At 51.9% G+C, this 57,671-nt stretch carries 50 protein-coding genes and 4 tRNA genes (1 of these 54 running past the window's edge); 30 read left to right on the forward strand and 24 right to left on the reverse strand.

Annotation, left to right across the window (positions count from 1 at the left end; all coding sequences use genetic code 11):
- Positions 1–323 precede the first annotated feature (323 nt).
- From RNAN_RS15190 to RNAN_RS15210, 5 genes are all read right to left on the reverse strand, one after another.
- Positions 324–1,340 carry an IS110 family RNA-guided transposase gene (locus RNAN_RS15190; protein ID WP_008223389.1) on the reverse strand — a complete coding sequence of 339 codons (1,017 nt, stop codon included), beginning with the start codon at positions 1,338–1,340 and terminating at the stop codon, positions 324–326.
- 135 nt (positions 1,341–1,475) lie between these two features.
- A complete protein-coding gene (locus RNAN_RS15195; protein ID WP_008223393.1) occupies positions 1,476–1,937 on the reverse strand; it encodes a GNAT family N-acetyltransferase in 462 nt (153 codons plus the stop codon).
- Positions 1,938–2,021: 84 nt separating this feature from the next.
- The gene (gene bamJ / locus RNAN_RS15200) at positions 2,022–2,636 is read right to left on the reverse strand and encodes a BamJ family beta-barrel-assembly machinery protein (protein WP_008223395.1); all 615 of its coding nucleotides are present in this window, start codon (positions 2,634–2,636) and stop codon (positions 2,022–2,024) included.
- 100 nt (positions 2,637–2,736) lie between these two features.
- Positions 2,737–3,027, reverse strand: a complete 291-nt coding sequence (locus RNAN_RS15205) for a YfcL family protein (protein ID WP_008223397.1) — start codon at positions 3,025–3,027, stop codon at positions 2,737–2,739.
- A gap of 1 nt (position 3,028) precedes the next feature.
- On the reverse strand, positions 3,029–4,159 hold the full coding sequence (locus RNAN_RS15210; RefSeq protein ID WP_008223398.1) for an ATP-NAD kinase family protein: 1,131 nt from the start codon (positions 4,157–4,159) through the stop codon (positions 3,029–3,031).
- Between the two features lie 173 nt (positions 4,160–4,332).
- On the opposite strand from RNAN_RS15210, the gene RNAN_RS15215 reads away from it, so the two are divergent.
- Positions 4,333–6,450: a methyl-accepting chemotaxis protein gene (locus RNAN_RS15215; RefSeq protein WP_008223400.1), complete on the forward strand. Its 2,118-nt coding sequence runs from the start codon at positions 4,333–4,335 to the stop codon at positions 6,448–6,450.
- Between the two features lie 14 nt (positions 6,451–6,464).
- On the forward strand, positions 6,465–7,142 hold the full coding sequence (locus RNAN_RS15220) for a TorF family putative porin (RefSeq protein WP_008223403.1): 678 nt from the start codon (positions 6,465–6,467) through the stop codon (positions 7,140–7,142).
- A 37-nt stretch (positions 7,143–7,179) separates the two neighbouring features.
- Here RNAN_RS15220 and RNAN_RS15225 read toward each other — a convergent pair whose 3' ends face one another.
- Genes RNAN_RS15225 through prmB form a run of 3 tightly spaced genes read right to left on the reverse strand, consistent with a single transcriptional unit; the run spans position 7,180 to position 10,453 of the window.
- Positions 7,180–8,355 carry an MFS transporter gene (locus tag RNAN_RS15225; protein ID WP_008223404.1) on the reverse strand — a complete coding sequence of 392 codons (1,176 nt, stop codon included), beginning with the start codon at positions 8,353–8,355 and terminating at the stop codon, positions 7,180–7,182.
- A gap of 10 nt (positions 8,356–8,365) precedes the next feature.
- Entirely contained in the window at positions 8,366–9,469 is a 1,104-nt protein-coding gene (aroC, locus tag RNAN_RS15230; protein ID WP_008223405.1) for a chorismate synthase, read from the reverse strand.
- Between the two features lie 24 nt (positions 9,470–9,493).
- Positions 9,494–10,453, reverse strand: coding sequence for a 50S ribosomal protein L3 N(5)-glutamine methyltransferase (gene prmB / locus RNAN_RS15235; protein ID WP_008223407.1), 960 nt, complete (start codon positions 10,451–10,453; stop codon positions 9,494–9,496).
- A gap of 53 nt (positions 10,454–10,506) precedes the next feature.
- On the opposite strand from prmB, the gene smrB reads away from it, so the two are divergent.
- Positions 10,507–11,067 (forward strand): endonuclease SmrB, encoded by a 561-nt coding sequence (gene smrB, locus RNAN_RS15240; protein WP_008223410.1) that lies wholly within the window; start codon positions 10,507–10,509, stop codon positions 11,065–11,067.
- Positions 11,068–11,089: 22 nt separating this feature from the next.
- Here smrB and sixA read toward each other — a convergent pair whose 3' ends face one another.
- The gene (gene sixA / locus RNAN_RS15245; protein ID WP_040552315.1) at positions 11,090–11,578 is read right to left on the reverse strand and encodes a phosphohistidine phosphatase SixA; all 489 of its coding nucleotides are present in this window, start codon (positions 11,576–11,578) and stop codon (positions 11,090–11,092) included.
- A gap of 204 nt (positions 11,579–11,782) precedes the next feature.
- Here sixA and RNAN_RS15250 point away from each other — a divergent pair, with 204 nt between their 5' ends.
- Both RNAN_RS15250 and RNAN_RS15255 read left to right on the forward strand, forming a co-directional pair.
- Entirely contained in the window at positions 11,783–14,578 is a 2,796-nt protein-coding gene (locus RNAN_RS15250; RefSeq protein WP_008223414.1) for an insulinase family protein, read from the forward strand.
- A 34-nt stretch (positions 14,579–14,612) separates the two neighbouring features.
- The gene (locus RNAN_RS15255; protein WP_008223416.1) at positions 14,613–16,856 is read left to right on the forward strand and encodes a putative bifunctional diguanylate cyclase/phosphodiesterase; all 2,244 of its coding nucleotides are present in this window, start codon (positions 14,613–14,615) and stop codon (positions 16,854–16,856) included.
- 74 nt (positions 16,857–16,930) lie between these two features.
- Here RNAN_RS15255 and RNAN_RS15260 read toward each other — a convergent pair whose 3' ends face one another.
- Complete coding sequence (locus RNAN_RS15260) at positions 16,931–17,278, reverse strand: MaoP family protein (RefSeq protein WP_008223417.1); 348 nt, start codon at positions 17,276–17,278, stop codon at positions 16,931–16,933.
- A 129-nt stretch (positions 17,279–17,407) separates the two neighbouring features.
- Here RNAN_RS15260 and hdfR point away from each other — a divergent pair, with 129 nt between their 5' ends.
- Positions 17,408–18,268 carry an HTH-type transcriptional regulator HdfR gene (gene hdfR / locus RNAN_RS15265; protein WP_008223420.1) on the forward strand — a complete coding sequence of 287 codons (861 nt, stop codon included), beginning with the start codon at positions 17,408–17,410 and terminating at the stop codon, positions 18,266–18,268.
- A 41-nt stretch (positions 18,269–18,309) separates the two neighbouring features.
- Here hdfR and RNAN_RS15270 read toward each other — a convergent pair whose 3' ends face one another.
- The 3 genes from RNAN_RS15270 to fadI form a co-directional block, all read right to left on the reverse strand.
- Positions 18,310–18,507 carry a hypothetical protein gene (locus RNAN_RS15270; protein WP_008223423.1) on the reverse strand — a complete coding sequence of 66 codons (198 nt, stop codon included), beginning with the start codon at positions 18,505–18,507 and terminating at the stop codon, positions 18,310–18,312.
- A 113-nt stretch (positions 18,508–18,620) separates the two neighbouring features.
- Positions 18,621–20,753 (reverse strand): fatty acid oxidation complex subunit alpha FadJ, encoded by a 2,133-nt coding sequence (gene fadJ, locus RNAN_RS15275; protein WP_008223424.1) that lies wholly within the window; start codon positions 20,751–20,753, stop codon positions 18,621–18,623.
- Positions 20,753–22,063, reverse strand: a complete 1,311-nt coding sequence (fadI, locus tag RNAN_RS15280; RefSeq protein WP_008223426.1) for an acetyl-CoA C-acyltransferase FadI — start codon at positions 22,061–22,063, stop codon at positions 20,753–20,755. Before fadI ends, fadJ begins: the two co-directional genes overlap by 1 nt.
- A gap of 193 nt (positions 22,064–22,256) precedes the next feature.
- Between fadI and RNAN_RS15285 the strand changes: the two genes are divergently transcribed.
- From RNAN_RS15285 to RNAN_RS15320, 8 genes are all read left to right on the forward strand, one after another.
- Positions 22,257–23,213, forward strand: a complete 957-nt coding sequence (locus RNAN_RS15285; RefSeq protein ID WP_008223427.1) for an AAA family ATPase — start codon at positions 22,257–22,259, stop codon at positions 23,211–23,213.
- 1 nt (position 23,214) lies between these two features.
- A complete protein-coding gene (locus tag RNAN_RS15290; protein ID WP_008223428.1) occupies positions 23,215–24,168 on the forward strand; it encodes a DUF58 domain-containing protein in 954 nt (317 codons plus the stop codon).
- Positions 24,165–24,677: a DUF4381 family protein gene (locus RNAN_RS15295; protein WP_008223429.1), complete on the forward strand. Its 513-nt coding sequence runs from the start codon at positions 24,165–24,167 to the stop codon at positions 24,675–24,677. The genes RNAN_RS15290 and RNAN_RS15295 overlap by 4 nt, the downstream gene beginning before the upstream one ends.
- Entirely contained in the window at positions 24,664–25,656 is a 993-nt protein-coding gene (locus RNAN_RS15300; RefSeq protein ID WP_008223430.1) for a vWA domain-containing protein, read from the forward strand. The genes RNAN_RS15295 and RNAN_RS15300 overlap by 14 nt, the downstream gene beginning before the upstream one ends.
- Entirely contained in the window at positions 25,646–27,457 is a 1,812-nt protein-coding gene (locus RNAN_RS15305) for a VWA domain-containing protein (protein WP_008223431.1), read from the forward strand. The genes RNAN_RS15300 and RNAN_RS15305 overlap by 11 nt, the downstream gene beginning before the upstream one ends.
- Entirely contained in the window at positions 27,451–29,115 is a 1,665-nt protein-coding gene (locus RNAN_RS15310) for a BatD family protein (RefSeq protein ID WP_008223433.1), read from the forward strand. Before RNAN_RS15305 ends, RNAN_RS15310 begins: the two co-directional genes overlap by 7 nt.
- Before the next feature lie 206 nt (positions 29,116–29,321).
- Positions 29,322–30,833, forward strand: a complete 1,512-nt coding sequence (gene putP / locus RNAN_RS15315; protein ID WP_008223435.1) for a sodium/proline symporter PutP — start codon at positions 29,322–29,324, stop codon at positions 30,831–30,833.
- 110 nt (positions 30,834–30,943) lie between these two features.
- Positions 30,944–32,164, forward strand: coding sequence for an EAL and HDOD domain-containing protein (locus RNAN_RS15320; RefSeq protein WP_008223437.1), 1,221 nt, complete (start codon positions 30,944–30,946; stop codon positions 32,162–32,164).
- A gap of 14 nt (positions 32,165–32,178) precedes the next feature.
- Here RNAN_RS15320 and RNAN_RS15325 read toward each other — a convergent pair whose 3' ends face one another.
- Positions 32,179–32,493 carry a ComEA family DNA-binding protein gene (locus tag RNAN_RS15325; protein ID WP_008223438.1) on the reverse strand — a complete coding sequence of 105 codons (315 nt, stop codon included), beginning with the start codon at positions 32,491–32,493 and terminating at the stop codon, positions 32,179–32,181.
- A 288-nt stretch (positions 32,494–32,781) separates the two neighbouring features.
- Between RNAN_RS15325 and RNAN_RS15330 the strand changes: the two genes are divergently transcribed.
- The 5 genes from RNAN_RS15330 (at position 32,782) to RNAN_RS15350 (ending at position 36,464) form a co-directional block, all read left to right on the forward strand.
- A complete protein-coding gene (locus RNAN_RS15330; protein ID WP_237739936.1) occupies positions 32,782–33,093 on the forward strand; it encodes a PepSY domain-containing protein in 312 nt (103 codons plus the stop codon).
- A complete protein-coding gene (locus RNAN_RS15335) occupies positions 33,093–33,770 on the forward strand; it encodes a response regulator transcription factor (RefSeq protein WP_008223444.1) in 678 nt (225 codons plus the stop codon). The genes RNAN_RS15330 and RNAN_RS15335 overlap by 1 nt, the downstream gene beginning before the upstream one ends.
- A 31-nt stretch (positions 33,771–33,801) precedes the next feature.
- Complete coding sequence (locus RNAN_RS15340; RefSeq protein WP_008223446.1) at positions 33,802–35,082, forward strand: ATP-binding protein; 1,281 nt, start codon at positions 33,802–33,804, stop codon at positions 35,080–35,082.
- 79 nt (positions 35,083–35,161) lie between these two features.
- Complete coding sequence (gene folX, locus RNAN_RS15345) at positions 35,162–35,527, forward strand: dihydroneopterin triphosphate 2'-epimerase (RefSeq protein WP_008223448.1); 366 nt, start codon at positions 35,162–35,164, stop codon at positions 35,525–35,527.
- Positions 35,528–35,570: 43 nt separating this feature from the next.
- The gene (locus RNAN_RS15350; protein ID WP_008223450.1) at positions 35,571–36,464 is read left to right on the forward strand and encodes a TIGR01777 family oxidoreductase; all 894 of its coding nucleotides are present in this window, start codon (positions 35,571–35,573) and stop codon (positions 36,462–36,464) included.
- Between the two features lie 24 nt (positions 36,465–36,488).
- On the opposite strand, the gene RNAN_RS15355 is transcribed toward RNAN_RS15350, so the two are convergent.
- Together RNAN_RS15355 and RNAN_RS15360 are read right to left on the reverse strand one after the other, a co-directional pair.
- On the reverse strand, positions 36,489–38,978 hold the full coding sequence (locus RNAN_RS15355) for an ABC transporter permease (RefSeq protein WP_008223451.1): 2,490 nt from the start codon (positions 38,976–38,978) through the stop codon (positions 36,489–36,491).
- Positions 38,968–39,675 (reverse strand): ABC transporter ATP-binding protein, encoded by a 708-nt coding sequence (locus RNAN_RS15360; RefSeq protein WP_040552306.1) that lies wholly within the window; start codon positions 39,673–39,675, stop codon positions 38,968–38,970. The genes RNAN_RS15355 and RNAN_RS15360 overlap by 11 nt, the downstream gene beginning before the upstream one ends.
- 1 nt (position 39,676) lies before the next feature.
- On the opposite strand from RNAN_RS15360, the gene RNAN_RS15365 reads away from it, so the two are divergent.
- Positions 39,677–40,264, forward strand: coding sequence for an arylesterase (locus tag RNAN_RS15365; protein ID WP_008223456.1), 588 nt, complete (start codon positions 39,677–39,679; stop codon positions 40,262–40,264).
- Positions 40,265–40,359: 95 nt separating this feature from the next.
- Here the strand turns inward: RNAN_RS15365 and RNAN_RS15370 are convergent.
- From RNAN_RS15370 to RNAN_RS15385, 4 genes are all read right to left on the reverse strand, one after another.
- A tRNA-Glu gene (locus RNAN_RS15370) sits at positions 40,360–40,435 on the reverse strand.
- A 28-nt stretch (positions 40,436–40,463) separates the two neighbouring features.
- Positions 40,464–40,539, reverse strand: a tRNA-Glu gene (locus RNAN_RS15375).
- A gap of 33 nt (positions 40,540–40,572) precedes the next feature.
- Positions 40,573–40,648: transfer RNA gene (locus tag RNAN_RS15380), tRNA-Glu, on the reverse strand.
- Positions 40,649–40,662: 14 nt separating this feature from the next.
- Positions 40,663–40,738 (reverse strand) — tRNA-Ala (locus RNAN_RS15385).
- 341 nt (positions 40,739–41,079) lie between these two features.
- Here RNAN_RS15385 and RNAN_RS15390 point away from each other — a divergent pair.
- The gene (locus tag RNAN_RS15390) at positions 41,080–42,102 is read left to right on the forward strand and encodes an ExeA family protein (RefSeq protein WP_040552308.1); all 1,023 of its coding nucleotides are present in this window, start codon (positions 41,080–41,082) and stop codon (positions 42,100–42,102) included.
- An 8-nt stretch (positions 42,103–42,110) separates the two neighbouring features.
- Here RNAN_RS15390 and RNAN_RS15395 read toward each other — a convergent pair whose 3' ends face one another.
- The 4 genes from RNAN_RS15395 to RNAN_RS15410 are packed head-to-tail and all read right to left on the reverse strand — an operon-like array spanning position 42,111 to position 46,944.
- Entirely contained in the window at positions 42,111–43,760 is a 1,650-nt protein-coding gene (locus RNAN_RS15395) for a TIGR03016 family PEP-CTERM system-associated outer membrane protein (RefSeq protein WP_040552310.1), read from the reverse strand.
- Entirely contained in the window at positions 43,729–44,673 is a 945-nt protein-coding gene (locus RNAN_RS15400; RefSeq protein WP_008223465.1) for an XrtA-associated tyrosine autokinase, read from the reverse strand. The genes RNAN_RS15395 and RNAN_RS15400 overlap by 32 nt, the downstream gene beginning before the upstream one ends.
- Positions 44,670–46,268 carry an XrtA system polysaccharide chain length determinant gene (locus tag RNAN_RS15405; RefSeq protein ID WP_008223466.1) on the reverse strand — a complete coding sequence of 533 codons (1,599 nt, stop codon included), beginning with the start codon at positions 46,266–46,268 and terminating at the stop codon, positions 44,670–44,672. Before RNAN_RS15405 ends, RNAN_RS15400 begins: the two co-directional genes overlap by 4 nt.
- 43 nt (positions 46,269–46,311) lie before the next feature.
- The gene (locus RNAN_RS15410; protein WP_008223468.1) at positions 46,312–46,944 is read right to left on the reverse strand and encodes an XrtA/PEP-CTERM system exopolysaccharide export protein; all 633 of its coding nucleotides are present in this window, start codon (positions 46,942–46,944) and stop codon (positions 46,312–46,314) included.
- 186 nt (positions 46,945–47,130) lie between these two features.
- Here RNAN_RS15410 and RNAN_RS15415 point away from each other — a divergent pair, with 186 nt between their 5' ends.
- The 9 genes in view from RNAN_RS15415 to RNAN_RS15455 are tightly spaced (at most 17 nt apart) and all read left to right on the forward strand, a layout consistent with a single transcriptional unit that may run on beyond the window.
- Positions 47,131–48,540: a TIGR03013 family XrtA/PEP-CTERM system glycosyltransferase gene (locus RNAN_RS15415; protein ID WP_008223470.1), complete on the forward strand. Its 1,410-nt coding sequence runs from the start codon at positions 47,131–47,133 to the stop codon at positions 48,538–48,540.
- A gap of 5 nt (positions 48,541–48,545) precedes the next feature.
- Positions 48,546–49,394, forward strand: a complete 849-nt coding sequence (locus RNAN_RS15420; protein WP_008223471.1) for an XrtA system polysaccharide deacetylase — start codon at positions 48,546–48,548, stop codon at positions 49,392–49,394.
- 17 nt (positions 49,395–49,411) lie between these two features.
- The gene (locus RNAN_RS15425) at positions 49,412–50,440 is read left to right on the forward strand and encodes a FemAB family XrtA/PEP-CTERM system-associated protein (protein WP_008223472.1); all 1,029 of its coding nucleotides are present in this window, start codon (positions 49,412–49,414) and stop codon (positions 50,438–50,440) included.
- Positions 50,437–51,654, forward strand: a complete 1,218-nt coding sequence (locus RNAN_RS15430; RefSeq protein ID WP_008223473.1) for a TIGR03087 family PEP-CTERM/XrtA system glycosyltransferase — start codon at positions 50,437–50,439, stop codon at positions 51,652–51,654. Before RNAN_RS15425 ends, RNAN_RS15430 begins: the two co-directional genes overlap by 4 nt.
- Positions 51,651–53,129 (forward strand): exosortase A, encoded by a 1,479-nt coding sequence (xrtA, locus tag RNAN_RS18775; RefSeq protein ID WP_008223474.1) that lies wholly within the window; start codon positions 51,651–51,653, stop codon positions 53,127–53,129. The genes RNAN_RS15430 and xrtA overlap by 4 nt, the downstream gene beginning before the upstream one ends.
- Entirely contained in the window at positions 53,122–54,267 is a 1,146-nt protein-coding gene (locus tag RNAN_RS15440; RefSeq protein WP_008223475.1) for a TIGR03088 family PEP-CTERM/XrtA system glycosyltransferase, read from the forward strand. Before xrtA ends, RNAN_RS15440 begins: the two co-directional genes overlap by 8 nt.
- A gap of 2 nt (positions 54,268–54,269) precedes the next feature.
- Complete coding sequence (locus RNAN_RS15445; protein WP_008223476.1) at positions 54,270–56,162, forward strand: XrtA/PEP-CTERM system amidotransferase; 1,893 nt, start codon at positions 54,270–54,272, stop codon at positions 56,160–56,162.
- Positions 56,162–57,370, forward strand: a complete 1,209-nt coding sequence (locus tag RNAN_RS15450; RefSeq protein ID WP_008223477.1) for a TIGR04063 family PEP-CTERM/XrtA system glycosyltransferase — start codon at positions 56,162–56,164, stop codon at positions 57,368–57,370. The genes RNAN_RS15445 and RNAN_RS15450 overlap by 1 nt, the downstream gene beginning before the upstream one ends.
- A protein-coding gene (locus tag RNAN_RS15455) for a glycosyltransferase family 4 protein (RefSeq protein ID WP_008223478.1) crosses the window boundary here: on the forward strand, positions 57,360–57,671 show its 5' portion. The gene runs 831 nt beyond the window's last position; the window shows 312 of its 1,143 coding nt (coding positions 1–312); the start codon lies at positions 57,360–57,362; its stop codon lies beyond the right edge, outside the window. The genes RNAN_RS15450 and RNAN_RS15455 overlap by 11 nt, the downstream gene beginning before the upstream one ends.

Genomic DNA, 57,671 nt, shown 5'->3' on the forward strand with positions numbered 1-57,671 from the left:
ATCTTTTCATCCCTGCAAACCTATAACTGTCGCATTTTAGTTCTCATTGGTGGTTGCGATGTATCGCACCAGTCACCCATCAGGATCAAGGCTTTGGACTCACTGCGTCCGGCCCCTAGCTACTTGTAGCCCCAGAAAACCCTCTGTTCTCCTGCCTGTCCAAGTGATGCAGCATAGCTGCGACAGAATCATGGCTTTAAACCAACCCCTTTCTGGCTCAGGCAGCAGGCGATGTTACGGCAAACAAGGTAAAACAGCGTAGCTGTGCAATCAGATCTCTGGTTTTACCAACCCCGAAGCAGCATCAGCTACGCTGGGTAAACTCAACTAAAGGCGCGTTTTACATCAAACTCCACCCCGTCTTTGAGCATGTTGTAACAGGCTCTGGCCAGCTTATGCGCCACGGCTTTCATCGCCACGACCTTTAAGCTTTTAGTGCATTTGCGCTGGTAAAAGCGCTGGATAAATTCATTTGAACCCACAGCAAAATGTGCCGCTTCCATAAAAGCCCAGCACAGGTAGCGGTTACCGCATTTGCGGTTACCTTCGCCTTTCTTCTTGCCGTTGGACTCGCGGCTTGAACGCACCATTCGGGCATAAGAAGCAAAGTTACCACTACTGTTGAAGCGATTGATATCACCGGTTTCCAGATAAATCGTCATTGACAGAATATCGCCGACACCGGCCATGGTTTTGAGCAACTGAAATGCCTTACAGGGTTTAAGCTGGCGTAGCAGTTCAGTTTCAACCGCATTAATTTGCTGCTCTAGTGCTTGCATCACCGCACAGTTTGCTTGCACGGCGAGCTTTTGCTCTGGCAATAATGGCAACTGTGCAATGTGCTCAGGAGCCCACCGCTTAATTGTGGCACTTGGCGTGTCCCGACCACAGTTGCGGGCCAGCAAGTTCTTGATGGACAGCAACTGGGTGGTTCTTTGCCGCACCAGTTGTGCACGCTTACGTGCTAAATCACGTAAAGCCCTCGGTTTTTTCGGGTAAATATAACCACAGGGCAGCAGGTCCATGCGCAGTAAATGCGCCAGGTGCTTGGCATCTGCTACATCGCCACTGTATTTAAGGCCATCATAAACCACTACGGCGGCGGTATTGACCAATCGCACCTCGTAACCTTCATCCTGCAGCGCATCGACCAGCCAATACCAATTGTAGGTCGACTCTACCGCAACAGCTTCAATTTGCTCTTTATACATCGCAAGTACCCCGAGAATAACCTGCGCATCGTTAGGTAAGCGTTTGGAGTAAATGACCTTATCATTTTCATCAAGCACAACCAGCACTGAATTATTGGAATGAAGGTCAATCCCGACATACAATTTCATACGGCCTCCTTGAAGATAGAATTTTTCGACGGCAATCAAAAAATAGCTATTAACTCGGAGGCCGTACAAGGCCGCTTAGGCTAGATGATTATCAGGTCTTGACCTTTTCCTATCCAAAAGTGGCTTTACTAACTACTACTTCTTCTCCATCAAAAAATTGGTTAGCACTATGCCACGCACTTCTTTTTGCTGCTGTTTTACCACCACAAAACCATAATGCTGAAAAAACGGTTTAGCGGTAATGCTGACGTTGGCGTAAAAGCGCTTTACACCATAACGCTTACCGGTTTTAAGCAAATGCTGCATTAAGGCTTTACCGACACCTTTGCCCTGATACGCCTGGTGGCAAAAGAAAAAGTCGATATAGCCGTCGCTTTGCACATCGGCAAAGCCGACGATGGTGTCGTTATGCAGCGCGACAAAAGGCTCGCTTTGCATAATACGCATGGCCCAGGCGTTTTCATCGTACTGCGCCGGCGCCCAGGCATTGCGCTGCGCTTCATCATAATCACGCTGGTTAACGTTATGCACGGTGTTGTAAAACAGCGCACGTAGCAGCGGCTCTTCACCAAATTGATAAGGACGAATGTGGTACATAACGGCTCCTGCTATGGCGCTGGGTGAAAATAACAAAACCCTGCAGTGCAGGGTTTTGATGGCATGCTCTGACGTGTTTGGCTATTACAGAATAGCCAACAGCTCTACGTCGAAAATCAGGGCGCTAAAAGGTGCAATGGCGTTACCCGCGCCGCGCTCGCCGTAGGCCAGGTTGTGTGGGATGTATAAACGCAGTTTGCTGCCTGGTGACATCAGTTGCAGCGCTTCGGTCCAGCCGGCGATAACACCAGATACCGGGAACTCGGCCGGCTCGCCACGCTGATAAGAGCTATCAAACACAGTACCATCGATTAAGGTACCGTGATAATGCGTACGCACGGTGGAGTTACGGCTTGGTTTTTCGCCGTCTGCGGCCACTAATACTTCGTACTGTAAACCTGATGCGGTCACGGTGATTTCAGGGCGCTTGGCGTTTTCGGCCAGGAAGGCTTCGCCGGCTTGCGCTAATAACTCGGCCTTTTCGGCCTGCTCTGCCTGCATGCGCTCACTGATCACGGTAAAAGCCGCACGAATTTGCTCGTCGCTAACTTCCGCTGCCTGTTCAGTAAAGGCGGCGATAACGCCGGCAGCTACGGCATCAATATCTAAACCGTCAAACGGGTTGTCGGCCAGTTGCTGGCCCATTTGTAAACCAATACCATAGCTGGCGTGCTGTTCAAGCGTTGTATATTTTGACATGAGTTCCACTTATGCTGGAAAAGCCTTACGGCTTTGGGGTTAAAAGTGCGCCTATACTAGCGCATAAGCGCGCAAAAGTCTTGCCGGCTAAGCTGCTGCGTTAATCGGCCAGCTGCTGGATTCTCTGCCAGATAGCAGCCACATGCTGCTGATCCTGTTCGCTTAGCTCACCGCTATTAATGGCTTGCTCAAGCGTAGCATTTACCTGCTTTACTACATCGGCGGCAACAAAGGGCTCCGCTGCCACCTGTAAAGTACCTACCGCTAAGTCAAAATGGCCGCGCAGATAACCCGAGGCAAATAATTCATCATCGGTTGCTACCGGCACCAGGGCATCAAACAGCTGGGCAACGGCGTCAATAAAGCGCTCAGGCATCGTTAGTGTTGTCATGTTATAGCTCATCCTCATAGCCTAAACGGTAAATCACATAGTCGTTATAACCGGTTAATACATTGATTAAGCCGGTAAGTTGCTGGTCAAGCCCGGCATCGCCGGTATCGGCCAGTAGAGGCCGGCCATCTAATTGCTGCAGCTTGGTTTTGCTTGCGATCAGTAAAATATTGTCGCGGCCAATGGCGCGAATAACTGCCGGTGACAGCTGCTGATTACCGCGGCCAAATACATGGCCCTGGCCACCAATGAGGGTAATAATCAGTTTACTCGGGTAGCCCTGCACCAGCTCAAGCAGCTGGGCGGCGCTGACATCTTTACCGATAAGCTTACCGTTTTCGATAACATCCACGCCAAGCAAAGTGTTATCCAGGCCAAGCTCGGCCATTACCGCCGCCACGGTAGAGCCGGAGCCCATCACATAGCGCACATTATCTTCCAGCAGGCTGACGACATAGGCCGCTAAATCGGCCAGCACCAGCTCTTCGCTCTCGCGCCCGCCCATTTTTACGCTTTGCACATAACGCAGCTGCGCCGGTATGCGCATTTCGCCATAGCGGCGTGCTTTTACCACCCCCTGACGAAACGCCTGCTCGTCGATATCCATCACCGGCGCTTCGCTGAGCGACACCAGCTCACCGGCAATGAGTTTGCCGACCAGCTTGCCGGCCGCCTGTGGCGATATGGCATAGACGCCAGAGTGAATTTTTACCCCGGCCGGAATACCCAGCACTGTGGTGCTATCGCCCACCACCGCACAGATATTACGCGCGGTGCCATCGCCACCGGCAAACAGCAGCAAATCTACGCCCTGCTCTGCCATCAGCCTGGCGGCCGTTTCGGTATCCTCAGCGGTCGATGGCCACTGCGCCGGGCTATACAGCAGCTGATAGGCCAAACCTAAAGCCTGGCAAACGCTCTGGCCCATATCACCGGCCACGGTAAGCACCTCGAACTTGTCCGCTAAAGCGGCAAGCTCGTTAAGTGCTGTACTGGCGCGGTTCATCGCCTGTGGGGTAGCGCCCAGTGCCAGTGCCTGCTCGGCCTGGCCGTCTGAGCCTTTTAAAGCAACGCTGCCGCCAAGCCCCGCCAATGGGTTAATAATTAGCCCCAGCCGAAACCGATTCGCCATACTGCAACACCCTAAGCCAGTTAAAAACGGCGGCTATTGTAGCCTTAGCACGCCCTGCTGGCAAAGTGGCAACCGCCAACAGAATTTTAACGGCAGAAATTGCGTAACCGCTGCGGCTCAGCTTTACTGATTAACAGCAGTCGACGCTGGCAATTTGCACATGAGGTGTAGCAATGTTATTGAATTCCCTAAGATTTAAACTAACTGCCGGCATAGCAGTGCTGACCGCCATCAGTATTGGCAGTATGACGCTGATTGGCTGGTACTCGATGCAAAGCTCCAGCCAATCGGCGGTTGATAATGTGCGCCAATCGCTGGGGCAAACCGCTCAGGCCATGTTAAGTGCCGAGGCCCGGCTTACCGCGCTGGAAACTGCAGCGCTGATGAACCGCAATTATGATGTGGCAAAAAACCTGGCCAGCATCATGGCCAACACCGCCCACGGCAGCGGCCTGACGCCGTACAGCCGCGAGCAAGTGCAAGCGCTGGCGGGCCATATCTTAGCGGCAAACCAGGGTATTTCTTCTGTTTATACCCAATACGAGCCCAATGGCTATGACAACCGCGATGCCGGGTTTGATGCCAGCAGTACACACAGTTCAAAAGAAGGCACGCTGGAGGTGTATTGGATCAGGGAAAGCAGCGGCTTAAAGTTTATTCAGACCGAAGATCCGGGCATTAAATACCTGGATAAGCGCAATGAGTTGGGTCTGCGGGAGGCGGAATGGTATCTGTGTAGCCGCGACACGTTAAAACCCTGCCTGATGGAACCCTATATTTTTGAAATTGAACCCGGCAACAGCGCGCTGCTGACGTCTTTAGTGTATCCGGTGGTGACCCAGGGCCAGTTTCGTGGCGTTGCCGGTGTCGATATGAACCTGCCGGTATTGCAGCAAGGGTTGATGCGACAGGCGGCTGCTTTATATGATGGCAAAGCCCAGCTGTATCTGCTGACAGGCCGCGGCATGCTGTTGGCCAGTAACCGCTTTGCCGACCAGTTAGGCCAGGCCATGCAACAATTGGATGCGGCGCTGTACCAGCAGCTGCAACAGGCCAGCAGCGGCGTATTTGAATATAACGGCCAGCTGGTGATAAAAAGCCCGATTAAGATAGAAGCGTCCGGCTCAGAGTGGTTTAGCGTTATCGCCGTGCCGAAAACGCTGGCGTTGCAGGCTGCCGAGCAACTGGCCAACCAATTAGCCGAGGATGGCCAAAGTACCGCCCTGACCATGGTCGGCTTTGGCGTTATTCTGCTGCTGGCCATTATGGCGTTGTTGGCACTGTGGCTTAACGCGGCTACCCGGCCTATTGCCAGCATGAGCAAAGTGATGCACCAACTGGCGGGCGCCGAGGGCGATTTAACGGTGAAACTGGCCGCCGATAGCCACAGCGAGCTGAATTTAATGGCCGAGGGCTTTAATGCTTTTGCTACTAAGCTACGCGAGATGATCCGTGCGTTAAAAGCCGGCTCAGACGAACTGCAACAGCAAAGCCGGCAGTTGGTCAGCACCATTGATAAAACCAGCCAGTCAACCTCAGTACAGGCCAGTGAAATTCAAAACGTGGTGACCGCCATGCATCAAATGAGTGCCACCGCCAATGAAGTGGCAACCCTGGCCAGCAGCACCGCCAGCGGCGCCCAGGAGTCTATCGCAGCGTTAAATGAAGCCACCCGCCTGCTGCAAAATACCGTGGATGAATTTAAAGGTGTGGCGCGCGATTTTGACAGCAGCAGCCAAAAAGTCGCGGCCGTGGCCAGTAGCAGCCAGGAAATTAACCAGATCACTGAAGTGATTCAGGCCATTGCCGAGCAAACCAACTTGCTGGCATTAAACGCTGCCATAGAGGCCGCCCGTGCCGGCGATCAGGGCCGGGGTTTTGCCGTGGTAGCCGATGAAGTGCGCTCGCTGGCTGCCCGTACCCATAGCTCTACCGATCAGATCAAAACGCTGATCGATGCCCTGCAGCGCCAGGTAAAAGATACGGTAGCGCAAATCAGTATCAGCACGGCCAGTGTCGATAAAACCGTCACCGAGGCCGAAGTGGCCTACGATAAACTGTCACAGGCGACCTCCGGCATGGCAGCTATTTCCGACAATGCGTTTCAGGTGGCCGCCGCCGCCGAGCAGCAAAACCAGGTAAGCGAAGAGATAAACCGCAATATTACCGCGATTGGCGATGCAACCCGCGAGCTGGAACAACTGGCACAGCATAACCTCAGTATCAGCAGTGCTATTGATAAGGTAACCGAACGCATTGATAGCCAACTAAGCAAATTACGCTGCGACTAGGCGCGGAGGCCCTGATGAAAACGTACCTGATACCGCTGCTACTGCTAAGCAGCAGTGCGCTGGCTGACAGCAGCTGGAGTTTTACCCTAACCGGTACCAGCAACTATTTATTTAATGGCGTTAGCCAAACCGATAAAAACCCGGCGCTGCAACCCGGGCTAAACTGGGATGCCGGTAATGGCTTTTATGCCGGTAGCTGGGCGTCGAATGTCGATTTTGGCGAAGGCACCAAACTGGAATGGGATGCCTACATCGGCTACTACACCGAGCTGGAGAACGGCCTGGCAATCGACACCGGCTTTGCCCAGTATACCTATCACGGCATGAGCCAAAGTAAAGAGCTGAATTTTCCGGAAATTTACCTGAAGTTTGCCCACTCCGGCTATAACCTGAACCTGTGGTACAGCTATGACTACTTTGGCTTTGGTGGCGGCCATTATGTGATTATGCTGACCAAAACCCTGGAGCTGAGCGATAACTGGTCACTGCTGCTGGGGGTTGACCGCTCCACCTCGACCGACACGGCGAAATACAGCTGGGAAGGTGACAGCAGCTTTATGCACTGGCAGGCGATGTTAAAAACCCAGTATCAGGGGCTGGATATCGCCATTGGTTATCATGATACCAGCCTTAACGAGCGCTGGGGCGATGCGGCCATTTTACTGACAGTGAGCAAAACCTTTAGCTGGTAACCCGGTTAACTAGCAGCGCGGTTAACTGGCAGCGCGGTTAACTGCCAGCGCCGTTAACGGCTAGCCCCTGTTGCCGCGGCAAACTCAGCGCCAGCAAGGTTGCGGCTAGTGCCAGCACTGCGGCTAAATAAAACGTCAGGCGGGCGCCGGCGCCGTCCTGCCACAATAAGCCTGAAGCATAAGCGCCAATGGCGCCACCACCGCCAAATATCACACCGGCATACAGCGCCTGGCCGCGGCTGCGCAGGTGTTTGGGGAAAAACTGCTGGATAAACTGCATAGCGCAGCTATGGGCAATGGCAAAGCTGCCGGCATGCAGCAGCATGCTGAAACTGAGCCACCACAGGTTAGCGGCCAGCTCGGCCAGTAACAGCCAGCGCAGTACGGTAACGCCGTAGCAAATGCCCAGCAGCCTGGCATAACTGCGGTTACGCATCAGGCTGCCGGCAAAGTAAAACGCCACGATTTCGGCGGCAATAGCAATGGCGATAAAAAGTCCCGTCTGGCTGCCGCTGTAGCCCAAATCACGGCTGTACAGGGTAAAAAAGCCATAAAACGGCGCAAAGCTCATTTGCAGCAATAAGGCTGCCGCCATAAAGCGCAGCAGTACGCTGTTTTTTATCAGCTGGCTAAAACGCACACTGTGCTCTGGCGTTGTCGTGGCCAACGTCACTTTGGGTAGCATAAACAAAGTGAGCACCAGCAACAGTAAAAACAATAACGCCGACAGTGGCAAAAACTCGCTGCCATAGCGCTCGAACAGCCAGCCGCCAAGCATCACCAGCACAATATAACCGACACTGCCGGCGGTGCGGATGCGGCTATATACCCGGGTATCGTCATTCAGGTAGTTAAGGGTAGTCAGCTCCAGCTGCGGCAAAATGGCGGTCCAAAAGAAGCTAAATAAGGCAAAGCCGGCCAGCAAGGGCCAAAAACCGAGATCAGCAAAACTGCTAAGCCAGCCCAGTGTGGCCAGCACAGCCCCTAGTTGCATCACACTAAGCGATCTTGCGGTTTTATCAGCTACCCAGGCCCAGATATTGGGGCCGACAATGCGGCTGGCGGTAACAATGGCCAGTAATAAGCCGATATCGGCTGAGCTTAGCCCCCGGCCATCGAGAAACAGGCCAAGATAAGGCACAAAAATGCCCAGCACGCCAAAATAGGTGAAATAGGCCAGCGCTAAGGCTGGCCTGGCAGAGAGCAGCGCCATAGGCTTTGGCCTAACCCCGGCTCTGGCGGGCGATATCCGGCGTTGTCACCTTTACATCACTATTTTGTGCGCGGTGGCGCAGGTAATGATCCATCAATACGATCGCCAGCATTGCCTCAGCGATAGGTACTGCCCGAATGCCGACACAGGGGTCGTGCCGGCCTTTGGTAACAATATCAATCACTTCGCCGTGAATATTGATACTCTTGCCCGGAATGCTGATGCTGGAAGTGGGTTTAAGCGCCATACTAACCAGTAGATCCTGCCCTGAGGAGATGCCCCCCAATACGCCCCCGGCATGGTTGGCACTAAAGCCCTGCGGCGTTAACTCATCACGGTGGGTGGAACCGCGCTGCTCTACCACGGCAAAACCGTCGCCTATTTCCACCGCTTTTACCGCGTTAATGCTCATCATGGCATGGGCGATATCGGCGTCTAAGCGGTCAAACACCGGCTCGCCCCAACCTACCGGCATATTGCTGGCCACGACATTGACACGGGCACCGACGGAGTCGCCGTCTTTTTTCAGCTGACGCATGTATTCATCTAACGCATCCAGCTTGGACGGGTCCGGGCAAAAAAACGGGTTTTTGTGTACTTCATCCCAGTTAATGCTGTCGATCTTGACCGGGCCCAGCTGGGCTAAATAGCCACGAATTTCGATGCCGCATTGCTCACGCAGGTATTTTTTCGCAATAGCCCCGGCCGCTACCCGGATAGCGGTTTCCCGCGCTGATGAGCGGCCACCGCCACGGTAATCACGAATGCCGAACTTATGCCAGTAGGTATAATCGGCATGGCCTGGGCGAAACTGCTCTTTAATATTGGCGTAGTCCTGCGAGCGCTGATCGGTGTTTTCAATCAGCAGGCCAATGCTGGCACCAGTGGTGGTGTTTTCAAATACGCCAGAGAGGATCTTCACCGCATCGTCTTCGCGCCGCGCTGTGGTGTAGCGCGAAGTACCGGGCTTACGCCGGTCTAAATCATGCTGTAAATCTTCGCAGCTTAGCTGCATACCCGGCGGACAACCATCGACAATACCGCCTATTGCCGGGCCGTGGCTTTCGCCAAAGGTAGTCACCTTAAATAATTGCCCTATGCTGTTACCGGCCATTGCTTCTCCTTACCGCTTTTCTTGTTACCAATTTTCTTGCTCAAACAGGTGCTGACAGCGCAGCAATTCCGCTTTGCTAATGGCAAATACACCTAAGCCGCCGTGGCTAAATTCCAGCCAGTCAAAGCCGACATCCGGGTAATCCTGCTGCAGTTGCACCATGCTGTTACCCACTTCGCATACCAGCACACCGCCATCAGTTAAATGGGCGGCAGCATCGCGCAAAATACGCCGGGTCAGCGCCAGGCCATCCTCACCCGATGCCAGGCCCAGCTCTGGCTCGTGGCGGTATTCGTCCGGCAAATCGGCCATGTCTTCAGCATCGACATAAGGTGGGTTAGTGACGATTAAATCGTACCGGGCGCCGCTCAGCTCAGCGTAACCGTCTGACAAAATGGGAAATACCCGCTGCTCCAGGCCATGCTGTTCAATATTCAGCTGCGCCACATCTAAGGCATCCGGGCTGATATCCACCGCGTCGACCAAGGCCTCTTCAAACGCATAAGCGCAGGCAATGGCAATACAGCCCGAGCCGGTGCACAAATCGAGAATATGCTTTACCGTCTTACCCTTAAGTAAGCGGCTGAATTTATCGTTAATCAGCTCAGCAATCGGTGAGCGTGGCACCAGCACCCGCTCGTCGACATAAAAAGGTAAGCCGGCAAAATAGGCCTGATGGGTTAAATAGGCCGCCGGCATGCGCTGTTCAATACGTTGTTGTAACAGAGCAATAAACTGCTCGCGCTCGGCGCGGGTTAACCGGGTGTGCAACAGCTTATCATCGGTCAGTGGTGGCAAGTGCAGTACATAAGCCAGCAGGCTGGCCGCTTCATCCCAGGGGTTATCAGTACCGTGCCCCAGATAGACATCGGCCTGATGCATTTTGCTGACAGCAAAACGCAGCCAGTCGTGCACGGTATAAAGTTCAGCAACCGCATCGTTAATCAGTTGCGGGGTAAACAGCATCTCGCCAGTATCAGACATGATAAATGTAAGCTCTTTTTGTAAAAACCGGTTAGTTTGAGTAGACTTGCGCCATGCAAAAGAAAGCCCCTGCCAGCACCGGCATCAGTATTGAAGACAGCCAGCTGTTTCGCCAGTCGATAACAGGCGCTAAGCCCATAGCGCAGGACAAGATACCGCCTGTTGTCGCCCCCCGCAAGCAAAAAAGACGTACAGACGTCTCAAGCCAAAACTCTGATGAAAATTTGTTCTGGTTTTCTGACGAGTTTGAAGGTTTTGTTGCCGACGGCGCCAGTTTAAGCTGGGTACAGCCGGGCGAAGATCCGCACCTGGCCGGCCGCTTACGCCGCGGTGAATGCCAACCGCAAGTGGTGCTGGACTTACATGGCATGACCACAATACAAGCCAAAACAGAGCTGGCCGGTTTATTGGCCTATTGTCAGCAACAGCAGTTCAACTGTGCTTGTGTCGTCCATGGTAAGGGCTTGGGTATCTTGGCGCAAAAAGTGCCAAACTGGCTTATTCAGCATCCTAATGTCCGCGCCTTTCACACTGCGCCAAAAAGCTGGGGTAAACATGGCGCCCTGTTACTGCTGCTAAAAACCGATCAGCAACAGGATGAACACTGGCGCTGATTGCGTCTATACGCTGGTACGCTTATACACTGAGCAGCGCCAGCTCTTGCGGCGATAACCGCTCCAGTAAACGCCCCCCCCGCTCTGGCCGGTAGTCGATACACGCCAGCTGCGCTGTGCTAAAAACAGGCGTCTGACCGGGCTGGCTAAAGGCCTCGACCAAAAAACTGACCAGGGGCATATGCGATACCAGCAGCACCCGGGCGTCCGGCGTATCGGCTAAGCGGGCATCTAAATAGCTTTTAAACACGGCGGCATCACCATCCGGCACCAATTCAGGGACAATATCCAACTGGCTAAACGGCGCCTGCTTGGCTAACATTAGCTCTGCAGTCTGGCGGGTACGGGTATAGGGGCTGGCCCAGATCCAGTCAAAAGCAGCATAATGCTGCTGCAACCACAGCGCCATCTGGTTCACTTCGTGCTGGCCTCTGACGGTAAGCTGGCGCTGGCTGTCCTGCACGGACACAGGCTCCGCTTCACCGTGACGCATAATAACGAGATTTACCATGTACTTGACACCATACTGCTTCGGGGTGGACCTTAACTTGCCAACGGCAGATAAGCCTACGCCGGGTAAAAATTGTGCGCTATGATAATGAAAGTTGCCGCCAAGAGTAACTGCCAATAACGCATAACGTATAAGCTGTTTATTACTTATCGCTATGATAAGGCCGTTGTCTGCCCTGATAGCCTGCTTAAGAAGGTAGCCAGATTGGAATATAACCACATTTTGCAAAGCCCGAACGATCCACGCCATTATCAATATCTGACGCTGGATAATGGCCTGGCCGTGTTACTGGTGCAGCAAACTGATGCCGAAAAAAGCGCGGCGGCTCTGACAGTTAACGTTGGCCATTTTGATGATCCGGCCGACCGCGAGGGGCTGGCACACTTTTTAGAGCATATGTTGTTTCTTGGCTCGGCAAAATTTCCCGGCGCCGGCGACTATCAGCAGTTTATTAATCATCATGGCGGCAGCCATAACGCCTGGACCGGCACCGAGCACAGCAGCTTTTTCTTTGACATCGACAGCAACAGCTTTGCCCAGGCGCTGGAGCGTTTTGCTGATATGTTTATTCAGCCGCTGTTTAGCGCTGATTATGTTGAAAAAGAGCGCCATGCCATTGAAGCAGAGTTTTCGCTGAAGCTAAAAGACGATGGCCGGCGGATTTATCAGGTACATAAAGAAACCATTAACCCGGCGCACCCTTTTGCCAAGTTCTCCGTTGGCAATTTAACGACACTGGCCGACACCGCCGATGCCAGCCTGCAGCAAGCCCTTTGCACCTTTTTTCAGCAGCAATACAGTGCCCGCCGTATGACACTGGCATTGGTATCACCGCTGGATCTGGCCGCGCAGGAAGCGCTGGTACGACAATATTTTACCGCCATCCCATCGCTGCTTCCGCCAAAGCCACCGCTAAGCGTGCCGCTGTATTTGCCCGAGCAACAGGCTATTCAGCTGAATATTCAGCCACACCGGCACAGCCAGAAACTGGTGGTGAGTTTTGCCCTACCGGACATTCAGCGCTGGTACCGGCATAAATTGATTAGCTTTATTGCCCATTTGCTCGGCGATGAGGGCCCAGGCTCGTTACTCAGCTACCTGAAACAACAAGGCCTGGTCAATCAACTGAGTGCCGGTGGCGGCATAGATGGCAGCAATTACAAAGATTTTACCGTCGCCTTTGAGCTTACCGATGCGGGGCTAACCGCGCGCGATCACATTCTTCGGGCGTTGTTTAGTGCCATTGCCCACTTACGTGAGCAGCCTTTTCCAGCGCCGCTATTTGCCGAGCGGCAAAAGCTGCTGCACTGGGCCTATTTGTATCAGGAACCGGCCACAGCGCAGCAAACCGCTAACCATTTGTCGGTCAGCATGCAGCATTATCCGGTAGAAGATATTATTTTTGGTGATTACCGGATGGAGCTGCCATCAGAAGCGCTGTATCAGCAGGTGCTCAGTTACTTTAACAGCACTAATATGCGCCTGATGCTGATAGCGCCCGGCCTGGCCACCAACCGTGAGGCACGCTGGTATCACACGCCTTACAGCGTTGAGCCCTTGCCGGCAGCCTGGTTGCAACAGTTACAGCAGTGCCAGCCTATGTCAGAAATCAGGCTGCCTGAGCCAAACCCGTACCTTAAAGGCGATATCAAACTGCTGGATAACAGTGCTCATATGGATAAACCACGAGCCTGGTATCAGGACCCGCATTTAAGCCTGTGGTATAAGGCCGACACGGATTTTAACAGCCCCAAAGGGCATGTGTTTGTGCAGCTGAGCCTGCCCAACAGCATTGGCAGTTGCCAGCAACTGGCGGCTACCCGGCTGTGGGTTGAGCTATTTCTGGACAATATTAACCAGCAATTTTATGCCGCTACCACCATAGGGCTGGTGTATCACGTGCACGTGCAGCGCCAGGGCATCAGCATTCATACCACCGGCCTGACCAACAACCAGCTGCGTTTGCTCAGTGACATGCTACAGGCGCTGTTACAGCAAGGTTTTAACCCACAGCGTTTTGACGAGCTTAAACGCCAGCTTAGCCGGCACTGGCGCAATAGCAGCAAAAACAAACCGGTGGCCAGGCTGTTTAGCCAGCTGTCGGCGCTGCTGCAGCCGCTAAACCCGGAAATTGATCAATTAGCCGATGCGCTCGATCAGCTGGATTTTGCTGCCTTTTGCCAGTTTGACGCCGGTTTATTTCAGCAAGTACATGTAGAAAGCCTGTTACTCGGCAATTGGACTACTGAGCAGGCAACACAGCTACAACACCTGCTACAACAGTGGCAGCAACAACTGCCAAGCCTGGGCCAGCGCCCCGCCAATCCGGTGTGCCGGCCACAAGGTTTAGGCCCGGTGTGGTTGCAGCAAGAGGTAGAGCACAATGACCACGCGCTGGTGATTTACCTGCCAGCACAGCAAACCAGCCCACTGCAGATTGCACTGTTTATGCTGGCCAACCATTTATTATCACCGGAGTATTTTCATCAGTTACGTACTGAGCAGCAGCTGGGTTATCTGGTGGGCACCGGCTACGTGCCCATTAATACCCTACCCGGTATTGCCTTTTATATTCAGTCGCCGAAAGCCGACTGTGATGCCTTGTATCAGGCCACGGTGATGTTCTTCCGTGGGTTTCTGGCCGACACCACCAGCCTGACCGAGAACGAATTCACCGAGGCCAGACAAGGGTTATTGTCGCAACTGCATGAGCGGGACAACAGCCTGGGTGCCAGAGCGAAACGGTTTTGGCTGGCACTGGGGCAACAGGATCTCGCATTTAACCTGACCGAAAACATCATAGCGGCATTAAGCACGCTGCAGCTTGAGCAGTTTATTGCCTTTTTACAGCAGTTATTACTGCCCAGCTACGATGCCATTTTTCTGGCCACCGACAGCAGGCCGCAGCACAGCCATTTGCGCTTTGTCACCCGCGAGCAGCTTAAACAGCAACTGCAGGTTAGCCAAAATGCTTTTGACAGCTCAGCTAAAGTTATATAACGTGGTGGCCGGTCTTGTTAACACGCTGCCGTAAGTGTCACTAAAACTAAAAATTATTATAATAATCAGCGCCTTTTTACTGGGTGTTTTGCCTTTTAGCCTGTTTGCAATAGGCTGGCACACTCTACAGCCCTACACCTTAAGCGCCGTGCTGTTATGCTCCTTTGCTGCGTTATTGCTGGCGCATCTGAGTATTGTAAAAATGCGCCGTTATCAGCTAAAACTGGAGCACAGCGAAGAGCGGCTCAGGTTATCCTTATGGGGCAGCGGCGACGAGCTATGGGACTGGAACATTGAAAGCGGCGAGCTTTACCGCTCCTGCTCCTGGCTGCACCCTGTGGTACTGCAGCCGAAAACCGCTGATGTGCCACCGAATAAAACGCAAATACACCCGCAGGATATCGAGCGGGTCAGTCAATTACTGCAGGATCACCTCAGCGGGAAAACCGCACATTTTGAAGCCACTTACCGTATAAAAACCAGCGACAACAACTGGACCTGGGTGCTTGATCGCGGCAAAGCCGTATCGTTTTCGGCCACTGGTAAACCCAGCCGCATGACCGGTACCTTAAAAAACATTCACCAACTGAAACAAACCGAAGAGCAGCTGCAACTATTTGCCAAATGTCTGCAAACTATTTCAGATGCGGTGGTGATCTGTGATACCCAGTTCACTATTTTGGAGGTTAACCCGGCCTTTAGCCGCATTACCGGTAAAAGCCGCGAACAATGCCTGCAGCAGCGCTTCGAGCTGACCCTGTACCCCAGCCGCTTTATGCATGACATTCGTCAAACGCTGGCACAACAAGGCAGCTGGCATGACGAGATAAAAGAACAGCGGCTAAACGGCGAGATTTATCAGGCTGAACTGACGTTTGACCAGATTAAAGATGAACAGGGACAGGTTACCCAATACGTGGCGGTGTTTTCTGATATTACCGAACGTAAACTGCGCGAGGCTGAACTGAGCCGGCTTGCCAACAGCGACACTCTGACGGGGCTGCCTAACCGGGCAGTGTTTATGCAGCGCTTAGGGCAATTGGTTAAGGCCGGTACCGAGCATGCTTTGCTGGTATTTGATCTGGATAACTTTAAAAAAATCAATGACTCGCTTGGCCATGAACTGGGCGATAACCTGCTGTGTAAATTGGCACAGCGGCTTAGCAGCTATGCCCAGTATGCCAGCCGGCTATATCGTCTAGGCGGCGATGAATTTGCTCTGCTGCTGGATAACACCAACGATGTGCTGCACATCACCTCAGTGGCAAAAGAATTACTTAACCTGATAAACCAGCCGATACTGGTTGAACAACAGGAACTGGCCATTACCAGCAGCGTTGGCATAGTGCTGTTTCCGGATGACGGTGTAGATCCGCAGGCGCTGCTGCGCAACGCCGACACCGCCATGTATCATGCGAAAAGCCAGGGCGCCAACCGCTACTTGTTTTTTAATGATTCGATGAACAAGCAGGCAGTAAAACGTCTGCAGCTGGAAAACCTGATCCGCCACGGCTTAAAAGAAGACTATTTTGCCGTGTACTACCAGCCGAAAATGAATATTGTCAGCGGCCAGTTAGCCGGCGTTGAAGCACTGGTGCGCTTTATTACCCCTAAAGGCGGCGTGATAAGCCCGGCCAGTTTTATTCCTGTGGCGGAAGAAACCGGTCAAATTATCGAAATTGGTGAAGTGGTGCTGCGCAAAGCCTGTCAGGCGGTGAAAGGCTGGATTGATCAGGGCCTGTTTCATGGCCGGGTGGCGGTTAACCTGTCGTCGCGCCAGTTTAGTCTGCCGTTTTTGTGCGAGCAGATAGACGAGATTTTGCAGCAGACTGAGCTGCCCTCTTATCATTTAGAGCTGGAAATTACCGAAGGCACCGTAATGCAATCGCCACCGCAGGCGATAGACACCATGAAAAAACTGCGCGCCCGTGGCATTCACCTGGCGATGGATGATTTTGGTACCGGCTATTCGTCACTGGCGTATTTAAAACAGTTTCCGCTAAACACGCTGAAAATTGACAAAGCCTTTATCGACGATATGAAAAGTGCCCGCGGCCGTAATATGGTCGATACCATTATGACCATAGCGCACAATTTGAGCTTATCCGTGGTGGCCGAAGGGGTAGAACAGCCAGAGCAGCTGCAACAGCTGAGTAAACTGCGCTGTGACGTGATCCAGGGCTACTACTACAGCAAGCCACTGTCAGCGCAGGAGCTTACCCAGTTTTTACAGCAGCAAAAGCAGCGCAGTAAACCCACGCTGGTTAGCCTTACCTAATCAGCTGCGCATTCAACGCTACAGCAATTGTTGTAATGCGGGCAGAAAAAAGCCCCGGTAACGGGGCTTAGCAACTAGTCAGCGTCGGTCTCGACATACGAGAAGTCATCACTGCCATCGGCAATACGCTTCTTACCGAACACGGTATGAAACTTACGTTTCTCCGCCAGTCGCTGTTTATATTTGAGCCAGGTTTTCTCGTACACGGTCGAAGCTTCTGCTTCGCCTTTACACACCTGCACAAAGCGAGTTTCTTCATCATTCACCGGGGCACGACTACCCTGCTCCAGTTCCTGCATTGCCACCCCATGTTTCTCCAGCATATTACCTTCTGCCAGAGTAAAGCGCCCGGACCGCGTAAAACCCTTGGGGAAATTACGGTCATCGAAAAAGCGACGGTTAGCGACAAAACTTTGCTGCATCACTTTTTTCCTCTAATCTCGTTGAATATCAAGCCAGCCTGTTTAAACTGTGCGGAGTATGGTTAACAAAATTACTGTCGTAAAACAAATATTTTTTATCGTGACCATAAAAATACTAAAGGATTTAATTTGGATACCGAACTGCTTAAAACCTTTCTTGAAGTTCAGCGTACAAGGCATTTTGGTAAAGCGGCCGAAAATCTCTATCTCACCCAGTCTGCGGTCAGTTTCCGCATTCGTCAGCTAGAGCAGCAACTTGGTGTTAACTTATTTAGCCGCTATCGCAACAATATTCAGTTAACGGCTGCCGGTGAGCGCCTGTTACCGCACGCAGAGGGGATGTTATTGGCCTTGCAGCGCGCCCGGCAGGATGTTGCTGTAAGCGCCGAGCAGGCATTACAACTGTCTGTCGCGGCCACTGCCAATATTTGGGATGCCTTTTTACTGCAGGGTTTTATTAAAGCGCAGCAAGCGCTACCCGGCGTGTCCTGGCGCGCCGAATCGCTGGGTAAAGATCAGTTAGCCCGTCAGGTCATGGAGCGTTACGTCGATTTAGCCATCTTATTTGATGCGCCTAAAATCGATGATATGCAAATAGATAAGCTGGGGGATATCCGACTACTGCCGGTGACCAGTTTTAGCGGTAAAACCGCGCTGGAGGCCATGCAGCAACAGTATATTCTGGTCGATTGGGGCACGGCCTTTGATATGCAGCACGCACGCTGCTTTAGCGAGTTACCACCACCACAACTGCGTACCGGCAGCGCCCGGATCGCGCTGGAGCTTATTCAGCAATGCGGCGGCTCGGCCTATTTACCCGACACTATGGTGAAAGAATTATTAGCCAGCAAGCGGTTGCAGTTAATGGCTGATGCACCGGTAATGAGCCGGGAAGTGTTTGCGGTGTCGCTGCCCAAAACAGCGCAGCGTCAGCCGTTAAACGAGATGATCAGCCTGCTTAGCCAGCTCCTTAAAGCCGCAGACATCTAAAATATGCCACTCGCTAAAGACAGCCGCTAAAAGGGACCTGCTCAGGGCCGAAACAGCACCGCCGAGCGGCCATGGGCTTTGTACAGCGTCAGCCGTTTGTGGCTGCTAAACAGCGGCAACACTAAGGGGCCGGTAAACACCGCGGCCAGCGCCCATTTCACTGCCGTCATACCACTGCGCAGCGCAGCGATATAAATGCCAATTGCAGTGGCTAACCAGATCAGAGGTAATACGACCACTTGTTATCCTCTTGTCAATTCTTATCAACACATCAGGCCGGTTATTATACCGGCCTGATAACAGGATTACTGTTAACCTTTGGTTGTATTTTCACCAGCTAAGGTTAACGCCGTTACGGATAAAACCGCTGCTGTTGCTCTGCCATCTGCACTAACAGGTGAGCTGGCGCAAAGCGGCTGCCAAAACGGCTTTCCAGATTACGCAACTGTGCTACCAGCTTATCGGCACCCAGCTGGTCGATATAACGGAACGGCCCCCCCAAAAACGGCGGGAAGCCGATACCGAAGATAGCACCAATGTCACCATCACGGGCGCTGGCAATAATACCCTCTTCCAGGCAGCGCACCGCCTCGTTTAACATTTGCACCACGCAACGGCTGCTAATTTCATCGCTGTTTAAGCGTGGTGCCGGGGTTACGCCCAGCACGCTATACACGCTGTCATCCACCTGCTTCTTACCTTTTTTCGCTGTTTTGCCGTAGCGGTAAAAGCCTTTTTCGCTTTTTTTACCCTTGCGGCCATCAGCCAACAGCTTGTCAAAGGCAGCAGGTGCAGAAAACCGCTCGCCCAACTCCTGGGTTAAAATAGGTGAAATCTTGGCGCCGACATCGATACCCACTTCATCCAGTAAGGTAACAGGCCCAACCGGGAAGCCAAATTTCACCAGGGCTTTGTCAATTTTCTCTACCGGCTCGCCTTCCAGCAACACGTTAGCTGCTTCGTTCATATAAAGCGCCAAAATACGGTTGACGTAGAAACCCGCGCCATCTTTAACCACTATCGGTGTTTTACCCTGTTTACGGGCAAAGGCCACCGTAGTTGCGATGGTTTGCGCTGAAGTGCCTTCATGGGCAATCACCTCGACCAGCGGCATTTTATCGACGGGCGAAAAATAGTGCAGGCCAATCACGTTCTCTGGCCGCTGCGCTTTGGCGGCGATTTGCTTAATCGGTAATGAGCTGGTGTTGCTGGCAAAAATAGTATTTTCGCTACAGTGCTGCTCGATATCCGCGACCATCTGTTGCTTCAGCGCTAAGTCTTCAAACACCGCCTCCACCACGATATCAGCATCATGAAAGCCACTGTAATCGGTGGTGCCGGTAATAAGCAGTAATTGTTTTTGCATTTCTGCTTTGCTGATAAAGCGGCGGTTAAACTTTTTCTCCAGCAACGAGTAGCTGTATTTCAGCGCGTTGCTAATGCCCTGCTCGTTGATATCTTTAATGCGCACCGCAATGCCGGCTTTAGTGGCGGTAACATTAGCAATACCACCGCCCATTAAGCCACCGCCTAATACCGCCGCTTTGCGCACCTTGTTGGGTTTGGTCTCGCCGGCACCGGTTTCCTTTTTCATCTGGGTGGTGGCAAAAAACAGGCTACGCAGTGCTGCCGACTCTTTTGTCATACAAAGCTCACCAAAGGCTTTAGCTTCAGCGGCCAGACCTGCCTGCATGCCGCTGTCGACACCGGTTTTAATCACATCAAGAATTTTCAGTGGCGCCGGGTAATTACCCTGCGTTTTGCTCAGTGTTTGTTTGCGCGCCTGGCTAAATAAAATATTGCGGCCAAACGGCGTGCGCTCCAGCACCTTACCTACCAGGTTTAGCTTTACCGGCTCACGCTTGGGCTTACCTTTTAGCGCCAGCTTTACTGCCGCATCCAGTAAAATACTGTTAGGTACCACCTCATCGACCAGGCCGGCTTTTTTTGCCTGCGCCGCGCGCAGTTGTTTGCCGGTTAAAATCATGTCCAGCGCTTTTTGTAAGCCCACCAGTTTAGGCAAGCGCTGCGTACCACCACTGCCTGGCAGTAAGCCAAGCTGTACTTCGGGTAAGCCGAGTACGGTTTTGCTGTCTGAGGTTGCAACCCGCGCGTGACAGGCCATTGCCAGCTCTAAGCCGCCACCTAAACAGGGGCCATGAATGGCTGCCACTAACGGAATTGGCAGCTGCTCCAGCTGGTCAAACATTTGCTGGCCCATGCGGCCAATGGCTTGTGCCTCTTCAGCCGTTTTGCAGCCATCGAGCATACTGATGTCGGCACCGGCAATAAAAGAGTCTGGCTTGCCACTGATAAACACCAGGCCTTTCAGCTGGCTGTTGGCCTTTATGTCGCTTAACAGCTGACTAATTTCATCGGCGAAGGCGGCTTTTAATACGTTCATCGACTCGCCGGCGATGTCCATGGTGATAACGCCAACATTATCGTCGCGGATTTGCAGGCTGAAACTATTCGTTGTTGTCATTATTCGGTCTCCAGGATCATCGCCGCACCCAAACCACCGGCAGCACAAGCAGTAGTCAGGCCAACACCGCCACCACGGCGTTTTAATTCGTTCAGGGTTTGTACAATTAAGCGGGTGCCGGTAGCGGCAAAGGGGTGGCCATAAGCCAAAGAGCCGCCCTGTACGTTGAATTTGCTCATATCAATGTCGCCAATCGCCGCTGCGCGGCCAAGCTTTTCTTCAGCAAATTTCTTGCTGGCAAACATTTTTACGTTAGCCAGCGTTTGCGCCGCAAAGGCTTCGTGCATCTCAATCAGGGTCAGATCATTTAGCGTCATGCCCGCACGGTCCAGCGCAATAGGCGTGGCATAAGAGGGGCCCATCAGCATGTCGTCATACACATCAATAGCGGCAAAGGCGTAACTGCGGATATAACCCAACACCTGATAACCCAGCGCTTTAGCGCGGCTTTCGGTCATCATCAGTACCGCTGAGGCACCATCGGTCAGTGGTGTTGCGTTAGCCGCAGTCACTGAGCCGTGCACGCGGTCAAATACCGGCTTTAACTTGGCGTACGACTCGAGTTTTGAATCCTGCCGGATATTGTTATCGATATCCAGATAGCGGGAATACGGCTCGACATGGGCGGTCATCACTTCCTGTTTCATCACGCCGCTTTGCCAGGCCTGGGTGGCCAGCGTGTGCGAGCGATGCGCCAGTGCATCCTGATCAGCGCGGCTGATGCTATGCGTTTTCGCCATTTGCTCAGCGGTGTCCCCCATCGACAAACCGGTGCTGTACTCTGCCACTGCCGGCGGTACCGGCAGCAAATCTTTTAACCCCAGCCGGCGGAATATCGCCAGTTTCTGGCCGAAGCTGCGGGCTTTGTTTAAATCGACCAGTGCACGGGCCAGCTTTTTGCTGACACCAATCGGCAGCACTGAACTGGAGTCGGCGCCACCGGCAATACCAATTTGCGTAATACCGGCCATCATCGACTCGGCCACACTGACCACCGACTGAAAACTGGTAGCACAGGCACGGGTAACACTGTAAGCATCGGTATGCACGTTCATCCCGGTACCCAGCACAATTTCACGGGCAATATTTGGCGCTTCCGGCATTTGTACGACCTGGCCGTACACCACTTGCTCAATTAACTTTGGCTCCAGCTCACTACGGATAAGCAGTTCGTTGACCACCAACTTACCCAAATCCAGCGCTGATACGCCATGAAACTCGGTGGCCTGTTTGGCAAAAGGCGTACGCAATCCGGAAACAATGGCGATGCGATCACCGCTGCGGGTAGTAAGATTAATTGGCGAGCTCATAGCGTTCCTCTTATTAAAATTACAGGTCTGACCTGTATCAGTGCGACCGATTGTAACGACAGTCGTTGAAAATTAAAACACTTGTTTTAATGCAAACGGAACCATATTTAGGTTATAACGTCTTAGCCTAGCCCGTTTTAGTGGCAAATGGCGATAAAACAATCAATAAATCCAATTAATTAAGACTGATAACATGATGGTAAACGCGTTTTCTGCTTTAAAAGCCTATCTCGACAGCCAGGTGTTAGGCCAGGCGGCACTGACCGAAGGTATTTTGCTGGCACTGCTGGCCAATGGCCACTTGTTAGTGGAGGGCCCACCGGGGCTGGCGAAAACCCGTGCGGTGAATGCTTTAGCCCAGGGTGTGGAAGGCCGTTTTCATCGTATTCAGTTTACCCCCGATTTACTGCCGGCTGATTTAACCGGCACCGACATCTACCGGCCGGAAACCGGCCAGTTTGAGTTTCAAAGCGGGCCGCTGTTTCATCATATTATTCTGGCCGATGAAATAAACCGCGCGCCGGCCAAGGTACAATCGGCACTGCTTGAAGCCATGGCGGAAAAACAAGTGACGGTAGGGCGCCATACCTACCCGCTGCCAGAGCTGTTTTTGGTGATGGCAACACAAAACCCACTGGAGCAGGAAGGCACTTATCCGCTGCCCGAAGCCCAGTTAGACCGGTTTTTATTGCATTTAAGGGTAGATTACCCCAGCGCCGAAACCGAGCTGCAAATTTTAAAATTAACCCGGGGTGAAGCCTTAAGCGGCGCTAAGGTTGAGGTAAACCCAATTAGTCAAAGCGATATTTTCGCTGCCCGTAAAGCCATTTTAGCCCTGCATATGGCACCCAGCGTAGAGCAGTACATCGTACAGCTGATCATGGCAACCCGTAATGCCAAAGCCTACAGTGACAAGCTGGCCAGCTGGATTGGTTACGGCGCCAGCCCGCGCGCCACTATAGCAGTAGAGCGCTGCGCCAGAGCCAAAGCCTGGCTGGACGGCCGTGATTTTGTCACCCCGGACGATGTGCAGGCGGTGTTTCATAATGCGCTGCGCCACCGCTTAATTTTAACCTACGCCGCCGAAGCAGAAGGCATCAGCACTGATGATGTGCTGGCCGAAATTCTGCGCCTGGTACCCGCAGCCTGATATGAGCCTGGGGTTTCACGCCAGTGACTGGCTGGCACAAAATGGCAGCAATGGCATAAGCCCGGGGCTTACCGAATTGTTGTGGTATCAGCGCTACACTAAGGTGCTGGATTTAACGCCTACTATGGCAATTCACAGCAAACTGGCCGGTACTTACCTGGCAAAAAGCAAAGGCCGTGGTATGGAGTTTGATGAAGTACGGCATTACCAAAGCGGTGATGATGTACGCACCATCGACTGGCGCGTTACTGCGCGTAGCGGCAAGGTGCATACTAAGCTGTTTCGTGAAGAAAAAGAGCGGCCGGTGTTTATTTTAACCGATCTTGGCAGCAGTATGCGCTTTGGCTCGGCACTGCTGTTTAAGTCGGTGCAGGCCGCCCATTTAGCTGCGCTGATTGCCTGGCATGTAAAACAGCGTGGTGACAAATTAGGCGGCCTGGTGTTTAGCCAGCAGCAACATCTTGAACTTAAACCACAAAGCCGCAGCCACGGCGTGCTGCGCTATTTTCATGCGCTAACCAGTGTGCATCAGGCTAGCGATTCGCAGCGCGGCCTTAACTTAACCGAGGCACTGAGCCAGTTACGCCGCTTGGTACGTCCGGGTAGCCTGGTGTATATCCTGTCTGACTTTAGTGATTTTGATGAGCACGGCCTGCGTCATATTCGCGCGATACGCCAGCATAACGAAGTGACCTGTTGCTGTGTTACCGATCCGCTGGATCTGGCCTTACCGGCCAATGGCCATGGCAGCGCCGCAGTCAGCGATGGCAGCCGTACAGGTTATATTGAACTGGGTAGCCGCAGCCTGCAGCAGCGCTATGCGCGGCAACAAAGCGACAGCCTGCAGCAAAAGCAACTGTTAGTCAGTCAGTTGGGCTGTAAGTGGCTCAGTGTCAGCGCGGCCGAGCCGGTGCTTAACCAACTCGCCCGCACGGTGAAGGAGCGCCCGCTATGACAACGCCGCAGCCGCAAGCAGCCGCCTCTTTAGCGCAGCTGGCCGATATCAGTGAACCGCTGCAACCTGTGGCTTTCACCCTGACGCCCGCCATGATGATGGTGCTGCTGATGTTACTGGGCGCTGTGGTGTTTTTTCTGCTAAAAGCCTATTTACACTGGCGCCGTTTTGCCGCCAAACGTCAGGCTTTGAGTGTACTGGAGGCATTATCTACTGAGCAGGATGCACCTGCGCGAATTAACCAACTGATTAAGCAGGTGCTGCAACACTATCAAAGTACTCACCCGGCGCTTAGCTACAATAGCCGCGACTGGCAACACTGGCTGTCTCAGCAGCACAGCCTGCCATTGCCTGATTTAACCACGCTGCTGTATGGCAATACGCCTGATAGTAAAGCAGACAGCGCCGCGCGCGAGCAATTTTATCAGTTCGCCCGCGGCTGGCTTAAGGCGTACAAGGGTAAAGCTGCTATCAACAGCTGGCCGGAGGGCACGCATGCTGGAGTTTAGTTATCCCTGGCTTGGCCTGCTTGCGCTGGCGCCGTTCTTGCTGCGGCTAAAACGCCAGGCACCGTCTGACAGCGCGTTAACCTTACCGGCCCTGGCAAAACTGGCGCAGCAAACTGAGCAGCAGCCGGGGCGCAAACTTACCCTGCCCTCGGTGCTGGCGCTGCTGATTTGGCTACTGTTGGTGCTAAGTGCTACCCAACCGCGCTGGCTGGGCGAGCCGGTTAATCTGCCCCAGCAAGGCCGTGATCTGATGCTGGCACTGGATTTATCCGGCTCAATGGAAATTACCGATATGCAGCATCAGGGCCAGAGCATAAACCGGCTGGATGCCGTTAAACTGGTGGTCAGTGATTTTATTAAGCGCCGCCAGGGCGACCGTATTGGCTTGATCCTGTTTGCCGATGCCGCTTATCAGCAAACACCGCTGACCTTTGATCTAGTCACGGTGCAAAAAATGCTGGATGACAGTGTGCTGCGCTTAGTCGGTACCCGCACCGCGATTGGCGAAGCGATTGGCCTGGCGGTAAAACGGCTTAATACTTATGACAGCTCAAATAAGGTGCTGATCTTACTCAGTGACGGCGCCAACACCGCCGGTAATATTCAGCCGCTGGAAGCGCTGCAACTGGCCAAAGCAGCCGGGGTAAAAATACATACCGTTGGCGTAGGCGCCGAGCAAATGCTGCAACAAAGCGTATTTGGCCGGCGCATGGTGAACCCGTCGCAGGATCTGGATGAGCGTCTGCTCACCCAATTGGCCGAAGATACCGGCGGGCGTTATTTTCGCGCCCGCGATTTAAACGAGCTAAACCAGATTTATCAGCTGATTGACCAGCTGGAGCCGATTGAACGCGATGCCCTCAGCTACCGGCCACAGCGCAGCTTGTTGCACTGGCCGCTCGGTTTGGCGCTGCTGTTGTCGTTTGTGCTGGCAGCCTGCAACATCCATTGGCGCGGAGTGCTAACAGATGCTGACTGAGTTTCATTTTCTCCGCCCCTGGTGGCTGTTGGCCCTGGTGCCGGTAGTGCTGTTGTTAGCGCTGCTGTATCTGCATCGTAAGGCGCACAGCCCCTGGCACCAGCTTATTGCCAGCCATTTGCAGCCGGTATTATTAGGCGCCCGCTTACTGCGTAAAAAGCAGCCACTGGCGCTACCACTGCTGGCACTGTGCTGGCTGTTAACCACACTGGCACTGGCAGGCCCCAGCTGGCAAAAGTTACCGCAACCGGCGTTTGCGCTGAAAAAAGCCACCGTGCTGGTGCTGGATATGTCGATGTCGATGCGCGCTACCGATATGGCGCCGAACCGGCTAACACAGCAGCGTTTTGCCGCGCTGGATTTTACCGAGCAATTAAAAGAAGGCGAGCTGGCGCTGCTAAGCTTTGCCGGTGATGCTTTTGTGATCTCACCGCTGACGCCGGACCATAACAATATCCGCCTGCTGGTACCCGATTTGAAGCCAGAAATTATGCCGGCGCAAGGCTCAAACCTGCTGGCGGCGTTACAGCAGGCTGATAATTTACTGCGTCAGGCCGGCTACCCGCGTGGCGATGTCGTCGTCTTTACCGATGGTTTTGACAACAACAGCCTGCGTGATATTCAGGATAAACTGAACAACTGGCCGCACCGCTTATCTATTTTAGGCTTTGGTAGCAGTGACGGTGCCCCGGTTCAGCTGGAAAACGGCGAGTTGTTAAAATCTGCCAGCGGCGCTGTGGTGTTACCCCGCCTGCCCAAAGCACAATTAGCCGCGCTGGCCCGTCAAAGCGGCGGTATCTATCTGGACGCGCACAATAACCCCGGCGCTGTCGCCAGCCTGATTGCGCAGCCAGCGCTAAGTGCACTGGATACAGCCGATGCCAGCCGGCAAATTCAGGGCGATCAGTGGCAGGACAACGCTGTGTATCTGGTCTGGCTGTTACTGCCACTGGTGCTGCTGCAGCGTAAATTTGGTCAACTACTAAGCCTTGGTCTGGTGCTGATGCTGCCCTATCAGGCTGACGCTATAGAGTGGCGCGATTTTTGGCAAACCAAGCAACAACAGGCACGGCAGGATTATGCTAACGGCCAGTTTGACAGCGCGCGGCAAAAATTCAGCCAGCCGCTATGGCAGGGTAATGCGGCCTACCGTGGTGGCGATTATGCCACCGCCGAGCAGGATTTTCGCCGCGCGGTGGAGGCTGCGCCCAATCAGCACAGCTGGCATAACCTGGGCAACAGCCTGGCGCAGCAGGGCCGTTATCAGGAAGCGCTGGATGCCTATCATGAGGCACTGCAACATGCACCAGACTTTGCCCCAGCGCAGCAAAATGCTGAGCTGATGCAGCAGCTACTGCAACAGCAGCAACAAAGCCAGCAGCAAAATCAGCAAAACGCAGATCAGCAGAACAGCGAGCAGCAGAATAACCAGCAGCAAGAGGGCGAGCAGCAGTCTGACAGTCAATCGCAGCAAGGCGACAACCCGCAAGCGAGCGATAATGACGCCTCAGCGCAGCCTGAAGATAGCAGGCAGCAAAACGACGCGCCAGACACGCCGCAAGAAGACGAACCTCAGGCTGCAACTGCTGAAGAGCAGCAACAGGCCGAACAAACCGAAGCTGAACAGCAGGCCATTCGTGAAGCCTGGCCAAATGCCACACCGGAAGAGCAACAGCAGTTGGATAACCTGCTGCGCAAAGTACAGGATGACCCGGCACTGCTGCTACGCAATAAAATGTATCTTGAGTATTTAAAACGCCAGCAACAACGTTTGCCCATGGGAGTTGATGAACAATGGTAAAAGCTGCTGTGTTTTTTGCACTGCTATGGACCAGCCTGCCGGTTTTCGCCTTAAGCCAGTTAACGGCACAACTGGATAAAAACCCGGCCCTACGCGGTGAATCGGTAACCTTACAGGTTACCGCCGATGCGCGCCTGCCCGCAGATGCGATTAATTTTCGCGTGCTCGAGTCTGACTTTACCGTAATGCTGCCCTCAGTCAGCACTTCGTCACAGGTGATCAATGGCCAGGCCAGCCAGAGCACACGCTGGAATGTGGTGTTATTACCAAAGAAAAGCGGACGCCTGAGCATACCGGCTTTTAGCGTGCAGGGGTTAACAACTGAACCCCTGACGCTGGAAGTGCTGGATGAATCCCCCGCCAACAGAGGGCACAGCCAGGAGCTGTTTTTACAAGCCAGTATCGATCAGCAACAGCTTTATGTGCAGCAGCTGGCCTATTATCAGGTCACCATTTACTTTAATGGTGACTTACAGCGAGGCTCCCTGTCAGAGCCGCAATTAGACGGCGCCAGTATCAGTCAGGTGGGCCAGGACGTTGAAGGCACAGAGCTGGTAAACGGCATCCGTTATCGCACCATCACCCGTCGTTATGCTATTACACCGCAGCGCAGTGGTAACTTCAGCATCGGCCCGCCCACCTTTAACGGCGAAATGGTTGACCGCGACAGCGCCCGCTATAACTACTTTGCCCGCACTAAAACGGTGGTAGCACAAGGCCAGCCGCTTGATATCAGCGTCGATGCGATACCGGCTAATTTTCCCGGTAGCTGGCTGGTGGCAGGTTTGGTGACACTGACAGAAGAATGGACCCCAGAGCCTACTGAGCTTAAACAAGGCGAGCCGGTAACCCGCACCATTACGCTTTCAGCGGTTGATGTGGCCGAGAATCAATTACCAGAGCTTAACCAGCAGTTTCCGGACGGCTTACGCTTGTATCAGGAGCAGCCGCAAAGTAAAAGCGCCGAACGCAATGGCCGCTTAGTGGCGCAAAAAATCTTTACCAGTGCGGTGGTGGCCAACAAAGCCGGTGAGCTTGAGCTGCCAGAGGTGCGCCTACCCTGGTGGAACAGCCAAACCAATCAGCTGGATTATGCCACTTTACCCGCCCGCACCCTAAAGGTTGCCGGCGAACCTGCGGCTTTGGTTACAACACCAGCCGGCGTGACAGCGACTGCACCGGGCGATATGGCCGCAGCACCGCCCAGCCGTAATACCGCCGCTGCCTCGCCCTGGGCATGGAATTACCTTAGCAGTGCGCTGTTAGCGCTGTGGCTGTGCAGCACCCTGCTACTGGTTGTGTTGTGGCAAGCTACCAAACACACCAAAGCTGCCGCTGTTGCCCCAAGCAGGGTGCGCTTTAATGCCAGCAAGCTACAGCAGGCGTGTCAGCAAAATGATGCCCAGGCGGCCAAAGCGGAGTTGCTGCGCTTTGCCCATCAACAGCTGGATCAGCGTTTATCGGCATTAACCCCGCTAAGCAGGCTAATTGACGATACCGCGCTTAGCCGTGAAATTATGCAGCTAAACCAGGCGCTGTATGGCGCGGCGCCATCCGGCTGGCAAGGGCAAACCTTGTGGCAATGCTGGCAGCAATACCGGAAAAACCAGCCAGCTGATACAGCAGATCGCACTTTAAAACCGCTCTACCCCAACTAAGAGACATGCCAGCCAAGGCGCCGTTTTTTGGCTGGCTATCCCCTACCAAGGACTAACCAGCGCGAAGCACTGGTATCAATAGCGGCAAGTTGTTAACATAACGTCGTTTTATAACCTGATGCCACATCAGGTATTTTTTTATCCTGTGTTTTGCTTAGGACAGGCTTAAGCAAAGCACAGCGACGACTGCTTAAGGAGAAACAGGTTTGGAAACAGGTACCATTATCTCGCTGGCTGTGTATTTTCTCGCTATGTTAGCCATTGGCCTTTACGGCTACAAAACCTCTACTGATGATGTATCAGGTTATATGCTGGGTGGGCGAAAATTAGGCCCCGGCGTTACAGCACTGTCCGCTGGTGCTTCTGATATGAGTGGCTGGATGTTACTGGGTGTGCCCGGTGCCATGTATTTATCCGGCGTCAGCAGCGCCTGGATAGCCGTCGGCTTACTGATTGGTGCCTATGTCAATTATCTGATTGTCGCCCCCAGGCTAAGGGTGTACACCGAAGTGGCACATGACGCTATTACCATTCCGGATTACTTTGAAAAACGCTTTGCCGATAAAACGCGGCTGCTACGGGTCGTATCGTCTATTGTTATCGTGATTTTCTTCACGCTTTACACCTCGTCTGGCGTTGTCGGTGGCGGTAAGTTATTTGAAAGCTCGTTTGGCTTAAGTTACGAGCTGGGTTTGTATGTTACCGCCGGTGTGGTGGTGGCTTATACCCTGTTCGGCGGTTTTATGGCGGTAAGTATCACCGACTTTGTACAGGGCTGTATTATGTTTATTGCTCTGGTACTGGTGCCGCTGGTGGCTATTGATCATCTGGGAGGCTTAGGCTCGGTATTTGAGCAGGTAAACACGATAGACAGCAACTTTATTGACCCCTTTACCGACGCCAAAACGGCGCAGGCCATGTCGTTACTGGGTATTATCTCGCTGTTATCCTGGGGTTTTGGCTATTTTGGTCAGCCGCATATTATTGTGCGTTTTATGGCGATCCGCTCAGTATCAGACATTAAAACCGCGCGCCGTATCGGTATGAGCTGGATGCTGATTACCATCATAGGTGCCTTAATGACCGGCCTGGTCGGCATTGCTTATGTGGAAAATACCAAAATGACACTAAACGATGCCGAAACCATCTTTATTGTCTTTTCACAGTTTTTATTTCACCCACTGATCTCCGGCTTTTTGCTGGCAGCCATCTTAGCGGCCATTATGAGCACTATCTCATCGCAGCTGCTGGTGACGTCAAGCTCACTGACAGAAGATTTTTACAAAGCTTTTGTTAAACGTGATGCCAGCCAAAAAGAGCTGGTAATGGTCGGACGCTTATCAGTATTAGTAGTGGCGCTGGTGGCTATTGCCCTGGCCTATGACAGAGACAGCACTATTTTATCGTTGGTCAGTAACGCCTGGGCGGGTTTTGGTGCAGCCTTTGGCCCGATGATTGTACTGAGTCTGTACTGGAAGCGGATGACGTTTGCCGGCGCTTTAAGCGGTATCATCAGCGGTGCGGCAACGGTATTGTTTTGGATCTACGCACCCGTGCTGGAAAATGGCCAAAGCTTAAGCTCGCTGGTGTATGAGATTGTCCCCGGAGTGATCGTCAGTACCCTGTGTATTGTCGTGGTAAGTAAGTTTAGTAAAGCGCCGGCAGATGAGGTAACCACCTTGTTTGATACCATGCGGCAACAACTTAAACAAAGCTGACTGCTCGTACCTGCATAAAATTAGGTGGGGCCAGATAAAAAACTATGTGCCCCACCGCAATAACTTTGCTAAATTACGGTTTTAGTGTGCCTTTCTGAGATAGGACATCTATGTATTTCTACGCTGCGCGCCAACCCATTCTGGATCGTAACAAAGAGCTATATGCCTACGAGTTGCTATTTCGTGATGGCCTGGAAAATGCCTTCCCGGATATTGATGGCGATGAAGCGACGTCGCGAATGGTTGAGGGCAGTCAGTTTACTTTTGGCCTGGATGACTTTCTCGGTGACAAGCCCGGCTTTATCAACTTTACGCTGGACACCCTGATTAAAAAATATCCCAGCATGCTGCCCAAAGAGCAGGTGGTGGTAGAAATACTGGAAACCATACAGCCGGGCAAACGTTTGCTGGCAGAGTGTCAGGCACTGAAAGAAAAAGGTTATGTCATAGCGCTGGATGATTATATTCATCAGCCGGTTTGGCGGCATTTTTATCCCTTTATTGACATTATTAAAATTGATTTTCGCTCTACCTCTACCGACACCATTAACCAGATTAAAGCGGCGATTGCCGATTTTAGCCATATTAAACTGTTAGCTGAGAAAGTCGAAACTAACGAAGAGTTTCAACTGGCGATGGATTTAGGCTTTAGTTATTTTCAGGGTTACTTTTTCTCGAAACCCGAGATGATGCAGTCTAAAGCTTTGTCGCCGGCCCAGATGACGCTGGCAGAGCTATTATACGAAACGTCTAAATCCGATATGGATCTGAATAAAATTACTCAGGTGTTTCAGCGCGATGTGCATTTATCTTACAAGCTGCTGCGCTACAGTAACTCAGCTATCTTTAAACGCCGCGCCGAAATAGAAACCATTAAACAAGCCTTGGTGGTGCTTGGGCAGGTTGAGCTGAAAAAGTTTCTGTCACTGTTGTTTACCGCCCAAATCAGTAGTGATAAGCCGGCAGAGCTGATGCGCATGTCAATGACCCGTGCCCGCTTCGCCGAAGGCCTGGCGCAACTGCATGGTAAAGTTGATACCGACAAGGCCTTTCTTACCGGCTTAATGTCGTTAATGGACGCAATTTTAGATGAGCCTATCGATAGCGTTATGAGTAAGCTGCCACTGGCAAAAGAAATCAAAGAAGCCCTGATAGAGAAAAAAGGCACACTGGCTGACTATATCAAGTTGATTCAGTTTTATGAGACTGCACAGTGGCATGAGGCCTCAACTGCGATCAATGCGCTGCAATTAGCCAATGATAAGGTGCCTGATGCTTATCACACCGCTGTGCAGTGGGCCAATGAGCAAATGAAAGCCCTGGGTGACTAACCCAGGGCGGCAAATTAGTTAAAACTCAGATAGGGGCTGATTTTCGCGGCTAACTTCTCGCCTATGCCTTTTACCTGGGTTAACTGCGCTTCGTCTTTTATCGGGCCATTGGCTGCAATGTAGTCCAATACCGCCTGTGCTTTTTTCTGTCCCAAACCTGGTATAGCATCCAGTTGTTCTAAAGAGGCACTGTTAATCGATACTTTCTGCACCGCATGGGCCTGAGCACTGGCTTTGGTCACTTTATCGGACGACGTTTCAGCTGCACAGAGGTTGGCAGTTAAACTCAGTAAGGTCATGCCAAGGGCAAAATAGAGTGGTTTCATCATGGTTCATCCTTAAGTAGCTCCCGGTCCCTGACGACATCCTGTACTGCAACCTGACGGCTTTGGGTTGGCACAATAACCAAAACGCAAGTCACACTATCAGTATTCGGAAGTTTCACTGCCAACCCAATAAAAATAGCCGCCATATTTACTTTTGCAATATTTTTGCAACTTTTAATACATTTTAAGCACAATTAACATTCAGCGTTAATTAAGACATAACCGCCTACTCTTACTGCCAATAGCAAAGGACAGCACGCTGCGATGCAGGGTGCTAACTGGTGCAAACCATTGCTGCAGTTAAAATTGTCCGGTAAAGTACCGCTTGTAACAATGGAGATAACCATGTTTGGCACCCGAGTATTACTGCTAACAGCCGTACTTGTTTTAGCTGGCCCCTGCTTCGCTAATAGTATGCAGGACAAAAGGCAGGTTAGCCGCGAGCAGGCTGCCGCCCTGGCACAGCAGCAGTACCCCGGACGTATTGTAAAAGTACAAACTGTGCGGGAGTTTTACCGCATAAGACTGGTTCAACCCGATGGCCGGGTGATTACTGTTGTGGTTGATGGCAAGACTGGCCGTGTTAAAAAGGATGGGAATTAATGCGTCTACTGGTAGTGGAAGATGAACATTTGCTGGCGCAGCAGATAAAAGAGCAGTTACAACAGCAGCAGTTCAGTGTCGACGTTGCAAGCGACGGTGATGATGGTTGGTTTAAATTATCAGAATACCCGTACGACTTGGCCATTATCGACATAGGTTTGCCGAAAATGGATGGATTGACACTGATCAGAAAGGCACGGCAGCAAGCCTTAAAAACACCTATTATTGTGCTGACGGCCCGCGGTAGCTGGCAGGAAAAAGTAGAAGGCCTGGACGCCGGTGCCGATGACTATTTAACCAAGCCGTTTCATACCGAGGAATTGTTAGCCCGTTGTAACGCCCTGATCCGCCGTGCAGCAGGCCAACCCGAGCCAACCCTAGCCGCCGGTCCTATTTCGCTGAATAGCCGCACACAGCAGGTATGGCTGCACGATGCAGAAGTTAGCCTTACTGCTTATGAGTACAAAGTGTTGGAATACTTTATGATGAACCCTAATAAAGTCATTTCCAAAACTGAGCTGACCGAACATATTTACGATCAGGACTTTGATCTGGATAGTAATGTCATAGAAGTATTTGTCCTGCGGCTGAGGAAAAAGCTGGACCCCGAAGGTGACATTAAGCCTATCGAGACCCTGCGTGGACGCGGCTATCGTTTCACTCTGACTGTCGCCTGATATGTCCTTATCGCTAAAGCTGCGGCAACTTTTGGTCAGTATATTTTTACTGCTGTTTTTGTTGCCCAGCTCCTTTGTTGCCATTGATCGGGCCTTTTTTACCCAACTTATTACCAACACAGAGCAAAAGCTGGAAGTGCATCTGTATTCGGTGCTGTCAGAGCTTAGTGTGTCACAAGATAAGGTAGAGCTGCTAAACAACGCACTGGCACCTGATTTCTATCGGCCAGACTCTGGCTTAAGTGCCTATATTACTGACGAGCAGACATTGGTATGGCAAAGCGACTCTTCGTTAAACCAGCAATTTAGCCCACCCTGGCAAGATTTACCGCCGGGTGAACATCTGTTCCGGCCACTGAACCAAGCGGGTGGTCAGTTCTGGGTGCTATCCTTGTCATTGCTGTTTGACGCCGAAGAATATACCCGCCCTTTAACACTGCATATTGTGCAAACCGACGAGCGGCTGATGGCGCCGCAGCTGGCGTTTCGCGCCACCTTGCTGCAATGGTTTATTGGTATCGGCTTGGTATTACTGCTGATTATGTTACTGGCGTACTACTGGACCACCAAACCACTGTCACGGCTGGACCATGAGATCCGCCGGGTCGAAAACGGCAGTCAGGAGCAATTGACCGGCCGCTATCCGGCCGAGCTTTGTATTATCAAAGAAGACTTAAACCTGCTGCTGGCCAACCAAAACCGGCAGAAACAGCGCTATCGCAATCATTTAAGCGACCTGGCGCACGCGTTAAAAACGCCGGTTGCAGTACTTAATACCTCAGCACTTAGCCAACAACCTGAGTTAAAAGAGCAACTGGATCGCATCACCTCGATGATTGAGCACCAGTTAAAACGCGCGGCCAGCTCCGGTCAGGATATCTGGAAGAAACAAATTGAGATCAAGCCGGTGGCAGACAAACTGATCGCGGCGCTGAATAAAATTTACCGCCACAAAAACGTACACATTAAGCTGCACTGCGCCAGTAACGCAGTGTTTCGCGGTGATGAAACCGATTTAATGGAGATATTGGGTAATTTACTGGATAACGCCTGTAAAGCCTGCCGTCATCAGGTAGAGCTAACTGTGCAAACTAAACATCAACAATTACTACTCAGCATTGAAGATGATGGCCCGGGTGTGCCGGCAGATAAGCGTCAACAGCTGTTTGAGCGCGGCGCCAGATTGGACACCTATCACGAGGGGCATGGTGTTGGACTGGCTATTGTTGCTGAATTGGTGCAGTCTTATTCGGGCAAACTTACTCTGGACGACAGTGAACTGGGTGGTGCCCGCTTTCAGTTATCGCTCTGATTGACCACCGCTGTTGATCCTGGCCATAGCAAGCGGCGTATCATCAGGCTGTTAAGCTAACTTAATTGGAATCCGCTATATGCAATTGGATAACCCCGCCATTATTAAAATTAAAAACCTGCGCCTGCGTACCTTTATTGGTATTAAAGAAGATGAGATTAACAATAAACAAGATGTGGTAATAAACGCCAGGATCCATTACAGCGCAGCTGATGCAGCTAATAGCGATGATATGGATAAAGCACTTAACTACCGCACTATTACCAAAAAAATTATTGCTTTGGTTGAACATCAGCGTTTTTCGTTGCTGGAAAAACTTACCGCTGAGGTACTGGCGATTGCCAGTGAGCACCCCAGTGTGCGTTATGCTGAAGTTGAAATTGATAAGCCACATGCGCTGCGCTTTGCCGACTCAGTATCATTGACTCTGTCGGTAAACAAATAGCTTCTATACTTAGCCAGGCGTCTGACAGCAAACGGTAACCACAATGAATATTTTGCTCACTGGCGGTACCGGCCTGATAGGGTCGGCTTTGGTAACACACTGGCACAATCAACATCAGCTCTGGGTGCTAAGCCGCGATAGCCATAAAGCGGAAAAACGCTTGGGCAACAAGGCTAAGGTGATAAGCGAGCTTAGCGCGGTTGACTTTAATCAGCTGGATGCAGTAATTAACCTGGCAGGAGAGCCTATTGCCGATAAACGCTGGACTGCGCAGCAAAAACAGCGGCTTTGCCAGAGCCGCTGGCAGTTAACCGAACAGCTGGTGCAGGCAATTAATGCCGCTGACACGCCTCCCTCGGTGCTGATCAGCGGCTCTGCCATTGGTATCTATGGCCGGCAGGATGCCAGTTTAATCCATGAAGATTTCAGCCATTATCACTGCGAGTTTACCCATTTACTCTGTCAGCGCTGGGAGCAAATTGCCCTGCAGGCGCAAAGCGATAAAACCCGTGTCTGTCTGCTTCGCACCGGCATAGTGCTCTCTGCCAAAGGCGGCGCGCTTGCCAAGATGTTGCCGGCGTTTAAACTGGGCCTGGGCGGCCGGGTGGGCAGCGGTGAGCAATATATGTCGTGGATCCACTTAAGCGATATGCTGCGGCTCATTGAGTTTTTACTACTGCACCCTACGCTAACAGGGCCCTTTAATGCCACCGCCCCTGCCCCGGTAACCAACACAGAATTTAGCCAGACACTGGCGAAGGTGTTACACCGCCCGGCAATATTCCCGGTGCCGGCCTTTGTGTTAAAGCTATTGCTGGGTGAAATGGCCGACTTACTGTTAACAGGCCAGCGGGTGTTGCCGGCTAATTTGGTTAAAGCCGGCTTTGAGTTTAAGTTTGCAACGCTCGCGCCCGCACTGCAGGACTTGCAGGGCTAAGCCCTGCATTCCTCAGCTTTACGATTAACCTTGCAGAACCCGGCGCATTAACTGCGCGCCCGGAATACTTAATAAACGCCGCAATTGCCACCAACCCAGTAAGGTGACCATACCGATACCCAGCGCCGGCCCCATCCACCACAAACTGTAGTGTGGCGTAAAGGGTAATTCAAATACCCGCTGCTGTACCAACAGCAGCATCAGCTCTGCCAAGAGGGTTGCAAAGCCACCGGCCATAGCGCCTAGCAGGGCAAACTCCAGCAACAACGCATTTCGCAGTAGTGCATAGCGCGCCCCCAGTGTGCGCAAGATTGCCAGCTCTTGCTCGCGCTGCTCCAGTGTTGCCTGTACCTGCGCCACCAGCACTAATGCCGCGGCCAGACAAATGATCAGCAAAATAAAGCTCAGCGCCACTGTTACCTGATCGATAATGTCGTTTACCTGCGCGATAATGTTATCTACGCTAATCACGCTGACTGTTGGCAACAAACGCGCCAATTGGTTTAGTAATTGATTGCGCTCAGCGGGCAGATAAAACGCCGTAATATAGGTGGCCGGAAAATCGGCCAGCAGATCCGGGCTTAAAATCATGTAAAAGTTCGGCTGCAGGCTGTTCCAGTCTACTTTGCGGATACTGCTCACCACTGCGCTTACTTGCTGCCCGCCAATAGAAAACGCCAGACTGTCGCCCAGTTTAACCTCCAGACGCTCGGCAATTTCTTCTTCTACTGACACCTGTGCTGTCGCACCTTCGGTAAACCAATTACCCTGCAGAATATGATTATTTTTTGGCAGCGCCGTCAGCCAGGTTAAATTAAGCTCACGCCCCACCCCAACCCGCTGCTGGCTGCGGTCTTCTTTCGTGGCCTCTTGCTGCAATTGTTCATCGTTAATCGACAGCAAACGCCCGCGTACTACCGGATAATATTGATCCAGCTGCAACTGCTGCTCACGGGCAAAGTTATTCAGCACCGTGCGCTGCTGCTGATTAATATTCACCAAAAACTGGTTAGGTGCGCCTTCAGGAATTTGCCGTTGCCACTGGCCAATAAGCTCAGCACGCAAAAAGTACAGTAGTAATGCCAGAAAAATGGCCAGGCTAAAGGTAATCAGCTGAAAGCTGTTGGCCCATAAACGCCGGCGCAAGTTGGCAATCGCCAGTTTAGGCGCACTGGCCTGCCCTGCGGCGGCAGGTTTTACTAAGCGGACAATCACAGCGGCCGTCGCTATTAACAGCGCGGCAAAACCGGCACAAAGCAAAAATAATCCGATACTCAGCACCAGCTCGCCACTGAATAACCACATCAGAGCCCAGATAGCAGCAGCGCCGGTTAGCCACTGCAGTTTATCCACAACAAATTGCGCTGCAGGCTGTTTTAATACCTCTATGGCCGCCGTGTTTGCTAAGCGCCACATTGGCCGCGCCGCAAACAGCAGTGCACAGATAACACAGGTTAACGCGCCCAACCACAATGGCCGGATACTAAATTCGGCCCGATAGTCTGCCATGTAGAGGTTAATGCCCCACTGTACGGCACCAATCGCCAGTTGTCCGGCAACCAGGCCACATACCAGGCTAAACAGCACAACTAACAGCAGATGGCTGCCGTATATCAGCCTGATTTGCGCTGTTGTCGCGCCCAGCGCTTTAACGATGGCCACAGCCCGCGTATGGCGCTGACTGTAGCGGCTGGCGGCAACGGCGGCAGCACAAGCTGCCAGCACAATACCCAGCAAACCCGCTAACAATAAAAACCGCTCTGCCCGCTCCAGCGCTCCGCCAATGGCCGATTCACGATCCATCTTTTGCCAGCGTTGATGCACGCTGAGTTTGTCGTTTGCCTCAGCTTCAAACTGGGCTAAGGCAGTAGTATCACCGGCAAACAGATAACGATAACCAATGCGACTGCCCGGTTGCACAATGTCGGTCGCCGGTACATCATCCAGGTGCATAATCACACGCGGCGAGCCGCCAAATACACTTAGCGGCGCATCTGGCTCGTTAACAATAACCCCGCCCACCTGTAATTTGGCCAGGCCAAGCTCCACCTCGTCGCCAACTTTTACGCCCAGCAGGTCGAATAAACGCGCCTCAAAAAATACCTGCCCTGGGGTTAACACAGCGGTTTCGCCGGCTGTGACCAACTCCGAGCGGTAGAGCACTAAATCTCCGCGTAGCGGATAACTGCTACTGACCGCTTTGATGGTTGCCAGTTGCATCGCATCACCGGAAAACAACATAGAGTCAAACTGCATTTGTCTGGCTGTACTAAGCTGGTGTTGCTGCTCGGCAAGCTCAAATAACTGCTCATCAAACGGCTGGCTGGAGCGCAGCACTTTATCGGCTGCGTTAAACTGGGCGCTGCGTTGCAACAGCGCACTTTTAACCCCTTCGGTGATACCGCTTAAACTGACCACAGAGCCGACCGCCAAAAACAAGGCAAAGGCTATAACCCACAGCTCACCGCGGCGCAGCTCGCGCCAGAATAAGCGCCATGCAATACTAGCCCACATCTGCTAAATCCTGTGTTGTTGTGTCGATAAAACGGCCAGCCTGCATCCGGCACTGCCGCTGACAACGTCTGGCCAGCTCATCATTGTGGGTTACCAATACCAGTGTCGTGCCCTGCTCGGCATTTAACCGGAACAGCAAGTCTTCTATTTTTTGCCCGGTCACCGCATCAAGGTTAGCAGAAGGTTCATCAGCAAATAACACTGCAGGGCGGGTAATAAAGGCGCGCGCTATGGCAACCCGCTGCTGCTCGCCGCCGGATAACTGTGCCGGATAAAAATCAGCCCGCTCTGACAGGCCAACCTGTTTCAGCAACGTCAGCGCCCGCTCGCGCGCGTCTTTCACGCCGGCAAGTTCCGCTGGCAGGGTAATGTTTTCTATCGCAGTCAGGCTTGGCAGTAACAAAAACGACTGAAACACAAAACCGACATGCTCAGCACGGATGGCCGCGCGCTCATCTTCAGATAACCGGTGTAGTGCCTGCCCTGCCAGATGCACTTCACCACTGCTGGGGACATCCAGTCCGGCCAGTAAACTGAGCAGCGTTGATTTACCCGAGCCCGAGGCGCCAACAATAGCCACAGTCTCACCACGATTGATCGTCAGGCTAATATCGTGCAGGATAGTTAAGGAACCTTCGGTCAGTTTGACACTCTTAGCCAACCGAACCGCGTTGATATGAACTTCAGGTGTATTCATTATGCGTATTATCTTCTTGTTGTTAATCGTGTTATTCAGCCAGTCTGCCTTAGCGCAAAAAATGCTGATCCTGGGCGACAGTTTAAGTGCAGCCTATGGCATGCAGCAGCACGAGGGCTGGCCTCATCTGCTGCAGCAACGCACCGACTGGCAGTTAGTTAATGCCAGTATCAGCGGTGAAACCACCGCCGGCGGTTTGGCCCGTTTACCAGCGCTGTTAAAACAACACCAGCCTGACGCTGTATTGATTGAACTGGGAGGCAACGACGGCCTGCGTGGCTTTGCCATCGACACCGTAAAATCAAATTTGAGCCAAATCATTACCTTAGTGCAGCAGCATAATGCGATGCCGGTGTTAATGCAAATACGCATTCCGCCGAACTATGGACCACGCTATGGACAACAATTCAGTGCGATCTATCCGGCGCTGGCAGAAAAATTTTCCATAACGCTATGGCCGTTTTTTATGGATGAGATAGCAATTAACAGTGACTTGATGATGCAGGATGGCATTCATCCCAATACCAAAGCGCAACCACAGATCAGTGTGTTTGTGGCGAAATTACTGGATGAATTGCCAACGCCATAAGCGTCACGCTCAGGGACGGGCAGTTGAGTGTTGAGTGTTGAGTGTTTAACTATCAGGTGTAATAAGTAGCAGTGCTAGATGTGTTTGACGAATCGTGGCGTCCCCTAGGGGATTCGAACCCCTGTTACCGCCGTGAAAGGGCGGTGTCCTAGGCCTCTAGACGAAGGGGACACAGTAACAGATAAGCAGAATAATGAAGTGGCGTCCCCTAGGGGATTCGAACCCCTGTTACCGCCGTGAAAGGGCGGTGTCCTAGGCCTCTAGACGAAGGGGACGCAAAGACATTCATTCTAAAAGTGCAGATTAATTGGCGTCCCCTAGGGGATTCGAACCCCTGTTACCGCCGTGAAAGGGCGGTGTCCTAGGCCTCTAGACGAAGGGGACGCACGAAAAAATCTTGGTGGAGCTAAGCGGGATCGAACCGCTGACCTCTTGCATGCCATGCAAGCGCTCTCCCAGCTGAGCTATAGCCCCACACTTTTATGTTCTTTACTAATTTGCATTAGCGCTGAACACGGGGCGCATTCTAGGGTGCCACTGAAAATGTGTCAACAGTTTTTTCTGCAGGTTTTTTCGTTCGGCCATTTTTTAAACGCCGCGCTGTATTAATCGACACTTTTCGCTTGAAATTGCAGCAGTAATAACAACTTAGCCAATAAGCAGCGCTAACAATGCGCTGACGGAGCCCGCAGCAAAGGTTAAAAACTGTTGGTTAACTTTATCAGCGGGATCGTGTTTCTGGCGTTTCTTGTATACACTAACCGCAGGCGAATGAGTGGGTTTGCACTCAGTGTCACTATAAAGGAAACGTCATTATGTACGAGAAGTACTACGGGTTCAGGGATCGCCCATTTCAACTTACCCCCAGTCCACACTTGTTTTACGCCAGCAAACTGCATAAACGGGCGTTGGCCTACCTGCAATATGGCTTATCACAAGGTGAGGGTTTTATCGTTATTACCGGCGATGTCGGTACCGGCAAAACCACTATTGCCAACCAATTACTGGCGCAGTTAAACCAGGATGAAATTATTGCCAAGCAAATTGTCACCTCAAAGCTTGAGCCGGATGATTTGATCCGTATGATTGCCTCCAGTTTTAATCTGGTGGTCACTGAGCACAACAAAGCCAGTTATCTTGATGCCATCTACAGTTATTTAAAACGGTTACATGCCCAGCACCGTCGTGCATTGTTGTTAGTGGATGAAGCACAGAACTTGCCACTGGCAGCCATTGAAGAACTAAGAATGCTGTCTAACTTTCAGCTTAACGGCAAACCACTGCTACAAAGCTTTCTGCTGGGGCAAAACGAACTAAATGCCATTATCCAGGCACCGAACATGGAGCAGTTTCGCCAGCGCATTATCGCCTCGTCTAACTTATCGGCTTTTGCCGAAGAAGACACTAAAGCCTATATTCAGTATCGGCTGCAGCAAGCTGGCGGCCAGAGCAGTTTGTTGTCCGACCAATGCTACCCGCTGATCCAACGCTACAGCCGCGGCATACCACGCAAAATCAATACAGTGATGGACCGTATTTTGTTGTTTGGTTATTTAGAAGAGCAGCCGGTCATTGACGCTGATGCAGTACAAATGGTGCTGGACGAACTGGCGCAGGAAATTGCGAATCAGCCCGCTATCGCTATGCCGGCGACCAGCCCAACCCCAGCTCCAGCTGCTTCAGCTTCAGTATCATCTAAAACCATGCTGCATGAGCTGACTGCGATGCTGGACAATGAGCTGGAACAAAAGCTGAAAATGGCGAAAGAACTGGATGCCCTGTTAAAACGTCAACAGCAACTGTTAAACAGCCGGGAAAACAACGACAACACCGACTAAGGGTGCGGTTAAAAACGTTGGCTCAGACTCAGCCAGACCCGGTCTTCGGAGATATCCCGGCTAGCCAGGGTAGAATCACGTTCAATGCGACGGAACATCGCACTGACATCTGCCCTGCTGTTAAGCTGGTATTTAATTCCCCCCTCCAGCGACAGATTTTTATCGGCTCGTTGCTCTGTGCCATAGTCAATATCGTAGTAACGTGCATTTAGCAGCAAACTGGCATGGGGTGTTAACCGCCAGCTAGATTGTAACGAGATGGTATCGCGCTCACTCTGCCGGCCTGATTCAACATAATCATCTTCACTGCGGCTAACCAGCAGGTTCAATGCCAGCCTGTTGCGGTTGTAACCGGCTGCAAAAGACGCTGACCGACGATTAATAATTTGCTCAGACAGCTCTAATTCGGTACCAAATAACTGCCGGAAGCTTTCGCCGGTTTGTAGCTGATAATTGTTCGTCGGCGGACGAAAGCAATCACTGAACTGCGCAGCCGTATCCGGGCAGACGAAAATGCCCAGATCTTCAGTTACTTCATCAAGCGTTGATAAGGTTTGCACGGTGTCAGACAGCGATAAACGCAATGACAGGAAACGCAGCTGATAGCTGCCCTGCATCACGGCAGTGCGTCCGGTATAGCGTCGGTCCAGCGTGTAGGATAGCGATGTGCGGCGGCTGGGGGCTAAAAACACCTCAGCGGCGGTGTAGGTTTCGCGCACTTCCAGATCTGGAGAACTGTTACTGGTGATCACCGCCCGGTTTCGGCTGACGCTGATGCGCGATGCGCGGCCAATCTTATATTCCAAGCCCGCGCCGTAAGAGACAAACTCATTGTTGTAGCTACGACCGGCTTCGTTATTGTCATAACTTCCTCTGACTATCGCCGATAAGTTACGATACAGCGGCACCCCTCCGGTCGCTGCGGCCTGCTTAGCAGTAAAACTTTCGCCACTTTCACGATCCGTTTTACGATAGCTGCCACTGGCTTGCCAAAACAGGGCAGACTGCCGATCAGCGCTGCCCATTGCCAAGGTTGTGGTATAGGCATCGTTAGCAAAATTGCCTATGCCATCATCAAGCTCGGGTGTGTCGGAGCGCAAGCGGCGATAATCCAGCCCAAGCCGGCTGTATACATCGGCACTTGCCCCTGTCGACAGGCCCAGATTGGCGCCCAGACTGGATGTTTTCGATAAATTATCCGAACCGGTAATAATGTCGGAAAACACGCCGGCTTGCGAATTACGAATACGGTGTGCCGAGCTGGCGCTCAGCCCTACCCTGAACCGCTCATCCAACGCCGTAAGTTGACTGCGCCAGTTATAACTGGACAAACTTTTATGCGAGCGCTGGCTGTCGTCGTACCAAACAGATTCATTTTTCAGGCTAAGCGCAGAAGATAATTGTTTACCCGTTGCATTAATCCCCAGCGTCGGAGATAACAGCGCTGCCAGCCCCTTATCCAAACCGCCACCGGTTTCGTCCTGTCGCAACCAGAAGCCATAGCCACTGGCCGTCACAGCCGGTTTAATCTGCACCTCTGCAGCCATTACCGAGGCCACACCCGTCAGATTTAGCGCCAGCAACAACAACGGCAGTCTAACTGGGTAGCCCGGCATCTTATCAGTTTTAATTGGCGCCATAATAATAGCCGTAACCATAGCCTTTACCCTGATTACGATGAGCTTTATTAATTAAAAAGCCGGTCGCGATATCTTTTGGTAGTAAAGCTACCGCCTGCTCAATTTCTGACAGCTTAGTATGATTTTCCTCGACCACGATAACAGCCTGCCCACACATCGATGCCATAACTGCAGTTTCGTTGACGCCCAGCAGCGGTGGCGCATCAAAAATAACAATCCGATCATGGTAACGGGTGGCGAACTCGTTCACTAACATTTCCATCCGCTCACTGGCTAACAACTCGGTGGACAAATGATGAGGCCGGCCGGCGGTGATAATTTTTAACCGCTCAACATTAGTACTTAACATAATGTTAGATACGCCAATTTTGTCGGATAACAAATAGTCTGTCAGACCAACATCATGCTGAATTTGCAGAGTTTTTGACACGCTTGGCCGCAACACATCGCTGTCGACCAGCAGTACCGTTTTATCCTGTTCCAGAGCAATACTCAATGCCAGGTTAATGGCAGAAAAGGTTTTTCCTTCACCCGGCCGTGAGCTGGTGACCAAAATCAGGTTGGGATGTTTTAATGTCTGACTTAATGCCCCCACAGCGTTATTAATCAGCTTACGTTTTATTACCCGATACTCTTCATTAATAAGCCGCCGCTCGCTGGACAAGGAGACAAAATTACGTTGCTCTAACTGTTGTAAGTTAAGCGTCACAGTTGCCTTATGGTCCCGTACCGGCTTGGCTGGCTCCTCAACTGGCGGCGCAGTTTCTGCCTTGGTGAACACCTCAGCGTTTAACGGTGCTTCGGCTGCAGGCTCAATAAAAACGTCTGACCGAGCCGGGCTGTGCTCCTGCTGGGCGCGTTCAATTGAGGTGTCACGTGGCTTAGCCGGGAATTCTGCCTGTTTATTAATGGCTTTTTCAATAATACTCACCGGATCACCCTCAACAACAGTTCTGCTGAACGTCCAAACAACACCTCATTACTTAACAGCGCGGCATAACATAGCAGTAAGCCCCCACTTAATAAGGCAAAATAAACAAAGTGCATTCTGACCTGTCGCAAAATTGTCGCCTTCTCGGTATGTGACACAACGCCAAACACCGGCAAATCAGTAATACTTTGCAATTGCGAGGCACGGGTTAATACCGGCGAAATCAGGCTGCGTAAAAACGCCATAAATACGCCGGCACCAATACCGATTATCAGTACCATGGTATAAAACAAGCCACGGTTTGGCCCTGATGGCGTTAATGGCACCCTTGGCGGCTCAATAATATTAAACTGTACATCCTGCTCTGAGGCATCAGCCCGACGCGACAGCTCAGCCGACTCCCGTCTGGCCAGCAAGGCCTCGTATTTTGACTTGGTAATATCGTAATCGCGGTTTAAGCCGGTAAACTCGGCTTCGATCTCCGGAATAAGGTTAAGTTTGCTTTCCAACGTGGCGACAGCGTCTTCAAACGCCTTCACTCTAACCCGTGCTGAGGCAACTTCGGTTTCCAGCCGGGCAACACTGATACGCAACTCCTGATAAACCGCGTTCTGATTTAACCCGGCACTTTGCTGCGGATTTTCTGAGGAAAACTGCGCCATTGCCATCAACTCTTCATCACGCTGCTGCTCCAGCTGTGCCAGCAAACGTTTAGTTTCCAGTACATCCGGGTGAAACTCGGTATAACGGATCAATAAGTTATCTAACTGTGACTGTAAACTGCGGATCCGGTCGTCAAACTGAGTAGGTTGGCGCGAGGCGCTGCCGGAGGAAAATGGCATGACACCAAATACCGGCTCTTCCCCTTCCAGCTGACTGCGCGCTGAGCTAAGCCGGGTCTCCAGCTCGCGCAATCCCAAACGGGCTTCGTCCAGACGCTTTTTTTCACTGCTAATCTGGCCGTAGTAATCACTTTCATTGCCTGGCAACAAACTGAGCCGGTTCTTCTTAAAATCCGACAGTCTAATTTCCGCTTCCATCAAACGACGCTCATAATCCGCAATCTGCTCGTTCAAAAAGCGCTCTGCAGTCTGAGAGTCCGCCCGGCTGGACCCCAACCGGCCCTCAACGAAGTTGTTTAATGTCTCTTGTACCACTTTTAATGCCAACTGTGGCTGAGGGTTGCTGTAAGCAATCACATAAATGTTTTCACGGCCAGACGCCGATATTTTTATCTTCGACTGCAAGCTGTCTATCAGGCTTTCAAAGGATTTATCGTCTTTGGCCTGTATATCTAAATCGGTCGCGCGGGCAATTTTTTCCAGATTGGGCCTGCTGAGTAAGGTGCGGGCCATCAGTTTAATTTCATCATCGCTATTGGTACGCAGTGCCAAGCCTTGCAATAGCGGCTGCAATACAGTGCTGGTTTCTACATATAATTTGGCGCTGGCTTCAAAGGTCGGCGGCATGTTGTAAACAAAAAACCAACCTGCCGGGCATACCAGCCAGGCGGTAATGACAATATAGCGGCGTCTTAACCACACTCCTTGTAGATAAGTTTGCACCTGCTCTATAGCTTGTTGCAGTTCTCTCATTTATCGCTCCCTGAACTGTTACTGCTTTTCCGAGGCTTAGCGCTTAAAACCAAGCCTCAGGAATTATCACGACATCTCCCGGCAAAATATCAACGTTAGCGCTGATTTCTCCCTCCCGGATCAGATCATCCAGCCGTAATTCAAATGTTTGTTGTTTACCCTCTACCACTCTGACCAACTTAGCGCCGTTACCATCAGCAAACTCAGTCAGGCCGCCCACTTCAATCATCAAATCCAGTAACGTCATATACTGATTGTAATTGATTGCTCTGGGATTAGTGGCTGCACCAATAACACGCACCTGCTCACTGTAGGGGCCGACAAAATTAGTAACCGATACGGTGACTACCGGGTCACGGATGTATTTACTGAGTATCGCCTCCATGTCGCGGGCGATTTGAGTAGGGGTTTTGCCGCTGACAGGCACATCCTCGACCAGCGACGTTGAAATTCTGCCATCAGGCCTGACAATAAAGGTGCCGGACAACTCGGGATTACGCCAGACAAAGATAGATACGTTATCTAAGGGGCCTACCAGATACTGATAGTTCTCAACTGAGGTGGTAAGTGAACTCTGCACAGTGGCGCCAGGCAAGGTATTGCTACTGCAACCACTGATAAACCAACAGAATAACACCCAAAAACCGCACATTCCTTTCGCAGATCTTGCCATCATATTACTCATCCTTATGCTGATGCCTAACTAATATAACTTAAAAATTTACGCTTGTGCTGCAAAAAACGAAAATTTAATTTCTGTTTTTTTTTAAAAATAGTATAATTAGCGAGCTAACTTTTGCAGCGTGGTAGCATTGCTATCCTGCAACAGCCTGTACGCAATGGATGCAACAAGGATGTCGTTATGAGTAAAGCAAGTCGTTACGGACGAAATACGATTGCCGATAAGCTGTTTTTACTGGGTGAAGTAACTTTACTGTTAGTCGCCAGTATGCTTGCCAGTTATCTCCATGATAAATACCTGTTTGCCGTCTCCTTTGAACACCAGCTGCTAAACGCCGTACTGTTTGCGGCGTCTGTTATGCTATGTGCATTGTCGGTCGGGTTATATGACCAGAAACTGCGGGAAGGCCAGAAAGGCATTATCAAGCGCGTTGTGATAACCCTGCTGTTTAACGCTATTTTACTTGAGCTTATTGTTTTTCAGTTATTCCCGTCATTACACATTGGCACAGCCTATCTGGCTGGTGCTTCGGCGCTGGCTGCCGCCTTGTTATCTGGCTTCAGAGCCTTTTTCCACTATCACGACATTACCCGCATCAGCCGCCGTCGGGTGTTGGTGTTAGGTGCCGGCGAGCGCGCCTCTATTATTGAACGGCGGATGCGCCGCAGTGTCGACAAACGTAACTTCGACATTATTGGTTTTACCCCAATTGAAGGCGATAAAGACGCTGGCATCCCCTCTCACCGTCTGGCGCATTTCGACTACAAAAATGACCTGTTTCAGTTTGTGCAGGAGCACCGCATTGATCAGCTGGTAATCGCCTGTGATGAGCGGCGTAACATGTTGCCGGTTGAGCATTTGTTTAAATGTAAAACTCGCGGTATTGATGTGATTGAAATTCTTGATTTTATTGAACGCGAAACCGGCCAAATTGCTGTTAACCTGATATACCCAAGCTGGGTGATTTATGCCAACGGCCTGGAACTTAACCATGCCTTTAAAACCAACCTGGATTACAAACTCAACGTCGTGCTGGCGGTTTTGATGCTGGCAGTAACCTGGCCGGTAATGCTGATCACGGCGCTGTGTATCTATCTGGAAGACGGCTATAAAACCGGTGCCTCTATTTTTTACCGGCAACTGCGCGTTGGCTATGACGGTAAACCTTTCTATATCGTTAAGTTTCGCAGTATGCGCACCGACGCCGAGAAAAATGGTGCACGCTGGGCAACTGAAAATGATGACAGGGTGACCCGCGTCGGCCGTTTTATTCGCAAGTACCGCATTGATGAGCTACCTCAGCTGTTAAACGTACTCTCAGGTGATATGGGTTTTGTTGGCCCACGGCCTGAACGTCCTGAGTTTGTCAGTCAACTGGCAAAAGACATTCCGTATTACAATCAGCGTCATAACGTGAAACCAGGTTTAACCGGTTGGGCACAGCTGAAATATCCCTATGGCGCCACCGCAGAAGACGCACAGGAAAAGCTTAAATTCGATTTGTATTACATTAAACATCGCAGCCTGATGCTGGACTTGATGATCCTGGTCAGAACCGTAGAAATAGTATTATTCGGTAAAGGACGCTAGTCATAATGCAGTTAGCAGAGCCAAGATGTAATGCACTGACCGTTGATGTCGAAGACTATTTTCACGTGGCGGCGTTTGATGCCACGATAAGCCAAACGCAGTGGCATAGCCTGCCGCAGCGGGTTGAGCGTAATACCGATATTTTATTGCAGCAATTTGCTGACCATCAGGCAACCGCAACCTTTTTTGTCCTGGGTTGGGTTGCCGAGCGTTTTCCACAGTTGGTTAAAAAAATTCACGCTGCCGGACATGAAGTGGCCAGCCACGGTTATGCTCATGCCAAAGCCACAGTGCAAAGCGCGGCAGAGTTTCAGCAGGATATCCATCGCGCCAAAGCGCTGCTGGAAGATCTGACCGGCGCAGCAGTCCTGGGTTACCGCGCGCCCAGCTTTTCTATCAACAAAAGCAATGAATGGGCTTTTGCACTGCTACAACAAGAAGGCTACCTGTACAGCTCCAGCACTTATCCGGTGGTACACGATTTATATGGCACACCGGACTGGCCTCAGCAACCGTACAAACGTGATGAAGGTATTTGGGAATGCCCAATGCCAGTGCTAAACAAGGCCGGCAAACAGTGGCCTATAGCAGGCGGCGGTTACTTTCGGCTGTTGCCCTACTGGCTGAGTAAAAAGTGTATCGACAGTTATCTGAAGCACAGTAGCAGCCCTTATATGTTTTACTTTCATCCTTGGGAAATCGACCCCGGACAACCCAGATTTAATCAGGCGCCATTGAAATCTCGGTTCAGGCACTACACCAATCTAACGCGGATGGAAGCCAAACTGGTGCGGCTGTTACAAGATTATAAATGGCGCAGTATGCAGGAAGTTTATCAGCCGTACTTTGCTTAACGTATTAAGGGATTGAGATGTATCAGCTGAATACATTGTCGCTCAGGGACGAGCACGCCGTAGCATGGGATGAATTTGTCACAGCGCAGCATGACGGTACTTTTTTTCATTTAGCTGCCTGGCAGGACGTGATTACGGCGGTAGGCCATAAATGCTATTACCTGTACGCCACTGTCGCTGGCAATATCTTAGCAGTGTTGCCGCTGGCCCGGGTAAAAAGCCGTTTATTTGGTGATGCGTTAGTCTCGACACCCTTTTGTGTTTATGGCGGGGCGGTAGGCGAAGAGGCTGCCAAACGCTTTTTAGAACAAGAAGCGCTAAAGCTGGCACAACGTCTTAAGGTGCAACACCTGGAGCTACGCTACAAAACAGCACAGGATAATCAGTTCATTACCCGCAGCCAGCATGCCTACTTCGCCTGCGAGCTGGCCGACAGCCCAGAGCTCATTTTAGCCAACATCAAGAAAAAGCAGCGTGCGGTTATTCGTCACGCGCTTAACGAATCTTTAGACTATACGCTTGATAATCAAAGCGAAGATTTTTACCAAACCTATTCAGAAAGCGTACGCAACTTAGGCACGCCGGTGTTTAGCAAAGCGTTTTTTAACAGCATTTTGCAAGCCTTTCCGCAGCAGAGCGAAATTTTGACTGTGCGTAAGCAACAGCAAGCGGTGTCGTCGGTACTGAGCTTTTATTTCAAAGGCGAGGTACTGCCCTATTACGGCGGCGGCATCAGTGAAGCAAAATCGCTGAAAAGTAACGACTTTATGTATTACCAACTGATGTGCCATGCCAGACAGAACAAAGGCTGTGACCGTTACGATTTTGGCCGCAGCAAACTAGATTCCGGAGCTTATCAATATAAAAAGCACTGGGGTATGACACCGGTAGAGCTGCCCTATCAATACCAGTTGATCACGGCCAGCGAGCTGCCTAATTTAAGCCCGAATAACCCGAAATATCGGCTGTTTATCAGCCTGTGGCAAAAGCTGCCCTTAACAGTCAGCCAATGGCTTGGCCCTCAGTTGTCGAGGTATCTGGGATGAACCAGCCAAAACCGCCGCTACTGCTACTGGTACACCGTATTCCGTATCCGCCGAATAAAGGCGATAAGATCCGCTCCTTTCATTTACTTAAAGCACTAAGCGAGCGCTACCAGGTACATCTGGGCTGCTTTTATGACGATGACTTTGACCGGCAATACATTAGCCGCCTGCAGCAGTGGTGCGAAACAGTCTGTTGTTTAAAGCTGTCCAAGTGGCGGGCAATGTTAAGCGGCCTGAGTGGTTTTATCAGCGCCAAGGCGATTACGCTGCCCTACTACTACCAGCGGCAAATGGCTGCCTGGGTCAGCCAAACCCAGGCCCGTTACGGCATACAAAAGGTGTTGGTGTATTCCTCGTCAATGGCGCAGTACGCTGACGGTGCCAATTTTGCCCAATTAACCCGGGTGATTGATTTTGTTGATATTGACTCAGACAAATGGCGCCAGTATGCCGCTAAGTCCGCCGGTGTAAAAAAATGGTTTTATCAACGCGAAGCGCGCTTACTACAGCAATATGAGCTGGCCATTTGCCAACGCTTTGACCGCAGTTTGTTTGTGTCAGAAGATGAAGCCAGCGCTTTTCGTCACCTGCTAGCGCCAGATTTACAGTCAAAGGTGCTCAGTTTACTTAATGGCGTTGATACAGATTACTTTAGCCCCGATGCGCCCATCACATGCGCTGAGAACTCATTACCGGCGAATTTTATTGTCTTTACCGGCGCCATGGATTACTGGGCCAATGTCGACGCTGTGTGCTGGTTTTGCCAACACGTTTGGCCGGTATTACGGCGACATCAACCTCAGTTACAGTTTTGGATTGTCGGTGGCAACCCCACTGCCGATGTGCAGGCGCTTAGCCGGCAAAGTGGTGTGGTAGTCACCGGCAGAGTCGCCGATGTGCGGCCGTATCTGGCGGCAGCACGCTTTGCCGTCGCCCCGATGTTAATTGCCCGCGGCATTCAAAATAAAGTGCTCGAGGCGATGGCAATGAACAAAGCCGTTGTTTGCAGCCCGATGGCGATGGAGGGGATTAATGCCCCTCTAAATGCCAATGCCCTCGTTGCCGACGGTGTAGAGCAGTTCAGCAAGGCTTGTTTGCAGCTGCTGGCAGCACAACCTGCGCCCGCCAACCGGCAATGGATCCTGGAGCATTTTACCTGGCCTCGCACGCTGGCGGCTTTGCCCCATCTGATTGAAGCAGAGTATCCGCTATGACAGCCGGCATGCAGCGTATTCTCTGGTTGGCGGCTATGGCACTGCTTGTGAGCATCTACGCTACGCTTTACGCCAGCACCTGGTTAGATATGGAGCGGGTCTGGCGCAGCTCTGCCACCTATAACCATTGTTATTTAATTTTACCGATCAGCCTGTATTTCTTCTGGCAAAAGCGGCATCAGCTGCCACAGACATCAATTGACCGGCGCTGGTTGTGGTTGCCGCTGCTTGCTATTGTGCTGCTGCAAGCCATCTGGCTATTTGGCTTCGCGGCTGACCTGGCGTTGCTAATGCATGGTGCTGCTGTGTTAAGCCTGCAGGCTATTATCTGGCTGCTGCTGGGTAATCAGCGCAGTTACCAGCACCGTTTCGCACTGGCCTATCTGATTTTTCTGCTGCCCTTTGGTGAAGAGCTGTCACCTTTTCTACAAAATATCACTGCCGACCTTACGGTGATGATGCTGCATCTGGTGCAAATCCCGGTATACCGTGAAGGTTTGTATCTGGCCACACCGGTTGGCTTATTTGAAGTGGCAGAAGCCTGCTCAGGTTTACGATTTTTAATCGCGGCGCTGGCCATCTCGGTATTGTTTGCTCACTTACACTATCGCAAGTGGTGGAAGCAGTTTCTGTTTGTTGGTTTTATGGCTGTCCTGTCAGTGCTGGCCAACGGCGTACGGGCCTTTATGCTGGTGTTTATTGGTGAAAAGTCCAACATGCAGCTGGGGTTTGGTGCTGACCATTACCTGTACGGCTGGCTATTTTTTGGTTTAGTGCTGTTAGCCGGTTTCTGGCTGGGCGCGCGTTTCGCTGATCCGCTCACAGCACAGCCAGCGCCTAATAAACCGCGCCAAAACTCGCCGGCAACATCATGGCAACTGTCTGTACCACTAATTGCTGCCATAGGCGTGCTGGCACTTACACTCAGCTTTCGCGCGTCACTGCAGGTCAGTGCAGCGCCGATACAGGCCAACCAGCTTAGCCTGCCCTTTGTTGCCTCAGGCACTGTGGAGTCTAACTGGGGCATCCGCTTTAACAGCAGCCAGAGTTATCTCAGCGCTCAGGACAAGAACAACATTGAGTATTATTACGCTCAGTATGCCAATAAACAGACACAGGGCGAACTGATAAGCTGGAGTAATCAGCTGTTTGACAAGCAAGTCTGGCAGGTAAAGCAGCGCCGGCACAGCGCCAATTACGCCTTACTGGAGCTGCGTAACCTAATCGGCGAGTACAGAACGCTTATCTATTGGTATCAGGTTGGTGAAAGGCGCACAGCGTCTGAGCTTAATACCAAACTTTATCAGGCGACGGCTTATCTTACTGACGACAGCTCAACGGCGGCAGTCATTGCCACCTCAAGCAAAGGCAAAATGACTGAGACAAATGTCAGCGTCTTGCTTGATGCGGCCGAACACCTTGCCGAGTCTACACAGACCCGGTCACTGCAGCAACAGAGTGGCGCTTATGACTGAGCAACCGCCTGTGCATATTGCGCATTTAATCTGGCACTTCAGTACCGGTGGGCTGGAAAACGGTGTGGTAAATTTAATTAATCATTTGCCGGCCGGCCAGTTTAGACACAGCATTATTACCCTTAGCGGCCACGACCCTAAGTTTGCCACCCGCATAACCACAGGCAATGTCCGGTTTTATTGTTTAGATAAGGCGCCCGGCCACGACTGGGGCACCTTTAGCCGGTTAAATCAGCTGTTAAAACAGCTGAAACCCGACGTGCTGCACAGCCGCAATCTGGCGACGCTGGAGCTGCAAACTGTAGGCTGGTGGCGCAAGGTGCCACTGCGCCTGCATGGTGAGCATGGTTGGGATAGTACGGATATCGGCGGCAGCAGTAAGAAAAACCAGCTGATCAGGCGCTTGTTCCAGCGCTTCGTTAACCACTTTATCTGCCTGTCGGCCGAATCTGAGCAGTATCTACGCAATAAAATCGGCATCTCGGCAGCAAGGCTTAGCCGCATATGTAACGGTGTCGATGTTGAGCGCTTTGCTGCGGCAGCGCCGGTACAACTTTGGCCACACTCACAAAGCATTGCGCCTGTGCTTTTTGTCAGCGTCGGCCGCCTCGCCACGGTAAAAAACCATGCATTGTTGCTACGCGCTTTTGCACTATTGCTTCAGCAAGCACCACAGTTTAGCGGTACAGCCCGGCTGGTGCTGGTTGGCGATGGCCCGTGCCGGGCAGTGTTAGAGCAGCAAAGCCAGGCGCTTGGCATCAGCGACAAGGTCCACTTTAGCGGCGAGCGTCAGGATATTACCAGTGTAATGCAGGCCGCCGATGTCTTTGTGCTGCCATCGTTAGCCGAGGGGATCTCCAACACCCTGCTGGAAGCGATGGCGGCGGGCACCCCGGTTATCGCCACTGCCGTGGGCGGTAATCCGGATCTGTTACCACCGGCCCTATGCCATACTAATCTGGTGCCCTCCGGTGACGCTCAGGCCTTAATGCAAGCGATGCTTCGGTACCTTAAGCAGCCACAGGCATTAAAAACCGACGCAGAGTTGGTAAAAAACCATTGCCATCAGCACTTTAGTATAGATACGATGGTAAACCGCTATAGACGGATTTACGACATAACAAGGACGCAACGCTAACCATGTGTGGTATCGCAGGAATTTATCAGCTGAATAGTCAGCAGCAGCCTGACAGCACCATTCTCAGCAAAATGAATGACAGCCAGTGGCATCGGGGCCCCGACGCCGGCGACTATTTCTATGGCCCGGGTATTGGCCTGGCCCACCGGCGTTTATCCATTATTGATATTGCCGGCAGCCCGCAGCCGATGCAGAGCACCAACCAGCAAGCCTGGATCGTGTTTAACGGCGAAATTTATAACTATCGCGAATTACGCCAACAGTTGCAGGAAAAAGGCCATCAGTTTGCTACCGCAGGCGACACCGAAACCATTCTTAATGCCTGGCTGGAATGGGGTCCGGACTGTGTGCAGCACTTACGTGGTATGTTCGCCTTTGCCATTTGGGATAAAACACAACAATGCCTGTTTTTAGCCCGTGACCGTCTGGGCGTAAAACCCTTGTTTTACAGCCTGTTAGATAACGGCCAGTTGCTGTTTGGCTCTGAGCTTAAGGTGCTGCGCCAGCACCCACAGTTTGTGCATCAACTGCGCGACAGCGCCATTGAAGACTACTTTAGCTTTGGTTATGTGCCAGAGCCGCATACCATTTACCAGCACAGTTACAAGTTGGCCCCCGGCCATACGCTGCTGCTGCGCTATGGCGATAAACAGCTGCCTGAACCCAGGCAGTATTGGGATGTGCCAAGCCACTGGCAGCATAGCCTAACCCAGCAGGAGCTGAGCGAGGATATTATCCGCCGTTTACGTGAAGCCGTGCAGATCCGTCTGGTAGCCGAAGTACCGCTGGGCGCGTTTTTATCCGGTGGTGTCGATTCCAGCGCCGTGGTCGCCATGATGGCTGGCCTGCAAGACGAGCCAGTCAACACCTGCTCTATTGGGTTTGACAGCCCGGAATTTAACGAAACTGACTTTGCCCGTCAGGTTGCCGCGCGTTATCAGACAAACCATCACGAAGATATAGTCAGCCAGAACGATTTTGAACTGCTGGACAAACTGGCCGATTTATACGACGAGCCTTACGCCGACAGCTCAGCCATTCCTACCTACCGAGTCTGCCAGATGGCACGTAAGCATGTTACCGTGGCGTTAAGTGGTGACGGCGCTGACGAGCTGTTTGCCGGTTATCGCCGTTATAAACTGCACCTGCATGAAGAGCGCTTGCGTAAGGCCCTGCCGCTGTGGCTGCGCCGGCCGTTATTTGGCTTTTTGGGCAAGGTGTATCCTAAGCTTGATTGGGCACCGCGCTTTTTACGGGCGAAAACCACCTTTCAGTCACTGGCACTGGACACCGTAGCGGCTTACCACAACTCTATCGCCATTATGCGCCAGGATCAGCGGCAGCGGCTGTTCTCAACCAGCTTTAAGCAACAGCTTAACGGCTATAACTCGTTGCAGGTGTTTCGCCGTTATGGTGACAAGGTGCAGCATCTGGACCCGATGAAAATTGCCCAGTATCTGGATATGAAAACCTATCTGGTCGGCGATATCTTAACCAAGGTTGACCGCGCCTCGATGGCCCATTCACTGGAAGTCAGGGTGCCGTTTTTAGACCATAAATTTGTTGAATGGGCCTTTACTGCACAGTCAGACGCTAACCTGCATGACGGCGTCGGGAAATACACCTTAAAACGGGCGCTGGAGCCCTATTTACCGGCAGATGTGCTGTACCGTAAAAAAATGGGCTTTGCCGTGCCACTCTCAGAGTGGTTTCGCGGCCCGCTGCAACAAAAGCTGCAGGATAAATTGCTGTCAGAGGTGATGCAGCAAAGTGGCTACTTCAATATGGCCGAGATTAGCCAGCTACTGAGCGATCATCAGCGCGCTATTAAAGACAACAGCGCCATTTTATGGACCCTGCTGATGTTTTCCGCCTTTTTGGAGCGCGCGGGCTGATGAAAATTCTGCATATTTTCGATCATTCGCTGCCGCTACACAGCGGCTACACCTTTCGCTCGCGTGCCCTGTTAACCCAGCAGCACAACCTGGGCTATCAAACCTGTCATGTCACCAGCCCAAAGCATCCGCACAGCGACAACGCGATGGAACAAGCCGATGGTTTGAACTTTTATCGCACCAAACCCTACAGCAGCTGGTTTTGGCGGCTGCCGGTACTAAAAGAGCTGGCCGTGGTGCTGGCACTAAAACAGCGCATTTTACAGGTGGTAAGGCTGGAACAACCGGCCGTGCTACACGCTCACTCGCCGGCATTAAATGGTCTGGCCGCACTGTGGGCGGCAAAGCAGGTAAAACTGCCGGTGGTGTATGAAATCCGCGCTTTCTGGGAAGATGCCGCCGTCGATCATGGCAGTTGTAAAGAGGGCGACCTGCGCTATCGGCTCACCCGGGCGCTAGAGACCTATGTAGCAAAACGCGCCGATGCCATTACCACCATTTGCCAGGGCCTAAAACAGGATCTGATTGACCGCGGTATCGACAGCCACAAAATTACCGTGATTGCCAACGCCGTTGACCCCGCCCAGTTTAGTCGCATCAATGAAAAAAACCTGCAACTGCAACAGCAACTTAAGTTAAAAAACAAAAGAGTGCTGGGCTTTTTGGGCTCATTCTATGCCTATGAGGGGTTGGATTTGTTGATCAAAGCCCTGCTGCAAATTCGCCAAACGCTGCCAGATACCTGCCTGTTGCTGGTCGGTGGTGGGCCACAACAACAGGCGCTGGAGCAGTTAGTGCAGCAACTTAAGCTTGAGGACGCCGTGATTATGCCGGGGCGGGTGCCGCATCAGGAGGTGATGAAATATTACAGCCTGGTCGACTTGCTGGTGTACCCGCGCAAAGCCATGCGCCTGACCGAGCTGGTCACTCCACTTAAACCGCTTGAAGCTATGGCGCAGGGCATGCCGCTGCTGGCATCCGATGTGGGGGGTCATCTGGAGCTGATTGAACATGGTAAAACTGGCTGGCTGTTCCAGCGCGATAATGTCGATGATTTAGCCGAGCAAGCCATCCGTATTCTGAAAAATATCGGCGATCACCAGCAGATCATTGAAAATGGCATCGCCTTTGTCAGCAATGAGCGTAATTGGGCCGCAACTACCCGGCCCTACCAGCAACTTTACGCAAGGCTGTTACATGACAGCTGAGCTAAAGGGCATAAAGTTGTGTCTGGTTGGGCCCATACCACCACCTGCCGGTGGTATGGCTAACCAAACCCGTCAGCTACAACAACTATTACTGCAAGCCGGCACACAAGTAGAACTGGTGGCGGTTAACGCCCCCTATCGCCCGGCCTGGGTAAGTCGCCTGCCCGGCATTCGGGCGCTGTTTCGCCTGGTGCCTTATCTCGCGCTGTTGTACCGGGCTATCGGCCGGGCGCAGTTGGTGCATGTGATGGCAAACTCGGGCTGGTCCTGGCATTTGTTTGCCAGCCCGGCTATCTGGCTG

It is taken from the genome of Rheinheimera nanhaiensis E407-8, assembly GCF_000296695.1.
Classification (GTDB): Bacteria; Pseudomonadota; Gammaproteobacteria; order Enterobacterales; family Alteromonadaceae; genus Alishewanella; species Alishewanella nanhaiensis.

What these genes read in the sequence shown, in the direction of transcription:
- RNAN_RS15190 (WP_008223389.1), bottom strand. Translation starts at nt 1,340, where the DNA reads ATGAAATTGTATGTCGGGATTGACCTTCATTCCAATAATTCAGTGCTG.
- RNAN_RS15195 (WP_008223393.1), bottom strand. Translation starts at nt 1,937, where the DNA reads ATGTACCACATTCGTCCTTATCAATTTGGTGAAGAGCCGCTGCTACGT.
- bamJ (WP_008223395.1), bottom strand. Translation starts at nt 2,636, where the DNA reads ATGTCAAAATATACAACGCTTGAACAGCACGCCAGCTATGGTATTGGT.
- RNAN_RS15205 (WP_008223397.1), bottom strand. Translation starts at nt 3,027, where the DNA reads ATGACAACACTAACGATGCCTGAGCGCTTTATTGACGCCGTTGCCCAG.
- RNAN_RS15210 (WP_008223398.1), bottom strand. Translation starts at nt 4,159, where the DNA reads ATGGCGAATCGGTTTCGGCTGGGGCTAATTATTAACCCATTGGCGGGG.
- RNAN_RS15215 (WP_008223400.1), top strand. Translation starts at nt 4,333, where the DNA reads ATGTTATTGAATTCCCTAAGATTTAAACTAACTGCCGGCATAGCAGTG.
- RNAN_RS15220 (WP_008223403.1), top strand. Translation starts at nt 6,465, where the DNA reads ATGAAAACGTACCTGATACCGCTGCTACTGCTAAGCAGCAGTGCGCTG.
- RNAN_RS15225 (WP_008223404.1), bottom strand. Translation starts at nt 8,355, where the DNA reads ATGGCGCTGCTCTCTGCCAGGCCAGCCTTAGCGCTGGCCTATTTCACC.
- aroC (WP_008223405.1), bottom strand. Translation starts at nt 9,469, where the DNA reads ATGGCCGGTAACAGCATAGGGCAATTATTTAAGGTGACTACCTTTGGC.
- prmB (WP_008223407.1), bottom strand. Translation starts at nt 10,453, where the DNA reads ATGTCTGATACTGGCGAGATGCTGTTTACCCCGCAACTGATTAACGAT.
- smrB (WP_008223410.1), top strand. Translation starts at nt 10,507, where the DNA reads ATGCAAAAGAAAGCCCCTGCCAGCACCGGCATCAGTATTGAAGACAGC.
- sixA (WP_040552315.1), bottom strand. Translation starts at nt 11,578, where the DNA reads ATGGTAAATCTCGTTATTATGCGTCACGGTGAAGCGGAGCCTGTGTCC.
- RNAN_RS15260 (WP_008223417.1), bottom strand. Translation starts at nt 17,278, where the DNA reads ATGCAGCAAAGTTTTGTCGCTAACCGTCGCTTTTTCGATGACCGTAAT.
- fadJ (WP_008223424.1), bottom strand. Translation starts at nt 20,753, where the DNA reads ATGACAACAACGAATAGTTTCAGCCTGCAAATCCGCGACGATAATGTT.
- fadI (WP_008223426.1), bottom strand. Translation starts at nt 22,063, where the DNA reads ATGAGCTCGCCAATTAATCTTACTACCCGCAGCGGTGATCGCATCGCC.
- RNAN_RS15285 (WP_008223427.1), top strand. Translation starts at nt 22,257, where the DNA reads ATGATGGTAAACGCGTTTTCTGCTTTAAAAGCCTATCTCGACAGCCAG.
- RNAN_RS15290 (WP_008223428.1), top strand. Translation starts at nt 23,215, where the DNA reads ATGAGCCTGGGGTTTCACGCCAGTGACTGGCTGGCACAAAATGGCAGC.
- RNAN_RS15295 (WP_008223429.1), top strand. Translation starts at nt 24,165, where the DNA reads ATGACAACGCCGCAGCCGCAAGCAGCCGCCTCTTTAGCGCAGCTGGCC.
- RNAN_RS15300 (WP_008223430.1), top strand. Translation starts at nt 24,664, where the DNA reads ATGCTGGAGTTTAGTTATCCCTGGCTTGGCCTGCTTGCGCTGGCGCCG.
- RNAN_RS15305 (WP_008223431.1), top strand. Translation starts at nt 25,646, where the DNA reads ATGCTGACTGAGTTTCATTTTCTCCGCCCCTGGTGGCTGTTGGCCCTG.
- RNAN_RS15310 (WP_008223433.1), top strand. Translation starts at nt 27,451, where the DNA reads ATGGTAAAAGCTGCTGTGTTTTTTGCACTGCTATGGACCAGCCTGCCG.
- RNAN_RS15320 (WP_008223437.1), top strand. Translation starts at nt 30,944, where the DNA reads ATGTATTTCTACGCTGCGCGCCAACCCATTCTGGATCGTAACAAAGAG.
- RNAN_RS15325 (WP_008223438.1), bottom strand. Translation starts at nt 32,493, where the DNA reads ATGATGAAACCACTCTATTTTGCCCTTGGCATGACCTTACTGAGTTTA.
- RNAN_RS15335 (WP_008223444.1), top strand. Translation starts at nt 33,093, where the DNA reads ATGCGTCTACTGGTAGTGGAAGATGAACATTTGCTGGCGCAGCAGATA.
- folX (WP_008223448.1), top strand. Translation starts at nt 35,162, where the DNA reads ATGCAATTGGATAACCCCGCCATTATTAAAATTAAAAACCTGCGCCTG.
- RNAN_RS15350 (WP_008223450.1), top strand. Translation starts at nt 35,571, where the DNA reads ATGAATATTTTGCTCACTGGCGGTACCGGCCTGATAGGGTCGGCTTTG.
- RNAN_RS15355 (WP_008223451.1), bottom strand. Translation starts at nt 38,978, where the DNA reads ATGTGGGCTAGTATTGCATGGCGCTTATTCTGGCGCGAGCTGCGCCGC.
- RNAN_RS15360 (WP_040552306.1), bottom strand. Translation starts at nt 39,675, where the DNA reads ATGAATACACCTGAAGTTCATATCAACGCGGTTCGGTTGGCTAAGAGT.
- RNAN_RS15365 (WP_008223456.1), top strand. Translation starts at nt 39,677, where the DNA reads ATGCGTATTATCTTCTTGTTGTTAATCGTGTTATTCAGCCAGTCTGCC.
- RNAN_RS15390 (WP_040552308.1), top strand. Translation starts at nt 41,080, where the DNA reads ATGTACGAGAAGTACTACGGGTTCAGGGATCGCCCATTTCAACTTACC.
- RNAN_RS15395 (WP_040552310.1), bottom strand. Translation starts at nt 43,760, where the DNA reads ATGGTTACGGCTATTATTATGGCGCCAATTAAAACTGATAAGATGCCG.
- RNAN_RS15405 (WP_008223466.1), bottom strand. Translation starts at nt 46,268, where the DNA reads ATGAGAGAACTGCAACAAGCTATAGAGCAGGTGCAAACTTATCTACAA.
- RNAN_RS15410 (WP_008223468.1), bottom strand. Translation starts at nt 46,944, where the DNA reads ATGATGGCAAGATCTGCGAAAGGAATGTGCGGTTTTTGGGTGTTATTC.
- RNAN_RS15415 (WP_008223470.1), top strand. Translation starts at nt 47,131, where the DNA reads ATGAGTAAAGCAAGTCGTTACGGACGAAATACGATTGCCGATAAGCTG.
- RNAN_RS15420 (WP_008223471.1), top strand. Translation starts at nt 48,546, where the DNA reads ATGCAGTTAGCAGAGCCAAGATGTAATGCACTGACCGTTGATGTCGAA.
- RNAN_RS15425 (WP_008223472.1), top strand. Translation starts at nt 49,412, where the DNA reads ATGTATCAGCTGAATACATTGTCGCTCAGGGACGAGCACGCCGTAGCA.
- RNAN_RS15430 (WP_008223473.1), top strand. Translation starts at nt 50,437, where the DNA reads ATGAACCAGCCAAAACCGCCGCTACTGCTACTGGTACACCGTATTCCG.
- xrtA (WP_008223474.1), top strand. Translation starts at nt 51,651, where the DNA reads ATGACAGCCGGCATGCAGCGTATTCTCTGGTTGGCGGCTATGGCACTG.
- RNAN_RS15440 (WP_008223475.1), top strand. Translation starts at nt 53,122, where the DNA reads ATGACTGAGCAACCGCCTGTGCATATTGCGCATTTAATCTGGCACTTC.
- RNAN_RS15445 (WP_008223476.1), top strand. Translation starts at nt 54,270, where the DNA reads ATGTGTGGTATCGCAGGAATTTATCAGCTGAATAGTCAGCAGCAGCCT.
- RNAN_RS15450 (WP_008223477.1), top strand. Translation starts at nt 56,162, where the DNA reads ATGAAAATTCTGCATATTTTCGATCATTCGCTGCCGCTACACAGCGGC.